The organism is Pseudomonas sp. 15A4 (genome assembly GCF_016925575.1).
GTDB lineage: Bacteria > Pseudomonadota > Gammaproteobacteria > Pseudomonadales > Pseudomonadaceae > Aquipseudomonas.
The window spans coordinates 1,202,672-1,260,342 of sequence record NZ_CP068986.1; the positions used below are offsets into that span (position 1 = coordinate 1,202,672).

The 57,671-nt window shown below is 60.9% G+C and carries 39 protein-coding genes, 1 tRNA gene and 9 pseudogenes (2 of these 49 running past the window's edge); 34 read left to right on the forward strand and 15 right to left on the reverse strand.

What is annotated here, in order from left to right; genetic code table 11:
• The 12 genes and pseudogenes from tagH to tagQ form a co-directional block, all read left to right on the forward strand.
• Nucleotides 1-52, forward strand: a pseudogene (tagH, locus tag JN403_RS25290) (type VI secretion system-associated FHA domain protein TagH); its annotated part reaches 529 nt to the left of the window's first position; the annotation flags it as partial.
• A gap of 57 nt (nucleotides 53-109) precedes the next feature.
• Entirely contained in the window at nucleotides 110-625 is a 516-nt protein-coding gene (tssJ, locus tag JN403_RS05325; protein ID WP_205485935.1) for a type VI secretion system lipoprotein TssJ, read from the forward strand.
• Nucleotides 626-640: 15 nt separating this feature from the next.
• Nucleotides 641-1,974 (forward strand): annotated as a pseudogene (gene tssK / locus JN403_RS05330) (type VI secretion system baseplate subunit TssK).
• A 6-nt stretch (nucleotides 1,975-1,980) separates the two neighbouring features.
• A pseudogene (locus JN403_RS05335) lies at nucleotides 1,981-3,294 on the forward strand (DotU family type VI secretion system protein); the annotation flags it as partial.
• Nucleotides 3,295-3,298: 4 nt separating this feature from the next.
• A pseudogene (gene tssM, locus JN403_RS25760) lies at nucleotides 3,299-6,800 on the forward strand (type VI secretion system membrane subunit TssM).
• Nucleotides 6,797-7,450 (forward strand): type VI secretion system-associated protein TagF, encoded by a 654-nt coding sequence (tagF, locus tag JN403_RS05345; RefSeq protein WP_205485940.1) that lies wholly within the window; start codon nucleotides 6,797-6,799, stop codon nucleotides 7,448-7,450. The pseudogene tssM and the gene tagF overlap by 4 nt, the downstream one beginning before the upstream one ends.
• Complete coding sequence (locus tag JN403_RS05350) at nucleotides 7,451-8,182, forward strand: protein phosphatase 2C domain-containing protein (RefSeq protein WP_205485943.1); 732 nt, start codon at nucleotides 7,451-7,453, stop codon at nucleotides 8,180-8,182.
• 10 nt (nucleotides 8,183-8,192) lie between these two features.
• Nucleotides 8,193-11,290: pseudogene (locus JN403_RS05355) on the forward strand (protein kinase).
• Nucleotides 11,290-12,006 carry an ABC transporter ATP-binding protein gene (locus tag JN403_RS05360; protein ID WP_275900182.1) on the forward strand — a complete coding sequence of 239 codons (717 nt, stop codon included), beginning with the start codon at nucleotides 11,290-11,292 and terminating at the stop codon, nucleotides 12,004-12,006. Before JN403_RS05355 ends, JN403_RS05360 begins: the two are co-directional and overlap by 1 nt.
• Entirely contained in the window at nucleotides 12,006-13,208 is a 1,203-nt protein-coding gene (locus JN403_RS05365; RefSeq protein ID WP_205487233.1) for an ABC transporter permease, read from the forward strand. Before JN403_RS05360 ends, JN403_RS05365 begins: the two co-directional genes overlap by 1 nt.
• The gene (locus JN403_RS05370; protein WP_205485955.1) at nucleotides 13,201-14,946 is read left to right on the forward strand and encodes an SUMF1/EgtB/PvdO family nonheme iron enzyme; all 1,746 of its coding nucleotides are present in this window, start codon (nucleotides 13,201-13,203) and stop codon (nucleotides 14,944-14,946) included. The genes JN403_RS05365 and JN403_RS05370 overlap by 8 nt, the downstream gene beginning before the upstream one ends.
• Nucleotides 14,947-15,027: 81 nt before the next feature.
• Nucleotides 15,028-15,954, forward strand: coding sequence for a type VI secretion system-associated lipoprotein TagQ (gene tagQ / locus JN403_RS05375; RefSeq protein WP_205485957.1), 927 nt, complete (start codon nucleotides 15,028-15,030; stop codon nucleotides 15,952-15,954).
• 108 nt (nucleotides 15,955-16,062) lie between these two features.
• On the opposite strand, the pseudogene JN403_RS05380 reads toward tagQ, so the two are convergent.
• From JN403_RS05380 to JN403_RS05390, 3 genes and pseudogenes are all read right to left on the reverse strand, one after another.
• Nucleotides 16,063-16,652: pseudogene (locus JN403_RS05380) on the reverse strand (hypothetical protein).
• Nucleotides 16,653-16,656: 4 nt separating this feature from the next.
• A complete protein-coding gene (locus JN403_RS05385; RefSeq protein ID WP_205485959.1) occupies nucleotides 16,657-17,097 on the reverse strand; it encodes a DUF3592 domain-containing protein in 441 nt (146 codons plus the stop codon).
• A gap of 666 nt (nucleotides 17,098-17,763) precedes the next feature.
• Nucleotides 17,764-17,840 (reverse strand) — tRNA-Arg (locus tag JN403_RS05390).
• Between the two features lie 365 nt (nucleotides 17,841-18,205).
• Here JN403_RS05390 and gabD point away from each other — a divergent pair.
• The 3 genes from gabD to JN403_RS05405 all read left to right on the forward strand — a co-directional run bounded on the left by gabD (nucleotide 18,206) and on the right by JN403_RS05405 (nucleotide 22,511).
• A complete protein-coding gene (gene gabD / locus JN403_RS05395) occupies nucleotides 18,206-19,648 on the forward strand; it encodes an NADP-dependent succinate-semialdehyde dehydrogenase (protein ID WP_205485961.1) in 1,443 nt (480 codons plus the stop codon).
• A gap of 194 nt (nucleotides 19,649-19,842) precedes the next feature.
• On the forward strand, nucleotides 19,843-21,123 hold the full coding sequence (gabT, locus tag JN403_RS05400; protein ID WP_205487234.1) for a 4-aminobutyrate--2-oxoglutarate transaminase: 1,281 nt from the start codon (nucleotides 19,843-19,845) through the stop codon (nucleotides 21,121-21,123).
• A 164-nt stretch (nucleotides 21,124-21,287) separates the two neighbouring features.
• Nucleotides 21,288-22,511, forward strand: a complete 1,224-nt coding sequence (locus JN403_RS05405; RefSeq protein WP_205485963.1) for an HDOD domain-containing protein — start codon at nucleotides 21,288-21,290, stop codon at nucleotides 22,509-22,511.
• 27 nt (nucleotides 22,512-22,538) lie between these two features.
• Here the strand turns inward: JN403_RS05405 and JN403_RS05410 are convergent, their stop codons facing one another.
• Both JN403_RS05410 and desA read right to left on the reverse strand, forming a co-directional pair.
• Nucleotides 22,539-23,516, reverse strand: a complete 978-nt coding sequence (locus JN403_RS05410; RefSeq protein ID WP_122536733.1) for a sensor domain-containing diguanylate cyclase — start codon at nucleotides 23,514-23,516, stop codon at nucleotides 22,539-22,541.
• A gap of 139 nt (nucleotides 23,517-23,655) precedes the next feature.
• Complete coding sequence (gene desA / locus JN403_RS05415; protein ID WP_172610088.1) at nucleotides 23,656-24,840, reverse strand: delta-9 fatty acid desaturase DesA; 1,185 nt, start codon at nucleotides 24,838-24,840, stop codon at nucleotides 23,656-23,658.
• Between the two features lie 177 nt (nucleotides 24,841-25,017).
• Here desA and dibA point away from each other — a divergent pair, with 177 nt between their 5' ends.
• The 6 genes and pseudogenes from dibA to JN403_RS05445 all read left to right on the forward strand — a co-directional run bounded on the left by dibA (nucleotide 25,018) and on the right by JN403_RS05445 (nucleotide 31,287).
• A complete protein-coding gene (dibA, locus tag JN403_RS05420; protein WP_205485965.1) occupies nucleotides 25,018-26,940 on the forward strand; it encodes a phosphodiesterase DibA in 1,923 nt (640 codons plus the stop codon).
• Nucleotides 26,941-27,246: 306 nt separating this feature from the next.
• The gene (gene oscA / locus JN403_RS05425; protein ID WP_065990977.1) at nucleotides 27,247-27,429 is read left to right on the forward strand and encodes a sulfur starvation response protein OscA; all 183 of its coding nucleotides are present in this window, start codon (nucleotides 27,247-27,249) and stop codon (nucleotides 27,427-27,429) included.
• A gap of 80 nt (nucleotides 27,430-27,509) precedes the next feature.
• Nucleotides 27,510-28,520 carry a sulfate ABC transporter substrate-binding protein gene (locus JN403_RS05430; protein ID WP_205485967.1) on the forward strand — a complete coding sequence of 337 codons (1,011 nt, stop codon included), beginning with the start codon at nucleotides 27,510-27,512 and terminating at the stop codon, nucleotides 28,518-28,520.
• A 68-nt stretch (nucleotides 28,521-28,588) separates the two neighbouring features.
• A pseudogene (cysT, locus tag JN403_RS05435) lies at nucleotides 28,589-29,409 on the forward strand (sulfate ABC transporter permease subunit CysT).
• Between the two features lie 12 nt (nucleotides 29,410-29,421).
• Nucleotides 29,422-30,294: a sulfate ABC transporter permease subunit CysW gene (gene cysW / locus JN403_RS05440; RefSeq protein WP_074890084.1), complete on the forward strand. Its 873-nt coding sequence runs from the start codon at nucleotides 29,422-29,424 to the stop codon at nucleotides 30,292-30,294.
• A gap of 3 nt (nucleotides 30,295-30,297) precedes the next feature.
• The gene (locus JN403_RS05445) at nucleotides 30,298-31,287 is read left to right on the forward strand and encodes a sulfate ABC transporter ATP-binding protein (RefSeq protein ID WP_205485969.1); all 990 of its coding nucleotides are present in this window, start codon (nucleotides 30,298-30,300) and stop codon (nucleotides 31,285-31,287) included.
• Between the two features lie 238 nt (nucleotides 31,288-31,525).
• Here the strand turns inward: JN403_RS05445 and JN403_RS05450 are convergent, their stop codons facing one another.
• A complete protein-coding gene (locus JN403_RS05450) occupies nucleotides 31,526-32,062 on the reverse strand; it encodes an Mpo1-like protein (protein WP_205485971.1) in 537 nt (178 codons plus the stop codon).
• A gap of 106 nt (nucleotides 32,063-32,168) precedes the next feature.
• Between JN403_RS05450 and JN403_RS05455 the strand changes: the two genes are divergently transcribed.
• Complete coding sequence (locus tag JN403_RS05455; protein ID WP_205485973.1) at nucleotides 32,169-32,879, forward strand: Crp/Fnr family transcriptional regulator; 711 nt, start codon at nucleotides 32,169-32,171, stop codon at nucleotides 32,877-32,879.
• Between the two features lie 12 nt (nucleotides 32,880-32,891).
• Here the strand turns inward: JN403_RS05455 and JN403_RS05460 are convergent, their stop codons facing one another.
• Nucleotides 32,892-33,899, reverse strand: coding sequence for an AraC family transcriptional regulator (locus JN403_RS05460; protein WP_205485975.1), 1,008 nt, complete (start codon nucleotides 33,897-33,899; stop codon nucleotides 32,892-32,894).
• 110 nt (nucleotides 33,900-34,009) lie between these two features.
• On the opposite strand from JN403_RS05460, the gene JN403_RS05465 reads away from it, so the two are divergent.
• The 12 genes and pseudogenes from JN403_RS05465 to JN403_RS05520 all read left to right on the forward strand — a co-directional run bounded on the left by JN403_RS05465 (nucleotide 34,010) and on the right by JN403_RS05520 (nucleotide 50,144).
• Complete coding sequence (locus JN403_RS05465; RefSeq protein WP_122536742.1) at nucleotides 34,010-35,080, forward strand: fatty acid desaturase; 1,071 nt, start codon at nucleotides 34,010-34,012, stop codon at nucleotides 35,078-35,080.
• A 291-nt stretch (nucleotides 35,081-35,371) separates the two neighbouring features.
• The gene (locus tag JN403_RS05470) at nucleotides 35,372-35,953 is read left to right on the forward strand and encodes an alpha/beta hydrolase (RefSeq protein WP_122624363.1); all 582 of its coding nucleotides are present in this window, start codon (nucleotides 35,372-35,374) and stop codon (nucleotides 35,951-35,953) included.
• A 134-nt stretch (nucleotides 35,954-36,087) separates the two neighbouring features.
• Nucleotides 36,088-36,903: pseudogene (locus JN403_RS05475) on the forward strand (sigma 54-interacting transcriptional regulator); the annotation flags it as partial.
• 216 nt (nucleotides 36,904-37,119) lie between these two features.
• Entirely contained in the window at nucleotides 37,120-37,908 is a 789-nt protein-coding gene (locus JN403_RS05480) for a MetQ/NlpA family ABC transporter substrate-binding protein (protein WP_172610077.1), read from the forward strand.
• Between the two features lie 305 nt (nucleotides 37,909-38,213).
• Nucleotides 38,214-39,107: a TauD/TfdA family dioxygenase gene (locus JN403_RS05485; protein ID WP_122624365.1), complete on the forward strand. Its 894-nt coding sequence runs from the start codon at nucleotides 38,214-38,216 to the stop codon at nucleotides 39,105-39,107.
• Between the two features lie 53 nt (nucleotides 39,108-39,160).
• Nucleotides 39,161-40,003: an ABC transporter ATP-binding protein gene (locus JN403_RS05490; protein ID WP_205487235.1), complete on the forward strand. Its 843-nt coding sequence runs from the start codon at nucleotides 39,161-39,163 to the stop codon at nucleotides 40,001-40,003.
• Entirely contained in the window at nucleotides 40,003-40,908 is a 906-nt protein-coding gene (locus JN403_RS05495) for an ABC transporter permease (RefSeq protein WP_205487236.1), read from the forward strand. The genes JN403_RS05490 and JN403_RS05495 overlap by 1 nt, the downstream gene beginning before the upstream one ends.
• An 87-nt stretch (nucleotides 40,909-40,995) precedes the next feature.
• Nucleotides 40,996-42,024 carry an ABC transporter substrate-binding protein gene (locus JN403_RS05500; RefSeq protein WP_205485978.1) on the forward strand — a complete coding sequence of 343 codons (1,029 nt, stop codon included), beginning with the start codon at nucleotides 40,996-40,998 and terminating at the stop codon, nucleotides 42,022-42,024.
• A gap of 467 nt (nucleotides 42,025-42,491) precedes the next feature.
• Nucleotides 42,492-43,631 carry an efflux RND transporter periplasmic adaptor subunit gene (locus tag JN403_RS05505; RefSeq protein WP_205485980.1) on the forward strand — a complete coding sequence of 380 codons (1,140 nt, stop codon included), beginning with the start codon at nucleotides 42,492-42,494 and terminating at the stop codon, nucleotides 43,629-43,631.
• Nucleotides 43,628-44,698: an efflux RND transporter periplasmic adaptor subunit gene (locus JN403_RS05510; RefSeq protein ID WP_205485986.1), complete on the forward strand. Its 1,071-nt coding sequence runs from the start codon at nucleotides 43,628-43,630 to the stop codon at nucleotides 44,696-44,698. The genes JN403_RS05505 and JN403_RS05510 overlap by 4 nt, the downstream gene beginning before the upstream one ends.
• Nucleotides 44,695-47,817 carry an efflux RND transporter permease subunit gene (locus tag JN403_RS05515; protein ID WP_205485988.1) on the forward strand — a complete coding sequence of 1,041 codons (3,123 nt, stop codon included), beginning with the start codon at nucleotides 44,695-44,697 and terminating at the stop codon, nucleotides 47,815-47,817. Before JN403_RS05510 ends, JN403_RS05515 begins: the two co-directional genes overlap by 4 nt.
• 110 nt (nucleotides 47,818-47,927) lie before the next feature.
• Nucleotides 47,928-50,144: a glycoside hydrolase gene (locus JN403_RS05520; protein WP_240356824.1), complete on the forward strand. Its 2,217-nt coding sequence runs from the start codon at nucleotides 47,928-47,930 to the stop codon at nucleotides 50,142-50,144.
• A 43-nt stretch (nucleotides 50,145-50,187) separates the two neighbouring features.
• Here JN403_RS05520 and JN403_RS05525 read toward each other — a convergent pair whose 3' ends face one another.
• The 8 genes and pseudogenes from JN403_RS05525 to JN403_RS05560 form a co-directional block, all read right to left on the reverse strand.
• Nucleotides 50,188-50,814 (reverse strand): class I SAM-dependent methyltransferase, encoded by a 627-nt coding sequence (locus tag JN403_RS05525; RefSeq protein ID WP_205485992.1) that lies wholly within the window; start codon nucleotides 50,812-50,814, stop codon nucleotides 50,188-50,190.
• A 43-nt stretch (nucleotides 50,815-50,857) separates the two neighbouring features.
• Nucleotides 50,858-51,124, reverse strand: coding sequence for an acyl carrier protein (locus JN403_RS05530; RefSeq protein ID WP_122536754.1), 267 nt, complete (start codon nucleotides 51,122-51,124; stop codon nucleotides 50,858-50,860).
• Between the two features lie 680 nt (nucleotides 51,125-51,804).
• A complete protein-coding gene (locus tag JN403_RS05535) occupies nucleotides 51,805-52,449 on the reverse strand; it encodes a methionine ABC transporter permease (RefSeq protein WP_122536756.1) in 645 nt (214 codons plus the stop codon).
• Nucleotides 52,439-53,569, reverse strand: a complete 1,131-nt coding sequence (locus tag JN403_RS05540; RefSeq protein ID WP_205486002.1) for an ATP-binding cassette domain-containing protein — start codon at nucleotides 53,567-53,569, stop codon at nucleotides 52,439-52,441. Before JN403_RS05540 ends, JN403_RS05535 begins: the two co-directional genes overlap by 11 nt.
• A gap of 2 nt (nucleotides 53,570-53,571) precedes the next feature.
• Entirely contained in the window at nucleotides 53,572-54,366 is a 795-nt protein-coding gene (locus JN403_RS05545) for a MetQ/NlpA family ABC transporter substrate-binding protein (RefSeq protein WP_205486004.1), read from the reverse strand.
• Nucleotides 54,367-54,494: 128 nt separating this feature from the next.
• Nucleotides 54,495-55,834 (reverse strand): annotated as a pseudogene (locus JN403_RS05550) (LLM class flavin-dependent oxidoreductase); the annotation flags it as partial.
• The gene (locus JN403_RS05555; protein ID WP_205487237.1) at nucleotides 55,834-57,039 is read right to left on the reverse strand and encodes an SfnB family sulfur acquisition oxidoreductase; all 1,206 of its coding nucleotides are present in this window, start codon (nucleotides 57,037-57,039) and stop codon (nucleotides 55,834-55,836) included. The gene JN403_RS05555 and the pseudogene JN403_RS05550, both read right to left, overlap by 1 nt.
• A 37-nt stretch (nucleotides 57,040-57,076) precedes the next feature.
• On the reverse strand, nucleotides 57,077-57,671 hold the end of the coding sequence (locus JN403_RS05560) for an SfnB family sulfur acquisition oxidoreductase (protein ID WP_205486006.1). 647 nt of this gene lie beyond the right edge of the window; 595 of the gene's 1,242 nt are visible here — the last part of the coding sequence; its start codon lies beyond the right edge, outside the window — the gene reads right to left on this strand; its stop codon occupies nucleotides 57,077-57,079.

Sequence of the window (57,671 nt, forward strand, 5' to 3'; positions counted from 1 at the left end):
TGAGTTCAGCCGCGCCTACGAAGAGCACAGCACCCGACAGCGGCGATCCTGAAGCGCAGCGGCACCCGGAAAAAACGGAAATACAGTCAGCACGTCATGAGGACGCAGGATGTTTGGAAAAGTGGTAATGGCAGCGTCCATCGCGTTGTTGTTGGCAGGTTGCGCCAAAAACGGGCAGACGCCACCGTCCGCCGACGCGCCTGAGAAGGCAGCGGATGCGGCAACCGTCGAGCTGCACTTCAACGCCGTCGCTGGACTCAATCCTGGCGCCAACGGCCAGCCGGCGCCTGTGCGCGTGCGTATCTTTGAATTGAAAAACACGGCCAGTTTCTTGCGCGCCGATTATTTCGCGTTGGCCGAGCGTGCCCAGGCAACGCTGGGTGCCGACCTGATTGATCAGGACGAAGTGCTGGTCCAGCCGGGGCAGCAGCTGACCCTTTCTCGCGACCTCAACAGCACCACGCGCCAGATCGGACTGGTGGTCGGCTACCGCGAGATCGATCAGGCCCAGTGGCGCACGGTTGTCACTGTCGCACCACGCAAGGTCGGTGCGTTTCAGATCGGTCTTGATGCCCGCGCTGTGACCAGCGCTCCGGCCGCCACCCCAACTCGTCCCGCCCAATAGGCAATCGGAGAACCCATGTCCTGGAACAATCGTGTGGTCTGGTCGGAAGGCATGTTCATTGGAACACAGCATTTTCAGCAGCATGACCGCTATCTGGAGAACCTCATTGATGCGCGCAGCCGTCCGCTGTCGGCCGGGGCCTGGGGGCTTTCCGAGCTGTTGCTGGACCAGGGACTTTTGGCACAGGGCAAGTTGGCGATTGTCTCGGCGCGCGGCTTGTTGCCCGATGGTACCCCGTTCAACATTCCCCACGATGACCTGGCGCCCAGCCCCTGAACATCGACGACAACCTGCGTGATGGTCTGGTTTATCTGGCGTTGCCGCTCAAGCGCGCTGGCCAGCGTGACACGGTTGATGAAGGCGAAGCACTGGCGGGTGCGCGCTTTGTCAGCCAGGTGCGCGAAGTGCGCGACGACAATGCGCCGTTTGAAAATCGCGCGCCGGTAGCGGTTGGTGCGAGGGCCTTGCGTCTGGTCACTGAGCGTGACGGCTTGAGCGACTATGCAGCGATCGGCCTGGCGCTGGTAAAAGAAAAACGAGCTGACCGGGCGTTGGTCCTTGATGAGGCCTACATCCCGCCCGTGCTTGACGTCGCGGCGTCCAGGTTGCTCGCGGCTTTTCTGGGTGAGTTGTGTGGCCTCCTCCATCAGCGCGGTGAAGCGCTTGCCGGCCGGGTGGTCGCATCGGGTGCCGGTGGCGCTTCGGAAATTGCGGACTTCTTGCTGCTGCAGCTGGTCAATCGCGCGCAGCCGTTGATCAATCACCTGAGCCAACTGACACCGCTGCACCCTGAGCGCTTATACAGCGAGCTGGTGAGCCTGGCGGGCGACTTTGCAACCTTTTCCAATGCAGGGCGTCGCCCGCAAGCCTTTGTCCGCTACCAGCATGATGACCTGGCCCTAAGTTTTGCGCCGGTGATGCTGGCATTGCGTGAGGCACTGTCGATGTTGATCGACAGCAAGGCCACACCGATTCCGATCGTTGAAAAAGCCTACGGCATTCATGTGGCCATGCTCGCCGACCGTAACCTGATCGACAGCGCCAGCTTCATCCTGGTGGTGCGGGCCGACATGCCCAGCGAAGCGTTGCGCGGGCGTTTCGGCCAGCAGAGCAAAGTTGGCTCGGTGGAGCACATCCGCGACATGGTCAATTTGCAGTTGCCAGGCATTGGTCTTCTGCCTCTGCCGGTGGCGCCACGGCAGATTCCGTTCCACGCGGGGTCCACGTATTACGAACTCGACCGGGGCAGCGAGCACTGGAAAGAGCTGATGAATTCGGGTGGTTTCGCGTTCCATGTGGCCGGTGAATTCCCGGGCCTGAACCTGGCTTTTTGGGCGATCCGAGGATAAACCGCGATGTCTTCCAACGATGACCCTTTTGGCCCTGGCACGCCGGCCAACGACCGCACGCAGTTCATGCCGCGCCCCGGTGGCCGCGATCCGCAACCTGCAGAGCGCAGTGAGCCGCCGCCACCGCTTTCTGTAGCGGCGGCCCCTCTGCCAACTGGCAAGTCGCAGGGCCTGAACCCACTGGAGGCCGCAGCCGGTCCGCTGCTGGCATTGCTCACGCGCTTGCGCAGCACCATTGCCCACCCGGCCCCGGCCAGTTTGCGCGCGCAACTGCTGGCGTACCTGCGCCAGTTTGAGGAGCGTGCGCAGGCGGCCGAGGTGGCGCGCAACGACATCCTGCTGGCGCGTTATGCGTTGTGCACCGCGCTGGATGAAGCCGTGCTGAGCACACCGTGGGGCAGCGCCAGTGAGTGGGGCAAACAGAGCCTGTTGATCACCGTGCACAACGAAGCCTGGGGCGGTGAGAAGGTCTTTCAGTTGCTGGAGCATTGCTTGCAGACGCCCCGCGAGCGTTTGTATCTGCTGGAGCTGTTGTACCTGTGCATGTGCCTGGGCTTTGAAGGCCGCTACCGCGTGATGAAGGATGGCCGTAGCCAGCTTGATGCCTTGCGCGAGCGCACCAGTGCAGCGATTCGTACGGCGCGCGGTGAGATCGAGCGCGAGTTATCGCCGCATTGGCGAGGCGTGACCGTGGCGCGTGATCGCCTGTCGCAGTTCATGCCGCCCTGGGTCGCTGCCGCCATCGGCGTGGCCCTGTTGCTGCTGCTGTTGTTCGGCTTGCGCCTCAAGCTTGCGTCGGATGCAGAGCCGGTCTTCAAAAATATTCATGCACTGGGCGAGATCCCCGTGCAGGCCATCACCCCGGCCGTGGTGCAGCCTAAAGTCATAGAGCGCCCGCGCCTGGCGGGCTTTTTGGCTGAGGACATCAAGGCTAATCGCGTGGCGGTGGAAGATGCGGTGGATCGTTCGGTGGTGACCATCCGCGGCGACGAATTATTTGCCTCGGCAAGCTCAACCATTGTCGACGACTACCAGCCTCTGATGCTGCGCATTGCTGATGCCATTCGCAAAGTCAAAGGCCAGGTGCGAGTCACCGGGCACAGCGACAATCGGCCTATTGCCACGTTGCGCTTCCCGTCCAACTGGGCGCTGTCTCAGGCCCGTGCCGAGCAAGTGCTGCAAATCCTGGCAGCCAAAACAGGCCAGCCTGAGCGCTTCTCCGCCGAAGGTCGCAGCGACACCGCGCCGGTGGCGCCCAATGCAACAGCCGAAGGACGGGCGAAGAATCGCCGCGTTGAAATCACTGTGTTGGCGGAGGGGTTGAGTGAAGGCGTTTCTCGGTTTTATCGTTCGCTGGGTCGTGCCTGTTCTGGGTCTGATTGCCCTCAGCCTGATCATTTGGTTTGTTGGACCGCTGCTTGACGTACTGATGTCCGAAGGACGGCGCTGGACACTGATCATTGTGCTGTTCGCCGTCTGGATCGCCTGGCGAGTGTTTCGCATCATCCAGGCGCGTCGCAATGCCGCGCAGGTGATGCAAAGCCTGGCCGCTGAAACGGCGCCGGACCCTGCCAGCGTCGCCACCGCCGAAGAGCTGGCCACGCTACGCCAACGCATGGATGAGGCGCTAAAGCTGCTCAAGCACGCACGCTTGGGTGGCGATGAGCGGCGCAACCTGTATGAGCTGCCGTGGTACGTGATCATTGGTCCACCCGGTGCGGGCAAGACTACGGCTCTGGTTAATTCCGGGATGCATTTTCCGCTGGCAGCGCAGATGGGCGCCGGTGCGATTCGTGGCGTGGGCGGTACGCGCAACTGCGACTGGTGGTTTACCGACCAAGCCGTGCTGTTGGACACAGCAGGCCGTTACACCACCCAGGACAGTCACGCACAGGTCGACAAGGCCGCGTGGCTGGGCTTCCTCGACCTGCTGAAAAAGCAGCGCTCACGCCGCCCCATCGACGGTGCGTTCATTGCGATCAGTCTGTCTGATCTGCTGCTGGGCAGCGAAGCCGAGCGTGCGGCTCACGCGGCAGCCATTCGCCTGCGTATTCAGGAGCTGTATAGCCAGTTGGGCGTGCGCTTCCCGATCTACGTGATGCTGACCAAACTCGACCTGGTGCCGGGCTTCATGGAGTTCTTCGATGCCTTGAGCAAAGAGGAGCGCGCGCAGGTGTGGGGCATGACCTTCGCACTGGACAATCCCAAAAACGCAGAGGGGCCGATCGGGCATTTTCTTGACGAGTTCGCCTTGCTTGAGCAGCGCCTGAACGCGCGTCTGGTCGAGCGCTTGCAGCAAGAGCGTGATCCGGCACGGCGTGACCTGATCTACGGTTTTCCGCAGCAGTTCGGGGCCCTCAAAGACACCCTGCAAGCGTTCCTCGACGGTGTGTTCAAACCCAACGCGTTTGAAGAGCGTGCATTGCTGCGCGGGGTGTATTTCACCAGCGGTACGCAGGAAGGCAGCCCGATTGACCGACTGATCGGAGCCATGGCCCAGAGCATGAGCCTGGACCGTCAGCACTTGGCGCGACAGACCGGCACCGGTCGCAGCTACTTCATTGAAAAGCTGTTCACGGCGGTTGCGTTCGCCGAGCGTGGGCTGGTGGGTGTAAACCCCAAGGTCGAACGTCGGCGCAAATGGCTGGCCCGAGCTGCATTGGCCGCCACCGTTGCGGTGGTGGTATTGGTCAGCACGCTGTGGGTGATCAGTTACCGCGCCAACCAGGCCTATATCGCCCAGGTCGATCAGAAGGTCGCGCCACTGGGACAAAGCGTACAAAGCCTGAGCCCCGCGCAGCGCGATGTGTTGGCGGTGTTGCCACTGCTAAATGCGGTGCGCAACCTGGCAGGCGATGCCCCTGGCATGTCGCAGGGATTGGGTTTGTATCAGGGCGACATGCTGCAGGCTGAATCCGGCAGCGTGTACCGCAAGCTGCTGATTGCGGTCTTCGCGCCGAGACTGGTCACCCGGCTTGAAGAGCAACTGCACAGCGGCGGCAGCTCGGACTTTCTCTACGAAGGGCTCAAGGCGTATCTGATGCTCGCCGACAGCGAGCATTACGATCCGGACTTCATCAAGGCCTGGGTCACTCTGGACTGGGACCAAAGCCTGCCGCGTGACCTGCCGCCCGATCAGCGCCAGGCACTGGGCGAGCATTTGCAGGCCTTGTTTGAGCGTCATCCACCCAATGCGCGACTGGACCAGCGGCTGATCGACGACTTGCGCCGTCAGTTGCAACAACTGCCCGTGGCGCAACGCGTTTATGACCGGGTCAAGCGCCAGAAGCTGCCGGACGGCGTCACCGACTTCCGTGTGAGCGAAGCCGCCGGGCGCGATGCCGTGCTTGTGTTCGCCCGCAAGAGCGGCAAGCCGTTGAGCGCGCCACTGAGCGGCTTTTTACGGCCAAGGGTTATCGCGATGCGTTCCTGGCGACCAGCTTGAGCCAAGCCGGGACGCTGGCCGAAGAGCAATGGGTGCTGGGGCTGGAACGTGCTGATCAACAGAACGTCGCCAGCCTGGCCGCAGATGTGCGCCGTTTGTACTTTCAGGATTACCAGCGCGAGTGGGATGCGTTGCTTGCAGACCTCGACTTTGTGCCCATCACCAGTGTCGCTCAAGCCTCTGACGTCTTGCGGGTGATTTCCGGCCCCACCTCACCGCTGAAAAAACTGCTGGTGGCAGTGGCCAACGAAACCAACCTGCAACAAGGCGAGAAGCTCATCGCCGAGCAGGCCAGGAAGGTCGACGGTGGCGTCGATCAGCTTAAGCAGCGCCTCGGTTCGATGCTGGGCCGGGAGCAAGCCAGCAATGCCGTGGCCGCTGTCGTGGCAGAAGACCCGGTCAGCATCCATTTTGCCGAACTCAATGCGTTCGTCAGCAAGGGCGAGGGTGAGCCAGCCGCGATTGACGGCCTGTTGGCCGACATGAATGCGCTCTACGTACAGGTCAGCGCCATGGCGGGCGCCAGCGGTGAGGCCCTGCTGGGCGAAGCGAAAAACTCCGCCAGCGCCGCGGCCACGCGGGTCAATCTGACCGCGGATCGTGAGCCGCCGGTGGTCAAGGGACTGGTCAAATCGGTGGTCAGTTCCACCACCAACACCATGATGGGCGGGGTGCGCAATCAACTGAACGCTGCCTGGATCAGTGATGTGGTGAACGTGTATCGCCAGTCACTGAGCGGTCGCTATCCGTTGGCGCCGGGCAGTGTGCGCGATGCCACGCTGGATGACTTTGGTCAGTTCTTCGGGGTGGGCGGGGTGATGGATAACTATTTCCGCAAATACCTGCAGGACTACGTGGACACCTCGGCATCGGCTTGGCGCTGGCAGCCGGGCGCTGCTCAGAAACTGGGCATCAACGCGTCAGTGTTGCAAACCTTCCAGCGTGCTGCGGCGATTCGCGACGCATTCTTCCGCTCCGGTGGTGTGCAGCCTTCGGTGCGCTTCGAACTCAAACCGGTGGCGATGGACGCCTCGATCACCCAGTTCTTGCTTGATCTGGACGGCCAGCAAATCAGTTATGACCACGGCCCTAGCCGCGCCGTCGCGATGCAATGGCCCAACGCCGGCAGCATCGGCGTCGTGCGCCTGTCGATTTCTCCCCGGCGGCCAGTGGTCGTTCCGGTATCACGCTGGACGGTCCGTGGGCGTGGTTCCGTCTGCTGGAACAGTCGGATCTGGTGTCAGCCGGTTCGCCCGACCGTTTCAACTTACGTTTGCGGGTCGACAGCGCCAGCATCTCGTATGAGCTGCGCGCCAACAGCGCCTTCAATCCGTTCAAGAGCCGAGTGTTGAGCGGCTTCAGCCTGCCGGAGCGGTTATGACCACGCCGGGCTTTTACGGCAAGCTGGCCAGCCGCGGCGACTTCGTCAGTCGTGGCCTGGCGCAGCATTTCATTCAGCCTTGGGATGCCTGGCTTTCGGCGGGGCTGCAGGTCAGCCAGCAGCAATTGGGCCAAGCGTGGCTTAACGCTTATTTGGTCAGCCCACTGTGGCGTTTTGTCGTGGCACCGGGTGTCTGTGGCCCTCAGGCTCTGGCCGGGGTGTTGATGCCCAGCATTGATCGGGTGGGGCGCTATTTTCCGCTCACTGTGGCGCAGGTGATCGAGCCAGGCCAGTCGTTGGCCGCGTTGGTGAGTGCGCCGCAGCAATGGTTTGATCACGTCGAAGCATTGATGTTGGCGACCCTGGAGCCTGATGCTGATTTTTCAGCCTTTGAGGACGGCCTTTCAGCCCTGGGATGCCTGCCGACGATCAGCGCCGAGCCAGTGAGCCACTTTGCCGGTCTGCAGCGGACCGACACCACCGACCCGCAAACCCGTCAGCGCGTGCTGGCTGAACTGGCGTGCACGCGGGCCAGCCTTTGGTGGGGCAACGGATCACAGCACATCGCGGCAGGACTCATGCGCTGTCAGGGCCTGCCTGAATCCAGGGAATTCGGCAGCTATCTGCTGGGACAAGGGGCGTTGATCTAGATGCCTGCATTCGCTCAACACATTCAATACCGCAGCGCCAGCTACAGCCATGTGGGCATGGTGCGGCAGATCAACGAAGACGCGTTTCTGGAGCTGCCTGAAAATGGCCTGTGGGCGGTCGCGGACGGTATGGGCGGGCACGCAGCGGGGGATTACGTTGCCAGCCTGATCGTCGACAGCTTGCGTCGTGCATCACCCTCGGACACGTTAGCGACGTACACCCTGGCGCTGCGCGCAGCGCTGGTCGAGGTCAATGCGGCCGTGCGCGAAGAAACCGTTCGGCGTGCGGTGAGCATGATGGGCAGCACGGTCGTTGCGCTGGCGGTGCAAGGCAGCAAGGGCGTTTGCCTGTGGGCCGGTGATAGCCGTCTTTACCGTCTGCGTGACGGTCAGTTGCAGGGTATTTCCCGCGACCACAGTTACGTCCAGGGCTTACAGGACAGCGGGTTGCTTAGCGAAGCCGAAGCCCGTGTACACCCGCGTGCCAACATCGTTACGCGCGCTATCGGTGTCGACGATGCGCTGGATCTGGCGATCACACATCTGGATATCTTGCCGGGCGACACCTTTTTGCTGTGCAGTGACGGCCTGAACAAGACCGCCGAAGACCACGAAATTCGCGATGTACTAGGCCACACCGACCCCTATCAGGTGGTTCGCAGCCTGGTGCATCTGGGACTGACCCGGGGCGCCCCCGACAACATCACGGCCATCGTCGTCAAAGCCTCTTGAAGACCCACCCATGGACATACTGATTTCCGGATTTGACATAGAGGGTGAGATTGGCGAGGGCGCCATGGCAACCGTCTATCTGGCCACGCAACGCTCGCTGGAGCGCAAGGTCGCGCTGAAGGTAATGGCCGCGTCCCTGGCGGCTGATCCGACTTTCTGCGAGCGCTTCCTGCGTGAAGGCAAGACGCTCGCGCGCCTGTCGCACCCGCATACCGTGACTATTCACGACATTGGCAATGTCGGCGACCTGTATTACATGGCCATGGAGTACCTGCCCAACGGCACGCTCAAAGAACGCGTGGCGGACGGAATCACGGCCGAGCAGGGCCTGACCTATATTCGCCACATTGCATCGGCACTGGGCTATGCCCATGCCCAAGGCCTGGTGCACCGCGATGTTAAACCGGCCAACATTCTGTTCCGCGCCAACGGCTCTGCCGTGCTCTCAGACTTCGGCATCGCCAAATCGCTCGACGACCGCACGCAATTCACTCAGGCAGGGCTGGCCGTCGGTACGCCCAGCTACATGAGCCCCGAGCAAGCGCGCGGGCAGGAAATCGACGGCCGCGCCGACCTTTATGCATTGGGCGTGGTGCTCTATGAAATCCTGGTGGGCAGGCTGCCTTACATCGGCATCGACGCCCTGTCCACGGCGCTGGCTCATCTGACTGAGCCGCTGCCGGAGTTGCCGATCCATCACGGGCGTTATCAGTTCATCCTTAGCAAACTGTTGGCCAAAGACCGTAACGAGCGCTTTGCCGATGCTGCCGAACTCATCGCAGCGCTGGATAATCTGCCACAGGACGCTTCGGACGCCACCCAGATTCGCCCGCTGGCGCCGGTCGAGGTCAAGAGTGCGCCGGTTGCGAAGGATGACTTGGCGGGGCTTACGCCGGTGTCCATTGAGATTCCATCGGCCACGCCAAATAAGCCTGCCACGGCCCCGCGTCATGCTCCGCCGCTGCAGCCTTCAAGCCACTCCGAGCAACGTAAAGGCCCCGTGCTGGCCATGTTGGCGGTCGCAGTCGCGGCCGCCTTGGGCTTGGGCGGTGCGGCCTATTGGTGGCTGAGTGACGCGCCGAGGACTTCGGCAGTTGCCCCGCCTGCTTCGGCGGACAAAACGCCTGCTCGCGCTGCCACGCCTGAAGGTCCTGCGTCCCAGAGCACGGGCACGACGCCGCCCACGAACCCTGCGAGCCCCCGCCAGCCGTTGCCGCGCAACCTGTGCTCGGGGATGCCGACGGTGGCAATCGTCCGCTGTTGATGGTCGGCAAGAAAACCTTGTTTCAGCGCGTGTTGAGCAAGCCGGGTGCGCGTTTTGCCAACCAGGCAGGAGCCGCTGCGGATGACCCGTCACTGCCAGCTTTTTCGGTGCTGTACGTTTATCAACGTCAAAGCCTCAACGGCAGCCAGTGGTTGCGGGTGGGCGCTTCCAGCGACGGGCACAGCCAAGGCTGGTTGCCACTTGATCAGCTCAGCGACTGGAAACAGAGCCTGGTGCTCAAATTCACCGAGCGCTCCGGCCGTGCACCCGCGATGTTCATGCACGACGCCAGCCATCTGGAGCAGTTGCTGAATAACCCGGCGGCCGCCAAAACCCTGCTGCTCAATGCGCAAAAGAGCGCCGACGACACCCATCAAGTGTTGGCGCTGGAGCCTGCCGCCAGCGCCATTCCACAGAATCAGTTTTACCTGCTGCCGATCTTCGACTCCAAAGAGACCTTCGACCAGAACGGCCAGCCGGTTCAGATGCTCAATGTCGCGTCAATCGACCCCGGCAACACCCCTCAAAAGAACGAGGCGGGTGCTCAGGCGCAGGCACCTTTCACCCAGGACGGCTTCCGCACGGGCATCGTGCTGGTGGTGGACACCTCAGTGTCGATGCAGCCGTACATCGACCAAGTGCGCGACGTGGTCGCAGAACTGCAGAACCAGATTGCCAAGCGCGGCGAGTTGGATCACGTCAGCTTCGGCATGGTGGGGTTTCGCAATAACGTCAGCAAAACACCTGGCTTGGAATACCTCAGCAAGACACTCGTGACCTTGGATCAAGGGCGTGATCCGCAACGGTTCCTGGAGCTGGCGCGACAGGTCAAAGCCACCGATGTTTCGAGCCAGTCCTTTAACGAGGATGCTTTTGCCGGGATCATGCAGGCGGTCAACGGCATGGACTGGACGGGGTATGGAGGGCGCCTGATTCTGTTAGTCACGGATGCCGGATCCCTGCGCAAGAACGACCTCTACAGCAGCACCCAGATGAACGAGGCGGAGGTACGACAGGCCGCGCTGGGCAAGCAGATCAAAATCTACGCGCTGCACCTGAAAACCGATGCAGGCAAAAAGAACCATGCGTTCGCCGAGCAGCAATACCGCACGCTAACCGCCGACGCTAACCCGAAGATCGGTGACCTGTACGTGGGCGTGCCCGGCGGTGATGTGCAGAAGTTTGGCCAGCGCGTGTCTGAAATCGGCTCGGTGTTTGCCGACCTTGTGCATCAGGTACGCAACAACCAGGCGCCTTCAGCCCCTGCATTGCCTGCAGCACCTACCGTGGCTGATAAATCTGCGGCCATCGGATACGCCATGCGCATGGACTTCCTTGGTCATCAATCGGGCGTTCGCGCGCCGCAATTGGTCAGTGCCTGGACCACCGATCGCGACCTGACCAACCCTGCGCTGCCGCAGTTTCAAGTTTGCGTGATGCTCAGCAAGTTGCAGCTCAATGACCTGCAACAGTCGCTCAAGCTGGTCGTTGACGCGGCCCGCAAAACGCAAAGCTCGCCCAGGGACTTCTTCCAGGAAATCGCCAGTGCCAGCGCCTACATGAGCCGCGATCCATCCGCGTTGAACAAGGCTGGCAACCTGGCGCAGAGTGGTGTGCTGGGCGAGTACCTGGAGGGGCTGCCGTATCGCAGCAAGTCCCTGAGCATGACGCAGGACTTGTGGCTGTCGTTGAGTGTGGCCGAGCAGGAAGACTTCATTGATGAGCTGGATTCGAAAATCCGCCTCTACGAAACCTTCCACAACGACCTCGCCAACTGGGTCCGCTTCGGTGATGCCGAGCCGGGTGACGCGTTGTACCGCGTGCCGCTGTCGACACTGCCATGATGTTCAGCCTGCGAGAGGTGCGCAAAACGCGCGGCGAGGGCAGCCAGCGCTACAGCCTGGTGATCCCCCGTCTGGACTTGGCGGCGGGTCAGCAGTGGGCGTTGGTGGGGCCCAGCGGTTGTGGCAAAAGCACGCTGCTCGACCTGCTGGCGCTGGTGTTGTCGCCGGACTCGGCACAGCGCTTTGACTTCTCGAGCGAGCAGGGCGATGTCGACGTTGCCGGGCTGTGGCGCGATGCAAAGCATAACCGTCTGGCGGCCTTGCGCAGTCGGCAGATGGGCTATGTGCTGCAAACCGGTGGGCTGTTGGGTTATCTCGATGTGCGCGCCAATATTGGTCTGCCCCGGCAACTGCTGGGGCTGGCAGACGATGGCAGCGTCGAGCAACTGGCAACGCAGCTAGAGGTCAGCGAGCAGTTGAGCAAGAAACCCGGCGCGTTGTCTGTGGGGCAACGTCAGCGCGTCAGTTGTGCGCGGGCGCTGGCTCACAACCCGCGCCTGCTGCTGGCCGATGAACCCACTGCGGCACTCGACCCGCTCAACGCGTTGCGCGTGATGCAATTGTTGCTTGGGCGTGTCAGGGCGCAGGGGGCCTGTTGCGTGATCGCGACTCATGACCAAGCCCTGGCGCGTGACGCAGGCTTGCACGTGCTGCACATCCGTTGTGTGCGCGACGCCGATGGTGGTGTAACGGCCACGCTTGAGGAAGATCGATGATGCGCGCTGCACTGGTGGCTTCTCTGGCTTGGCACGACTACCGCGCGGACGCTCGGCTGTCAGCCTGTGCGGTCTTGGCGCTGGTGGCGGTCATTGCACCGCTGTTGGTGCTGTTCGGGCTCAAGTTTGGACTGGTGGGCAGCCTGACCCAGCGCCTGGAGCGCGACCCGGCGGTGCGTGAAGTGACGCCCATGGGCGGCGGCCGATTCACCGGCGCGTTCATCGATGCATTGGCGCAGCGGCCCGACGTCGCATTCGCGTTGCCCCGTACCCGCCAGATCGCGGCCACCGCAGACCTCTCTGTGCCGGGGCGGGATCGCACGGTAAACGTCGAGATGATCCCCACTGGCGTGGGCGATCCGCTGCTGGGCAACGTCCGAGCACCCACTGACCTGGACAGCGTCATTCTCAGCGCGACCGCCGCCGAAAAACTGGGGGCCACAGCTGGCGACTGGCTGGAGGCATCTTTCAGCCGTCAGGTGTCCGGTCAACTTCAGGCGCAACGCACACGTTTGCACGTCACCGCAGTATTGGGACTGGAAGCGTTTGGGCGCGATGCGATTTTCGCGCCGCTGGCATTGCTCGCGGCGGTGGAAGACTACCGCGATGGCCTGGCGGTGCAGGCGTTTGACTGGCCGGGTGATGCGCCAACTGCCGATGAGCAGCGCGTTTATCCCGCGTTTCGGCTGTACGCCCGTAACCTCAATGACGTCGAGCCGCTGCGGGTGTATTTCGCCGCCCGCAATCAGTTGGTTTCAACGCAGGCGCAGACCATCGCGCAAGTGCAATCGCTGAGCCGTAATCTCTCCATCGTTTTTTGGGTGATCGCAGCATTGGCCGTGGTCGGCGCCGCCGCAGCGATCTTCGCCGGGGCGTTGGCGGCGGTCGCGCGCAAGCGTCGAGAGCTTTCGGTGCTGCGTTTACTGGGGTTCAGCACCGGCGCGCTGTTGCTGTTCGTGGTACTGCAAGCGCTCTACAGCGGCGTGTTGGCGGTATTGATCAGCGTCCTGCTTTATAGCGTGGCCGAATCGGGTCTCAATCATTTGTTTGTGCAGGTGCCCGGCGAGCATGCCAGTCACCTGCTGTTGCGTCATTACGTCATCGCGCTGTCAGGTGTACTCGGTGCCAGTGTGTTGGCAGCGGCGCTCGGCGGCTGGCGTGTGGCGCGTATCGAAGCGTCGGAAGGAATCAGAGATGTATAAGTTGCGCAGGGCCATCCTGGCGTTGACCCTTGCCACCTTGTGCGCGCCGTTTGGCGTGCCTTCGTGGGTACAGGCAGCCGAGGTTGATGCGCCGGACGACTCGCTCGACAACCCCAAGCCCTTGCCTGACGACGTGGTGTTGCCACTGCCGTGCGAAGGGGAGATGGTGTTTCGTTATGTCTACGTGCTGGCCCAGGGCACCCTGGACGATCGTGAAGTAAGCCTGGGCTATCCATTTGCCGAGGGTGAGCCGGGCTACAAGCAATCCTTCATTTCCGGCTACCGCCGGGACTTCATCAACGGGCAGTTCACTCTTGGTGACCTGCCCGGTGACTGGCGTAAAACCATCAGCCCGTTGCTGCCTAAAACCGATGCGGGCACCCCGCTCAAACCCATGATGTATTTCATCGGTAAATACGAGGTCACTGCCCGCCAGTACGCAGCGGTCATGGCGCAGGCGCAGGCACTGGCCAGCGGTGAGCCTGCTCCGGCCTGCGGCGTCCCTCAGGGCATGGCCGGGCGCTTGCCCAAGGTCAAGCTGTCGCGCTATGAGGCCGAACGCTTCTCGGCGATCTACAGCGCCTGGCTGATGAAGTATCACCGTGAGCTGCTGCCCATCAGCGGGCGGGGCAGAACAGAAGACGACGGCGGCGTCGGTTTCGTACGACTGCCCACCGAAGTCGAGTGGGAATATGCCGCCCGTGGGGGTCAGGCCGTCAGCCGTCAGGAGCTTGAGGGGCGACTGTTTCCGCGCCACACAGAGGGCAGTGAAGAAGACGGCCCGTTGAGTGATTGGGCGGTGTTCAACCAAGTAGCGGGCGGCACCGGCCAAGCGGCGCGACTGATGCCCATCGGTACCAAGTTACCCAACCCCATCGGCCTGTTCGACGTGCTCGGCAATGCTGCTGAAATGGTTCAGGAATCATTCCAGCTGGTGCATGCCGGGCGTCTTCAGGGGGCTTACGGCGGCTTTGTCGCCAAGGGTGGCAATTACCTGGAAGGTGAGGGCACGCTATTCACCGGGATGCGCCGCGAGTACCCGCTTTTTGCTGCCGATGGCACTGAGCAGAGCAACGAAACCACTGGTTTTCGGGTGGCCATTGGTGCGCTTTCTGCGCCTCGCTCGCGTTACAAAGAGCTGTTCGAACAATGGCAGAAAGAGGGACGGCTGGCTTCGTTGACTGACGCGATCGACGACACTCAGGACCCGACCAAGCGCCTGGATACGATCATCTCCTCCAGCACTGACCCCAAGCTGCAAGCCGAGCTGGGACTGGTCAACGAAGAGCTTAAACGCAATGTGTCGTTAATCGCTCAGCAGCGCGAAGAAGCGGCAGGCGGCTTGATCCAGTCATCGGCCTTGGTAGCTGAAACAGTCAACAACTACAACATCCGCCTGACCAACCTCAGGAAAAGCCGACAGCAAGCGCTGGATGCGAAGGATGAGGCCAGTGCCAAGCTGTTTGCCATGGCCATCGAAAACGGCACCAGCGCGCTCGATGGCGCAGTGGCGATCTACATCGACAACCTTGCTACCGGTACGCGCTACACCGATGCGGTGATCCAGGCGCAGTTTCAACGGGTCAAGGAAGAGCTCAATCGAAAACCGGTCGTGGGCAAAAGTCTGGTGGCTCGCGCCACAGTATTTGTCCGCAACGTGGGCAGTTATCGTCAGCAAAAGCGCGCGGACCCGCAGGCGGTCCTCAAGGAATTGCTTGCACCGGCCACTGGGCCTTAACGGCCGGTGTCCAGCGAGTAAAGGGAGTCCGGGCGGCCAGTGGCCGTACCGGCGTTGTAAAACCAAAACGAGAGCAAGAACATGCAGCTAAGCCGTAAACCCGTTGTATCGACCTCCAAATGCCGTGGGCTGCTATTGGCTGCCGTAGGCTTCAGCGCCGTACTGATGGCAGGCTGTGCCAGCTCGCCGGTCTCCAAAGTGGGTGCCAGCACCAAGGTTGAGTACTACCCAACCTGCTACGAGCCGGTCAAACACCTGCGTGAGACTGACGGTGACACCGCCAAGTCCGTATTCGGCGGTGCCGCTGTCGGCGCTCTGGGTGGCGCACTGGCCGGGGCAATGGTCGGTAGCTCCGAAGACCGTAAACGCAATATCGCCATCGGTGCAGCAGGCGGCGCCGTGGTTGGCGGTGCAGCGGGTTACTACACCGAGAAGCAGAAGCAGATTGCTGACGACAAACAGCGCATCGGCTCTTACGCAACCGACATCAACAAGAGCGTCGGCGACATGGACCGCAGCACGGCTTACGCCCAGGCTTCGCAGTCTTGCTACCAGAGCGAGTTCACCAAGTTGATCGCGGGCCGCAAAGCCAAGACCATCAACGACACCGAAGGCCGCAAGCGTCTGGCTGAAATCGTCGCGGGCCTCAAAGAGTCTAACGACCTGATCACCACCGTGAACGGTCGTACCGGTGAAAGCCTCAACAGCTACACCCAAGCGTACGAAAAAGACCTGCAAACCGTTGGCGTGCAGCGTGCCGACGTAGCCACTGTTGCAGCGGTAGACACCACATCTGTTACTCCGGCCAACAAGAAAAAAGCCGCCACGAAGAAAAAGCTGCCAACCGTACCTCAGGAAGCAGTGACCACCGAGAAGACCTTGCGGGACGCGAAAACCAAGCAGGCTGCAAGCCAGCAGGTTGCAGCGACCGGTCAATCGCAGGTTAACGCGATGTGCAAAAGCCCGGATCTGGGCGACTGGGCCCCCGTGCCTTGCCCAAATGCGTGATTGAACCTGTTTGAGCGTTAACAAAAACGGCCCTGCTCAATGAGCAGGGCCGTTTTTTTATGTCAGCTAGTAAGCGGCATCACGCCTAGCCGAGTCAGATTGTCGGGATCAGAACAACCCGCCCAAATAGATCGCCCCGCCAAAGCCTGCTTGCGCGCCCACATTATATCCAGTCATAAGCAGCGCCCCCTTGGCTGACTGCATCAACTGACGCTGTATCACCGTCATTCCAAAAACGCGGTAGCCGGTGTTGTATTCATCGCCATTGAGAGTGCCAGCAGTTTCGGGTCCAGCCCGAACAGCATTGCCGTGCCCGAGCCGCCTGCAACCAAGCCGGCGTTAAGTTCCATGAACACGCAGGGACCGGTGATGTCATCGCGCTTTAAGTCCCGGTCTTTCAGCGCATCCGACACGAATACCCAGCCGTAGCTCGTAAAGGATTCCAATGCCCCCGCGCCGCCAACGTTTTTGCCCTTGATCTGCAGGTTAACCTTGCCGAAGCGCGGCAACTTGAAGCCTAACCCAATGCCTGCGCCAGCGCCTCCGTAGCGAAAGCTCTCTTCTTTGCCATCGGGTGTCTTTAGGGTGATTGATCCGCCCGTACCGGATACCAAACCAACACTGAGCCCGCCGCTACTCCCTGTGATGTACTCCCAACCGCTGACATTGACCGGCAGGGGAATGATCGATTCAGTCATCGTTTTAACGTCCTTTTAGCGGCGGTACGGCAGGTTGCTTCCTGCCACTGGAAAACTCAGACCTACAGCCCCAGATAAACGCCAGGCCCATAAAACTCAGTGACACCGGAATGCCCCACAACGCGCCTCGGTCTTCAATGACAGCCGTCATCTTCGGGTCTTCGGCAAGGTAGAGCACCTGAACCGGCTGACCAACTTCATAGCCGAAAATCACCCCGCCCTGCGGGTATGAGATGACTTGGTTGTCAGCACTGGTGAATTCGATTTCGGGGTGCGAACCGCCAGCGTTAAGTTTAGTCACTACACCAGGGGCTCGCTGCGCCTGAGACAAAAACTCGTAACGCCAGTAAGCCATAGAACCGGCAATGGCAAGCAGGACTACACCGGCCAAGCCAAAGATCAGGCTTCGTATGAGGTAGGTATAGGGGTTGGGAGGATTACTCATGTCTTTAGTCAGGCGTCCTTGAAGAGTGTCTGAGAGTTAATCAGCCGACAGTCCAGCGAAGGCAACGGGTGCAACAACGGCCTTGATAGTTCCCAGCGATAGTTCCCGGCACCGGCGAAGTCATGCCCATGCACGGGACGGCCGTGCTGTTGGGCAAGCGCGGAGGCGTGGCGAGGTGTGAAGCTGCGCCGGATTGGGGGCACGCAAGTGCGGCGGTATGAGCTTGCGTGGGGGACCCACGACGAGAAAACCATTGCATTGTCTCTCCCTGTTTCCCAGGCGGGCGCCTGAGACAAAGCTGAATTCCATATACTGGCGTGACCTTGTTCAAGGTGCATGACGCCAAGCGGATTTATACAGGTTTCCGTATTTCAGGCGCCAGAAAAATCAAAACAAGGTCACTGGCTGTGGCCGTTAAATGTCTGATGTTGAGACCCGTATCACTGTGCTTGCACCAACCCCTGAAAACATCGGCACCATTTCCGACTACGCGCCTTTGTGCTTCAGTGCGACTTAGGAGATGCAGCGATAATGAGTTGATGAAAGGCGGTGCCTACAGCCTCGACGCGAGAGACAAAGATGCCTCGGTCGATGGGGGTACGACATTCAGGACTAAAACAGGTATGGGGAGTAACGCTGACCCCCTGCGACGCAAAGGGAAGAAGATGGTGCACCTGACGGGATTCGAACCCATGACCCCTGCCTTCGGAGGGCAGTACTCTATCCAGCTGAGCTACAGGTGCAACGCGGGCGCCATAATACTCATCTGCCCTGCGTGCGTCCATGCCGATGACCCGCCGTTAACAATTTAGTGAGACCAGGCCAACCCGCCAAGCCACCCCCGCATGACAACCGCATACGCACGCCCCCAGCTACGCTGATCCGAATTCATACCCACCCCAATCCCCAGCCGTTCTTTTTTCGAACGCACTCTTGTCCTTTAACCCTGTTGTCCCTAGGATTCGTTTGAGATTTCAAACGCCCCGCCCGGCCTCTCTTCTATTCTCCAATCAGGGCCGGCGACAGTATTATCCGGCGGCGGCCTCGTCCGAGGCACCCGCACACAACCATTCGCTCCGCCGCGTGCGGTGCTGTTCAGGAGGCCGCAATGCAGCTCAAAGACTCGAAGTTGTTCCGCCAGCAGGCGTACATCAATGGCGCCTGGGCTGATGCCGACAGTGGTCAGACCATCAAGGTCAACAACCCGTCGACCAACGAGATTCTCGGCACTGTGCCAAAGATGGGCGCTGCTGAAACCCGCCGCGCCATCGAGGCTGCTGACAAGGCGCTGCCGGCCTGGCGTGCGCTGACCGCCAAAGAGCGTGGCGCCAAGCTGCGTCGTTGGTTCGAACTGATGATTGAAAATCAGGACGACCTCGGTCGCCTGATGACCCTGGAGCAGGGCAAGCCGCTGGCCGAGGCCAAAGGCGAAATCACTTACGCTGCTTCCTTTATCGAGTGGTTTTCCGAAGAGGCCAAGCGCGTCTATGGCGACGTGATTCCGGGCCATCAGCCGGACAAGCGCCTGATCGTCCTCAAGCAGCCAATTGGCGTCACTGCGGCGATCACGCCGTGGAACTTCCCCGCCGCCATGATTACCCGCAAGGCCGGCCCGGCGCTGGCGGCAGGCTGCACCATGGTGCTCAAGCCCGCTTCGCAAACCCCTTACTCCGCACTGGCTCTGGCTGAACTGGCCGAGCGCGCTGGCATTCCGGCTGGCGTGTTCAGCGTGGTGACCGGCAGCGCGGGCGACATCGGCAGCGAGCTGACCAGCAACCCGATCGTGCGCAAACTGTCGTTCACCGGCTCGACCGAGATCGGTCGCCAGTTGATGGCTGAATGCGCCCACGACATCAAGAAAGTCTCGCTGGAACTGGGCGGCAACGCACCGTTCATCGTGTTCGACGACGCTGACCTGGATAAGGCCGTTGAAGGCGCAATCATTTCCAAGTACCGCAACAACGGCCAGACCTGCGTGTGCGCCAACCGTATCTACGTGCAGGACGCAGTCTACGACGCTTTCGCCGAGAAGCTGCAGACAGCGGTCGCCAAGCTGAAGGTCGGCGATGGCTTGGCTGAGGGCGTGACCACCGGTCCGCTGATCGACGAAAAGGCCGTGGCCAAGGTCAAGGAACACATCGCTGACGCGTTGAGCAAAGGCGCGAAAGTGCTGAGTGGCGGCAACAGCCTGGAAGGCAATTTCTTCGAACCGACTATCCTCGTCAACGTGCCGAGAAACGCCGCCGTGGCCAAGGAGGAAACATTCGGTCCGCTGGCCCCGCTGTTCCGCTTCAAAGACGAAGCCGAAGTGATCGCCATGGCCAATGACACCGAGTTCGGGCTGGCGTCGTATTTCTACGCGCAGAACCTGAGCCGCGTGTTCCGTGTGGCTGAAGCGCTGGAGTACGGCATGGTGGGCATTAACACTGGCCTGATCTCCAACGAAGTCGCGCCGTTCGGCGGCGTCAAGGCGTCCGGTCTTGGTCGCGAAGGCTCCAAGTACGGCATCGAAGATTATCTGGAAATCAAATACCTCTGCCTCAGCATCTGAACCCGCTGAATGGCAGAGTGAAGTAACTGTTCGACAAGCTGCGGGACGCGAGAGCGCCGTTTCGCAGGTTTCAGTGGCACCAACCTATTGGTGGCCGGGAGGCCGCGACAGTCGATCATCGTATGCTGTTGCTGTTGACCCCCGCTGCTTGATCCTTGAACCGCGCCGCCCGATGAGCGGCGAATGAGGAAATGATGAGCAAAACGAACGCATCCCTGATGAAACGCCGCGAAGCTGCTATCCCCCGCGGCGTTGGTCAAATTCACCCGATCTTCGCTGAGTCCGCGAAGAACGCCACCGTCACCGACGTTGAAGGCAACGAGTTCATCGACTTCGCGGGCGGCATTGCGGTACTGAACACCGGTCACCTGCATCCGAAAATCGTCGCGGCCGTGCAAGAGCAACTGACCAAGCTGACCCACACCTGCTTCCAGGTGCTGGCGTACGAGCCTTACGTCGAGCTGTGCGAAAAGATCAACGCCAAGGTGCCGGGCGACTTCGCCAAGAAAACATTTTTGGTCACTACCGGTTCCGAAGCGGTTGAAAACGCCGTCAAGATCGCCCGCGCCGCGACTGGCCGTGCGGGCGTCATCGCCTTCACCGGCGCGTACCACGGTCGCACCATGATGACCCTGGGTCTGACCGGTAAAGTCGTGCCGTACTCGGCCGGCATGGGCCTGATGCCGGGCGGTATCTTCCGCGCCATCTACCCGAACGAGCTGCACGGCGTCAGCGTTGACGATTCCATCGCCAGCATCGAGCGCATCTTCAAGAACGACGCCGAGGCGAAAGACATCGCCGCGATCATCATCGAGCCGGTGCAGGGCGAGGGCGGTTTCTATGTGGCGCCGAAGGCGTTCATGGCGCGGCTGCGTGAACTGTGCGACAAGCACGGCATTCTGCTGATCGCTGACGAAGTGCAGACCGGCGCAGGCCGTACCGGCACCTTCTTCGCCATGGAACAGATGGGCGTCAGCGCCGACCTGACCACCTTTGCCAAATCCATCGCCGGTGGTTTCCCGCTGGCCGGCGTGTGCGGCAAGGCCGAATACATGGACGCCATCGCGCCGGGCGGTCTGGGCGGTACGTATGCCGGCAGCCCGATCGCGTGCGCTGCGGCGTTGGCGGTCATGGAGGTTTTCGAAGAAGAGCACCTGCTTGATCGTTGCAAGGCCGTGGGCGAGCGTCTGGTCACTGGCCTGCGCGCCATCCAGGCCAAGTACCCGGTCATCGGTGAAGTCCGCGCGCTGGGCGCCATGATCGCCGTCGAGTGCTTCGAGAATGGCGACACCCACAAACCTAACGCTGCTGCCGTGGCACAAGTGATTGCCAAGGCCCGTGACAAGGGGCTGATCCTGCTGTCCTGCGGCACCTATGGCAACGTACTGCGCGTGCTGGTCCCGCTGACCTCGCCGGACGAGCAGTTGGACAAAGGCCTGAAGATCATCGAAGAATGCTTCGCTGAAATCGCCTGAATTCATGCCGATGAGCCGCAGGCACATTTGATAAGAATGTGACCGCTCCATCAGGAAAAACCTGCTTCGGCAGGTTTTTTCGTCAGGGAGGTCAGAAATTTCTCGTTCGGTTTGTCCCCTTTCTCAGTCTTTGACTAAGGTAAGGAGACTGATGCCGGAGAGTCATGATGACCGTTGTAGAGGCGCTAGCCGTTCCCCGCGTGTTGATCGCTGAAGCGGACCCGTGGGCCCGTGAGATGCTCAACGAATTGGTCCTGGACGTACGTTGCGACGCGCAACTGGATATCTGTTCAAACGGCCGTGAGGCCATCGAGCTGATGAGCGGGTTCATCCCGGACCTGGTGATCGCATCCCGTGAGTTACCGGGCGTCGACGGACTGAGCCTGCTTCGCGGGCTACGGCAGTTGCGTCGCCAGCCGCCGGTTCGTTTCATTCTGCTGAGCAGTCGCAGCGACAGCGTCAGTGTCCGCGAGGCCGTGCAACTCGCGCCCACTGCCTACCTCACCAAACCCTTGAACATGGAAGGCCTGCGCCAACGGCTCGAAACGCTGCTGTTGCAGGATGGCGCGCAGGTTGCCTGTGCGGTGCCGGCGTTGGCGCCGGGTGTCGGGCTGGATGGGTTTCTGGAGAAGCGCCGGGAAGTGGCCGATGGCGGGCCGCTATTCGTTGATGTGACGGCGGCGGTGGCCAGCAGTCGAGGGGCATCGGGTGTTGACCTGAAGCTGCTGGAAAAGGCGTTGAGCCACGATCCCCACGTTACAGCGCTGTTAATAGCCGCGGCGAGCAGCGCGTCGCAACACCAGGGCAAGCCCGTGCAAACACTGGGTCAGGCGCTTGCCGTGCTGGGTGGCACCCAGAGCGTCAACCTGGTTCAGGGTCTGGCGCTCAAGCGCGGCGCTGTGCTGACGGATGCAGCGTTATTGCTTCACGCCACCGAAATCTGGGAGGTCTCGCAACGCACCGCCGAATGTGCGCGCACGCTGGCGCGCAAGCTGGATCTGGATCATGAGCGCTGTTATTGCGCAGGCTTGCTCAGGGGCCTGGGGGAACTGACGGTGCTGCGCTGTTTGCAGGACTGGCTGATTGCCGGCGGTTCGCTGGATGAGGCAACCGTTCGCCGCGCGCTGGCGCAGTATTCGGCCTCGTTCGGCTCGGCTTTGCGTACGCGCTGGCGGCTGCCGCTGGAGCTGCGCGAGTTGATCGCGGCGGTGTATCAATACAACACCGGCGTTTTTACCCGCGAAATTTTGGCAATGAATGTTGCAGGACAAATGGGTTCACTGGGGCTTGAAGACCCGCTGCAAGCGCTGGCGAAGAGCAAATCGGCCCGGCTGCTGAAGATCAGCGAGTCTGATCTGGAAGGGGTGCGTCGCAAGACGGTGGCTTAGCCAGAGGCTGATTTCAGAAAAGCAGGCTTATACCAACACGATCTGATTCTTGCCCTGGCGCTTGGCCTGGTACATCGCGGCGTCAGAGCGGGCGTAGAGCGCTTCAAGGCTCTGGTCCTGCTCGCCGAGGTTGGTCAGCCCCTGACTGGCGGTGATACCGAAGGTTTTGTCATTGCACTGAAAGCTCAGGCGCTGAATCTCACGCTGTAACCGCTCGGCAATCTGCTGGGCCATTTCGGGCGCGCAGCCTGGGAATACGGCGGCAAATTCCTCACCCCCAATTCGCCCGAACAGATCCCCACGGCGCAGCGTCTTGCGCCCGCATTCAGCAATGCGTTGCAGCACCAGATCACCTTCCTGGTGGCCGTAGGTGTCGTTGACCAGCTTGAAATCATCCACGTCCAGCAACAGGAACGCCATCGGCGTACCCTGCAGACGCGCCTGCTCGAACTCGCGTTGAGCGCATTCGAAGAAGTGCCGGCGGTTGCTGCTCTGGGTGAGAACGTCGGTGGTGGCCAGACGCTGCAGCTCGTCTTCGAGGTGCTTTTTCTCGGTGATGTCTTCGGCGATGCCCACCACGATCAGGCGCTGACTGTGCTCGACCTGATGACTGACAAAGCATTTGTCGCTCAGCCAGCGGACCTGGCCGTCAGCACGAATGATGCGGTACTCGCGGTCTTCGATGGAGCCCTTCTCAAGCACTTCGCTCAGGCTGCGCTCGGCGTAGTCCAGATCGTCGGGGTAAATGCTGTCGCGCCACTCGCTGTAGTCCGCGAGCAGCAAGCCGGCCGAGCGGCCGAAAATGCGCTCGTAGGCGGGGCTGACATAGATCATGCGTTGCGTCTGCCAGTCGAACGCCCATAACACCGCGTTGACGCTGACCAGCAGGGAACTGAACAGCTGCTCGCGCTCGCTGAGGCGCGCCACTTCCGCCTGGGCATGCATCAGCGCCAGAAGGGTTTCTGCTGCGGCGGGTGTCTCAACGTGGGGAGTCTGGTTGTCCATGAGCACTGCATCTCAGAATAAGGTGCGGCGCATGCCACAACATGTCACACAGCATAGTGCGAAGGTGTTAGTGAGATAGGACTAATGGCACTAAGTTCCGATCGGTGCCACCCAGACGAATGGTCACCGATCAACGGCATCAAGCGTGGTGAGGCCGCAGCGAGTAGGTTTTCAGCTGATCGGCGAAGTCACGCAGCGACTGAATACCGCTGGCTTCGGCCTCGTGGATCCACTCCTTGATGGCCGCCAGCATGTCGTGACCATTGCTGCTGGTCTTCGCCCAGATCTGCTGCAGCGCCAGGCGTTTCTCGTAGATCACTTTCAGTGCCTGACTGTGCTCCAGCATGGTCTGGATGCGCGCTTGATGCTTGTCTTCAAGCAGGCTTGGCTCGCGGGAAAGCAGGCGCTTGGCACGTCGGAACTGATGACGTACAGAGGCATCGGCTTTCGCCAGTTCCTGCGCGACCAATGGCGCGATGACCAACTTGCGGTACTGGGCCATGATCTGGAACCGGTTGTTCAAGATGGCCATCGCCGTGTCCATGTCCAGATGGCCCTTGCCTTCGACGCGGTGCGCAATCGGCGCGACCCGCTGCACTTTTGCCAAGCGCAACCAGCTGAACACTTTGATCCACGCCCAGCCCATGTCGAACTCCCAGCGCTTGACCGACAGCTTGGCCGAGTTGGGGTAGGTGTGGTGGTTGTTATGCAGCTCTTCACCGCCGATCAAAATGCCCCAGGGCACCAGATTGGTGGCGGCGTCGCGGCATTCGAAGTTGCGATAGCCGACCGCGTGGCCAAGGCCGTTGACCACGCCCGCCGCCCACACCGGAATCCACATCATCTGGATCGCCCAGACGGTGATGCCGATCACGCCGAACAGGGCGAGATCAATCACGCCCATGATCGCAACACCTAACAGGGGATAACGCGAATAGAGGTTGCGCTCGATCCAGTCCTCGGGACAGTTTTTGCCGTAGATGCGCAGCGTCTCCGGGTTTTCCGCTTCGGCGCGGTACAGCTCGGCGCCTTTGCGCAGCACGGTTGACAGGCCCTTGATGACCGGACTGTGCGGGTCATCGACGGTTTCACATTTGGCGTGATGCTTGCGGTGGATAGCGGTCCACTCGCGGGTGTTCTGCGCCGTGGTGAGCCACAGCCAGAAACGGAAAAAGTGCTTGAGCCCTGCGTTGAGTTCCAGGGAGCGATGCGCTGAATAGCGATGGAGATAGACCGTGACGCCGACGATGGTGACGTGTGTCATCGCCAGGGTGACTGCGACCAATTGCCAGACGGAAAGGTCGAGCAGACCGTTGTTCCACATAGGCTGAGTTGCCCTCGGTTGTAACGCGTGCGATGTACGGATCCGCCTGAACGGACCCTGAGACAGAAGGGCGCATTATCACTTAGCTCACAGATAAAAACAGTCGGTGTTTCAGAGAAGCGTCGCAAGATGTTTCTTGCTCTATAATTTCCGACTTTCGCAAGGTCGTTTCTATTTATGTCGAGCATTACCCGGGATGCGCTACGCACCGCAACGTTGTACGGGGTTGTGTCGATGGTGTGGCTGGCGATCAATGACTACTTGCTGCCGCGGCTGATTGAAGAGCCGACCTTGCTGGCACGTGCGCAACAGGCCGGCGGTTACCTCTGGCTGGCCCTTAGCGCACTGCTGATTTATCTGGCTCGCTCGCGACTGCTGGGCTTCATGGGCATCGCCGAGCTGGCGCGCCGGGATGAGGACATGCAGCGTTTGCGACTGGCAGCGGCCGTGTTCGATACCACGCTGGAAGGCGTGCTGGTCACCGATGCCACAGGCGTGATCGTGCATGTGAATCGCGCCTTCAGCGAGATCACCGGGTATCAGCAGGACGAAGTGCTGGGTTTGCGCCCGAGTACGTTCAAATCAGGGCGCCATGGCCCTGACTTCTACGAACGCATGTTCAAGACCATTCTCAGCGCCGGACAGTGGAGCGGCGAGATCTGGAACCGGCGCAAAAGCGGCGAGATCTACCCGCAGTGGCAAAGCATTCGTCCGATCAGGGATGAGCAGGGCGTTATCACTCAATTCGTCGCGGTGTTTTCCGACATTTCTTCGATCAAGCATTCCGAGCGCGAGCTGGCGCATCTGGCCCATTACGACCCGCTGACCGGTCTGCCCAATCGCCTGCTGTTCACCGACCGTGCCGAACAGGCGCACACCCACGCACGTCGCAACAAGCGCAGTCTGGCGCTGTTGCTCGTCGATCTGGACCACTTCAAGCACATCAACGAAAGCCTCGGCCACAGCGCCGGGGACGAAGTGTTGAAAGCTGCTGCCGAGCGCCTCCAGACCCATCTGGAGAAGGGCGTCACGCTGGCGCGGCTGGGCGGCGACGAATTCGCGATTCTGCTCGAAAACGCCCAGCAGGTCGCGCAGTCCGCCGAACTGGCGCAGACCATTCTGGAGGGATTGCGTGAGCCTTTTATGGTCAGTGGACAATCGCTGTTTCTGACGGCCAGCGTCGGCATCAGCATCTTCCCCTACGATGCGCTGACCGCCGAACAGCTGTTGCGTAATGCCGACGCCGCGCTGTCTCAGGCCAAGCATCAGGGGCGTGAAAGCTACGCGATGTACACCGCCGAATTGACTGCCCATGCCCAGCGCCGCGTCGAGTTGGCCGCCGAGCTGCGACAGGCTGTCGAGGAGAACGAACTGCGGGTGTTTTATCAGCCGATTCATAACCTCCACAGCCGCTGCATCGAGGGCGTTGAGGCGTTGGTGCGCTGGCAGCATCCGGCGCGCGGTATGGTCTCGCCCGGTGAATTTATCCCCATCGCCGAGCAAAGCGGACTGATCGCCGACATCGACAACTGGGTACTGACCGAAGCCTGTCGGCAAATGGGGGAGTGGCTTGCGGAGGGCGTGGCGATCTCCTACGTCGCGGTCAACGTATCCAGTCGACTGTTTGGCCGCGGGGATCTTGATCGTCGGGTGGCCAAGGTGCTGGACGAAACCGGCCTGGCGCCGGAGTTTCTGGAGCTTGAAGTCACCGAGAGCGCGATCATGGACGACCCCGACCAAGCCATCGAACAGATGCACCGACTGCGGGACCTGGGGCTGAAATTGTCTATCGACGATTTCGGCACAGGGTACTCGTCGCTGCTGCGGCTCAAGCGCATGCCGGTGCAGAAACTCAAAATCGATCAGGGGTTTGTGGCCGGATTGCCGGACGACGATGACGACATCGCGATCGTCAACGCCATCATCGCTCTGGCACGGGCCATGGGCATGCGCGTGCTGGCAGAAGGTATCGAGCAGGCCAATCAAGCCGGCTTCCTGCTCAAGCACAACTGTGAACTGGGCCAGGGCTACTGGTTTGCGCGGCCCATGCCGGCAGAGCAGATCGACTGGCAGCACGCGCCGGTATTTGTCTCTGCCTGAGGCCACAGCCGAGGGAGTCGGCGTAACACCCCGAATCTGGGTTGGACACCCTTCCGTAGGCGCCGGCTTGCTGGCGAACGCGGTGGGTGAGGCACCATCATTGGCGGCTGACGCTCCCGGTTCGCCACCAAGCCGGTTACTACGGACTTACCATCGCCTGCACACTCGTCGGACAAATGCCTTTTGGTTATATCTGCATTCTTAAATAGTATTTTTAAGAATATCTCTGCGTCTCTAATATCGCGCTCACGCCACAAGCAGCGTTTGCCCACACGCTGCGGCAAAAATCTTTCAAGGAGCACGAACATGAGCGCATCTCTACGTAGCGTTGACGGCCAGGACGAAGCAAGCATTTTGCGTGAAATTCAAAGCGCGCTGCGTGACCTGCGCTTTGGCGCGGTTGAGATCACGGTGCATAACGCGCAGGTGGTCCAGATCGAGCGCAAGGAGAAATTCCGTCTGCAGAATCCGAGCAACAAGCAGGGTTGAGCCACGCTCCCGCATGACGAACACCGCATGACCTAAAACTAGAAAAAGCCAACAACACCATTTGTCCAGGAGCCTGATTCATGTCCATTCGTCGTTATGCGCTGGCCGCGCTCGCCAGTGCGGTGTTTGCCGGTTCTGCTGTCGCCAAGGATTTCACCCTGCTGAACGTCTCGTACGACCCTACCCGCGAGCTGTATCAGGACTACAACGCCGAATTCATCAACTACTGGAAAAAATCCCACCCGGGCGACACCGTGAAGATCAATCAGTCCCACGGTGGCTCGGGCAAGCAGGGCCGCTCGGTGATCGACGGCTCGCCTGCCGATGTGGTGACACTGGCGCTCGCCGGCGATATCGACGAAATCGCCAAGCTGGGCAAGACCATTCCCGCAGACTGGCAAACCAAGCTGCCGGACGCGAGCACCCCGTACACCTCGACCATCGTGTTCCTGGTGCGCAAGGGCAACCCGAAAGGCATCCATGACTGGGCCGACCTGATCAAGGAAGGCGTGTCGGTGATCACGCCCAACCCGAAAACCTCGGGCGGCGCGCGCTGGAATTTCCTGGCTGCTTATGGCTATGGCCTGAAATCCAATGGTGGCGATGAAGCCAAGGCCAAGGAATACATCGGCAAGCTGTTCAAGCACGTGCCTGTCCTGGACACCGGTGCGCGAGGCTCGACCATCACTTTCGTCAACAACGGTCAGGGTGATGTGTTGCTGGCGTGGGAAAACGAAGCCTTTCTGGCGCTGAAAGAAGACGGCGGCGCCGACAAGTTCGACATCGTCGTACCTTCGCTGTCGATTCTGGCCGAGCCTCCCGTGGCCGTCGTCGAAAAGAACGCCGAAAAGCACGGCACCACCGAGATCGCCACCGAATACCTCAAGCACCTGTACAGCAAGGAAGGTCAGGAAATCGCGGCGAAAAACTTCTATCGTCCTCGTGACGCAGAAGTCGCGGCCAAGTACGAGAAGCAGTTTCCTAAACTGAATCTGCTGACCATCGATAAAGATTTCGGCGGGTGGAAGTCGGCTCAACCCAAGTTCTTCGATGACGGCGGTGTGTTCGATCAGATCTACATCCCGCAGTAACTGCAGCGCCCCACGGAATAAAAGGACCCGGACTCGTTCCGGGTAACGTGTGTAAACCAAGGACTTTTATGTCGCGACGCATATCCCCCGTCATACCCGGCTTCGGGCTGACGCTGGGCTACACATTGGTGTACCTCAGTCTGATTGTGCTGATACCGCTTGCGGTCATGTTCATCCACGCGTCCCAGCTGAGCGCCGTTCAGTTCTGGAACATCGTCACGGCCCCTCGCGTGCTCGCAGCGCTCAGGCTGAGTTTCGGCACCGCGTTTTTCGCGGCGATCATCAACGGCGTCATCGGCACGCTGCTGGCCTGGGTGCTGGTGCGTTACACCTTCCCCGGTCGCAAGATCATCGACGCGATGATCGATCTGCCCTTCGCATTGCCCACCGCCGTGGCCGGTATTGCGCTAACCGCGCTGTACACGCCGACCGGTTTCATCGGCCAGTTCGCTGCCGACATGGGCATCAAGATCGCCTACACCCCGTTCGGCATCACCCTGGCGTTGACCTTCGTCACCTTGCCCTTTGTGGTGCGCACGGTTCAGCCGGTGCTGGCGGACATCCCCGGGAAGTCGAGGAAGCCGCGGCGTGCCTTGGCGCCAAACCCCTTCAGGTGTTTCGTCACATCCTCGTGCCGGCCTTGTTGCCTGCCTGGCTGACCGGCTTTGCGCTGGCCTTTGCCCGGGGTGTCGGGGAGTACGGCTCGGTGATTTTCATCGCCGGCAACATGCCGATGAAGACCGAAATTCTGCCGCTGCTGATCATGGTCAAGCTCGACCAGTACGACTACACCGGCGCCACGGCAATCGGCGTGATGATGCTGCTGGTGTCGTTCGTGCTGTTGCTGCTGATCAATCTGTTGCAGCGACGCATCGAAACCCCTAACTGAGGAGGCGCACCTATGTCTGATTCATCGCTCATTGCTGCGTCCTCCGCCAATGCTGCCCGTCGTGGCAGCGCGGTGTCGCGGCGCATTCTGATCGGCCTTGGCTGGTTGGTCTTCGCGTTCTTCCTGTTGCTGCCGTTGGTGGTGGTGATCGGCCAGGGCTTAAGCAACGGCCTCGGCGGATTCTTCGCGGCCATTCTGGAGCCCGACGCGCTGTCGGCCCTCAAGCTCACCGTGTTCGCGGTGCTGATTTCGGTGCCGCTCAACGTGGTCTTCGGCGTCGCCGCGGCCTGGTGCGTGAGCAAATACTCGTTCCGCGGCAAGGCGATTCTGGTCACGTTGATCGACCTGCCGTTCTCGGTCTCGCCAGTGATCGCCGGTTTGATTTACGTGCTGATGTTCGGCGCCCGTGGCGTGTTCGGCCCATGGCTTCAGGACCACGACATCCAGATCGTCTTCGCCCTGCCGGGCATCGTATTGGCGACCATCTTCGTGACCGTGCCGTTCGTGGCCCGCGAACTGATCCCGCTGATGCAGGAGCAGGGCACCCAGGAAGAAGAAGCGGCGCGCCTGCTGGGTGCCAATGGCTGGCAGATGTTCTGGCACGTAACCGTCCCCAACATCAAATGGGGCCTGATCTACGGCGTGGTGCTGTGTACCGCGCGGGCCATGGGTGAGTTCGGCGCGGTGTCTGTGGTCTCGGGCCACATTCGCGGCGTGACCAACACCTTGCCGCTGCATGTCGAGATTCTCTACAACGAGTACAACCACGTGGCTGCATTTGCCGTGGCGAGCCTGTTATTGATCCTTGCGCTGTTCATCCTGCTGCTCAAGCAGTGGAGCGAAGCGCGCATTAGCCGTCTGCGCAAAAACGCGGCGGAGGAATAATTCATGTCGATCGAAGTCCGTAACGTCAGCAAGAATTTCAACGCCTTCAAGGCCCTCGACGGCATCAGTCTGGATATCCGGAGTGGCGAGCTCGTGGCGCTGTTGGGCCCGTCCGGCTGTGGCAAGACCACACTGCTGCGCATCATTGCCGGGCTGGAAACGCCGGACAAAGGCAGCATCGTGTTCCACGGCGAGGATGTCTCCGGTCACGACGTGCGTGATCGCAACGTGGGTTTCGTGTTCCAGCACTACGCGCTGTTCCGCCACATGACGGTGTTCGACAACGTCGCCTTCGGCCTGCGCATGAAGCCGAAGAACCAGCGCCCGAACGAGAGCCAGATCGCCGTCAAAGTGCATGAACTGCTGAATATGGTGCAGCTGGACTGGCTGTCGGATCGTTATCCTGAGCAATTGTCGGGCGGTCAGCGTCAGCGGATTGCCCTGGCCCGTGCGTTGGCGGTTGAGCCCAAGGTATTGCTGCTGGACGAGCCGTTCGGCGCGCTGGATGCCAAGGTGCGCAAGGAGCTGCGTCGCTGGCTGGCGCGGCTGCACGAAGACATCAACCTGACCTCGGTATTCGTGACCCACGACCAGGAAGAAGCGATGGAAGTCGCGGACCGGATCGTGGTGATGAACAAGGGTGTGATCGAGCAGATCGGCTCGCCCGGCGATGTCTACGAGAACCCGGCCAGCGATTTTGTTTATCACTTTCTGGGTGATTCGAACCGCCTGCATCTGGGCGAAGACAACCACGTGTTGTTCCGCCCCCACGAGGTGTCGCTGTCCCGGCATGAAGTGGAAGGGCATCACGCGGCGGAAGTTCGGGACATCCGTCCGTTGGGCGCCACGACCCGTGTGACGCTGAAAGTCGAAGGACAGCCTGAGCTGATCGAAGCGGAAGTGGTGAAAGACCACGACAGCCTGACCGGACTGGCGCGGGGAGAAACGCTGTTCTTCAAGCCGAAGGTCTGGCAGAAGAGGGAGAGCATCTAGTCCGCTCTCTAATCAAATGGACAGCTCGGCCACCGCGCTGTCTGGGGGTAAATACACATCTTGTGGGAGCGAGCTTGCTCGCGACGAGGCCATTACATCCGCTAGATTTTCAGCGGCTGGAATCCAGCCTTCGTGAGCAAGGTGGAGCGCCACCCCGGTCACTCCCACATTTCTTCATCCGCAGGGACATCAGCGATGTCCTTCGACGATCGATCTGACTGGTTGTTAAAACACAGTTCTAAACCGCAGCCTTCTTCAAATCCCGCCGGTGCGTCTTGCCCACTCGCGCCTCGATGGCGTGCTGCAACTTCTTTCTCATTCCCAGCAGAAAAGCCGCTTCGGCGACGACAAACAGCGGGCCGATGATCAGGCCTGTGAGGTCGTCGACAAACGCGGGCTTGCGGCCCTCGTAATAATGGCCCACAAACTGAATCACCCAACCGAGTACGAACAACCCGACGCCTGCGCTGAGCCAGACCATGGTGCTCTGTTGCGCCAGGTTCGCGCCGAGCCACAGACACAGCGCGAGCAGGACACCCATCAGTACGCCGAAGAAGGCATCCAGCCGCAGGTAGAAAAGCGTCGCGGCCAGACTCACCAGCAAGGCGGGGGACACCCAAATCCCGCCGAGGGACCAGCTGGTCCAACCGGGGCGTGACAACAGCACGGCCACCGCAATCACGATCAGCGGAATGCCGACGAAGTGGGTGACGATATTGCGGGTGTCGCGGTGGTAGGCCGCGTACTGGCTGAGGTGATCGACGAGGTTTTTCATTGTTATTCCTCTATGGATGCGTGGATCATGCCGCTGATTTTTTCGGCTGAGCCCGCTGGACGGCTCAGCCTGCAACAAAAACGCCGGCTATAAAAAGGAGATTCACATGACGAATGGAACCCAATGGCGCTCATGGTTTATCAACGACCGATGGTTCCGCGATCTGCCTGCGCTGTTGCAGGATAGCTTGCTGACCGGCATGCGGCAGCGCCGGGTGACGCCCGGCAAATCGATCTTCCAGCGCGGTGATCCGGCGCCTGGCCTGTACGCGTTGCTCACGGGCTCGTTACGCATCAATCCCCTCAAACCGCAGCAAGCGGACATGCCCCCGGCAGAAGGCTATCGGCCGTTCTGGTTTGGCGAAGCCTCGTTGTTCGACGACCTGCCCGCGACCCACGATGTGTTCGCCCAGGGCGCGGTCATTCTCCTGCACATGTCCCATGCGCCACTCAAGCAACTGCTGACAGATCACCCGCCGTTGTGGCGCCATTTTCGCGAGCTGCTGGGGCGCAAGCTCGGGCTCGCCGTACCTGCCGTTGAAGACATCACCCTGATGCCCACTGAAGAGCGTGTGGCGTTTCGGCTGCTGATGCTGGCCGAAGCCTATGGCGAGATGGACCGATCCGTGCGCAGCGTGCCCCTCTCCGACATGGCATCCAATCGCTGCCTCGGGCTGAGCGGTGACGTGGTCGAGCGAGTGCTGAGAGAACTTGCCGAGCGGCAGATCGTGCGCCGCGATCATGACCTGATCCATGTGCTGGACATCGAATGGCTACGCGAGACGGCCCTTCATCGTCTGACCGGCGCAGATGCGTGATGGCATCACCGGTCAGCGGTTCAAGCCTTCGCGATACTGACTGGGCGTCATGCCGGTCCAGCGCTTGAACGCGCGGCTGAAACTGCTGGTGTCCGCGAAGCCGAGCAGATAGGCGACTTCGCTGAGCGAGCAACCCGGGTCGCGCATGTGTTGCAGCGCCAGATTCTGCCGGCACTGATTGAGCAGCAAATCGTAGCGGCAACCCTCGTCGGCCAAGTGGCGCTGGAGGCTGCGCAGGCTCAGGTGCAGCGTGTGGGCGATGTGCTCGGCTGACGGTTCGCCTTCCGGCAGTTGGGCCTCGATGGCGCCCCGGACCTTGCGCTCCCAGGTCAGTGCGCTGAGTTGCTCAAGGGTGCGGTTGAGCACAGCCTCGTTATGCTCGGCCAGCTCCGGATTGGCATCGTCCAGATGGCTGTCGAAATCGTCGCAGGCAAAGCTCAGCAGGTTGTCCGCTGCGCCGAAGAACAGCGGCGCACGGAAGACGTCATGCCAGGGCTGCGGGTCTTCAGGCTGTGGCCGCATCAGGTGCACGGCCAGCGGCGCGTAATGACGTCCCAGGCGGTTGCGGCAAGTGCGCACATAGATCGCGGCGAAAGCGTCCATGGCCTCATTGGCCGGCATCGGACTGCCGTCGGGCACGCGGAAGCGAAACTCGTAACGCTCGTCTACACGTTCAAAGCTCATGACCAGCGCGTCGCTGACCACCGGGTGATAACGCACGATGCGCTCGAACACCTCACGCAACGAGCCGCTGGCGACCAGCGCGTAACCGAGCGCATGGAAAGTCGTCGGGCTGACGAACCGTGACACCCGCAAGCCCAGCGCCGGATCGCCGCTGGCTTGCACGGCGAGTTCCCAAAAACGGGTGGTCACCGTCACCGGGTATCGCGCGTTGGGATCATCCATCAGTTGCGGATCCAGGCCCGCAGCCTGGCTCAGCGCGAGACTGTCGAGGCCAAGGGCATCGAGTTGCTTGCGCAGGGCGCGGGTCCAGCTGGCGAGGATGCTCGGCTCAGGCATACAGGTTGGCGCTTCCGGTCTACAGATTGGCGTTCACGGTCAGGCAGCATCCCGGCTTAAGCGGCACAGTGGTGCCACGTTTTTTCATCCTGAAACCGGAGAATGGAAGCATGCACGACACTTCTGCAAGTGCTGCCGGACTGAATGCACAACAACGATCAGCGCATATTCGCGCGGTGGTGTCCGCCCATGGCGCCGTGCTGCGAGAACGGTATCCAGTGCTGCGGCACCAGGACGCCATCGGCGCCGGCATTCTGTGTTTCGCACTCGCCGGCATGATCGGCAGCGCGGCGCTCTATCTCGGGGGTTACCTGGCCTGGTGGGCGTGTCTGCTGCTGAACGCGTTCTTCGCTTCGCTGACCCACGAGCTTGAACACGACCTGATCCACAGCATGTATTTCCGCAAGCAGCGCGTGCCCCACAACCTGATGCTGGCGCTGGTCTGGCTGGCGCGTCCGAGCACGATCAATCCCTGGATTCGTCGGCACCTGCACCTCAATCACCACAAGGTGTCCGGGACCGAGGCGGATATGGAAGAGCGCGCTATCACCAATGGCGAGCCGTGGGGCCTGGCGCGGCTGTTGATGGTGGGCGACAACGTCATGTCGTCGCTGATCCGCATGCTGCGGGCGAAAACCTGGGCGCATAAATTCAGCATTCTCAAGCGCACCCTTCGCGTTTATGCGCCGCTGGCGCTGCTCAACTGGGGCGCTTGGTACGTGTTTCTTGGCTTCCATGCCGCCAATGGTATTGCCGGCCTGATGGGCAGCTCGATTGACTGGTCGGCGAATACGCTGGCGGTCATGCACGTCATCGACGTCGCTGTCGTGGTGCTGGTTGGCCCGAACGTGCTGCGTACCTTCTGTCTGCATTTCGTCAGTTCGAACATGCATTACTACGGCGACGTCGAACTGGGGAATGTCATGCAGCAGACCCAAGTGCTCAATCCGTGGTGGATGTGGCCGATGCAGGCGTTCTGCTTCAACTTCGGCAGCACCCACGGTATTCATCACTTCGTGGTGAAGGAGCCGTTCTACATCCGCCAGATGACGGCGCCCGTTGCGCACAAGGTGATGGCCGAAATGGGGGTTCGCTTCAATGATTTCGGCACCTTCGGGCGGGCGAACCGGTTTGAACGGGTCGCCGAGAATGACCCGGTGCTCAAGCCTGCGCGGGGTTAATACCTGGCGACCCATTGCTCCAGTCTCGCCGGCTTGTGGAGAATTTCTCCGGATAAAAATTTCTGTAACAACCGCCCCTTAATCTCTGCTCATCCCCGGCGAGCTGGGGGCAGACAGCGTGATTCTCAGGGTCACCCCTTTAAGGCAGGGGGTGGCCCTCTTTTTGGGCCGTCCCCTGAAGTTGCGGCATATATTTTCGAGCTATTAATAAATAGCTTCTTATTCTTTTTCGAATATATGTCCGATCCCTATACTCGCCCCCATGAACGCAGCATGCAGGAGGCGAAGGCCATGCATAACGAATCGATCCGTTACCTGATCGTGCCAGGCTGGCAAGGATCTGCCGACGACCATTGGCAAACCCACTGGCAGAACAGCCTGCCCAACAGCGTGCGTGTGGAGCAGGCCGACTGGCTCAAGCCGCGCCGAGAAGATTGGGTGGGTGAGCTGCAACGCGTTATCGCGTCTGACAGCACGCCGGTGATTCTCATCGCCCACAGCCTGGGTTGCGTGACCGTCGCCCATTGGGCGCAGCTGGCGCCACTGGCGAGTCTGCGCCAGGTGCGCGGCGCCCTGCTGGTGGCCCCCGCCGACGTCGAACGGCCCAATTGCCCGCCTGCCATTCGTAATTTTGCGCCGATTCCCGAGCACCTGCTGCCGTTCCCGACCCAAGTCGTCAGCTCGGACAACGACTCAGCCGTCAGCGCGTTGCGCGCGATGGAAATGGCCCGCAACTGGGGCGCGGAAATCGGCATCCTCAGCGGCGCGGGTCATATCAACGTGAAGTCCGGCCATCAACGCTGGGAACAGGGTTTCGCTTACCTGTACCGGCTGCAAGGGCGCATCGAGCATTTCAACCGCCGCCGCGCATGACCACCGCGTTCGCGCCGGTTGTTGCGCCTGGGACCTCTTTTCTCACGATCACTTTCGCCGCAGTGAACCGACAGGCGCTGCGGCATTTTTTTAAAAACGCTTCGGTCAATGGATGGCCGGGGCGGGAGCCTGCCATGAGCCTTTCCGACATTTCGAGCAACCCGCTGTTGACCTTCCCTGATGCTGAAAAAAGCCCGCTGAGCATCCGCGCCAAGGCCTTGGTGTTCATCGATCCGCGATCGCGGCAATTGCGTGAAGAGATGGAGCTGCTGGCACCGCTGGACTTGCCGGTACTGATCCGCGGCGAATCCGGCACAGGCAAGGAATTGCTCGCGCGTCATATTCACCGTGGCAGCGACCGGGCCGGGTTATTCGTGTCAGTCAACTGCGGCGCCATCAGCTCGACCTACGCCGACGCCGAGCTGTTCGGTTACGCCGCTGGCGCCTACAGCGGGTCCGCCAGCAGTCGGGCAGGCTGGTTCGGCTCGGCAACGGGCGGCACGTTGTACCTGGATGAGATCGCCGATCTGCCCATGGCCATTCAGATAAAGTTGCTGGCCGCGCTGGAGAACCACGAAGTCACCCGCGTCGGCGCCACGCAGCCCAGCCAGGTGGACGTCAGGCTGGTCGCAGCGACCAGCATCGATCTGCGCCTGTCGGTCGCCGCCGGTAAATTCCACGAGCGTCTGTATCGCTACCTTAACGAAGGGCGCCTCGACCTGCCGGCGTTGCGCGAGCAGCCGGGCAATATCCTGCCGCTGGCTGAGTACTTCCTGGGGATTTACAGCCAGCGCTTCGGGTTCGAGATGCCGCTGATCAGCGAAGACGCGCAGCGGGTGCTCGAAGCTCATTACTGGCCGGGCAACACGCGGGAGCTGGAGAACGTCATCCACTTCGCGCTGCTGGTCAGCAGCGGCGCGGAGATCCTGCCCGAGCATTTGAATCTGCCTGTTCGCTGACGACGCTTCGGCCCTGGCGCCAAGCGGTGGGGTGGCAAAATGCTCACTGAGAACGAAAAAGCATAACCATCCGACTAAAAAGTATTGTCTCGGAATAAAAAATCTCGGTACTGTCCGCATCAGCCGCCACCCTGCCAAGGGCCGATCCCGCGGCAGACCGAAGACAAGTCGCCTACGAGGCGACCCGATTTCTATTAAGGACATCGCATGAAGAAGACGTTTTTGTTCACCGCACTGGCGGCTGCTCTCTCGCTGGGCATCAGCGCTGCTCAAGCGGCCGAGAAGCTTGTCGTGGGCGCCACCGCTGTTCCGCACGCCGAGATCCTTGAGCTGATCAAGCCTGAACTGGCCAAAGAAGGCGTGGACCTGCAGATCAAGGTCTTCACTGACTATGTGCAGCCCAACGTGCAACTGAACGAGAAGCGTCTGGACGCCAACTACTTCCAGACCAAGCCTTACCTGGACGGCTTCAACAAAGGCAAGGGCGCCACCCTGGTGACCGGCGTCGGCGTACACGTCGAACCGTTCGGCGGCTACTCGAAGAAGTGGAAGTCCATCGATCAGTTGCCTGAAGGCGCAACCGTTGCCATTCCGAACGAAGGCAGCAACGCCGGTCGCGCCCTGCTGCTGTTGCAGAAGAACGGCCTGATCACCCTGAAGGATCCGACCAACGCCTTGTCGACGCCGAAAGACATCGCTACCAACCCGAAGAAACTGAAATTCCGCGAGCTGGAATCGGCGCTGCTGCCGCGCGCGCTGGATCAGGTTGACCTGGATCTGATCAACACCAACTACGCGCTGGAAGCCAAGCTCAGCCCTAAAAAGGATGCGCTGATTCTGGAAGGTGCCGACTCGCCGTACGTGAACTACCTGGTGACCCGTACCGACAACGCCCATACCGACGCGATCGAGAAGCTGTCCAAGGCGTTGACCAGCCAGCAAGTCAAAGACTTCATCAACAAGAAGTATGACGGCGCGGTATTGCCGGCGTTCTGATGAAGGCCCGAACGCGCGATTACAGCGCGTTTATTGATAAAAACGCGCTTGCCCGCCGCTGTTCCCGCTCCGCTGACGCATCGTCATCGGGTGCAGGGAGTGGTGCCGGGCAAGCGCGTTTTTGCGTTCAAAGCTTATGGATCGTCAGCGTTCCCCGGCTTGCGACTGCGCTGATGACGATGATGGCCGACGGCCGTTCCTAGGTCGTTCGGCGCTATGCATATGCTCTAACGATATTTAAAATTCGCTTCTTATAGCTTTAAAGTCCTCCCTCCTCAGCCACACCTTTTGGAGTCGGAGTTCTCATGCCAGCAGCCTCCCACGCTTCTTCCGCGCAAGCGCCCGGTCAGCAGTTCGATGTGCGTCCATTCGCCGAAAAGGTGGGCGCGGAAATCGTCGGTCTGGATCTGTCCCGTCCGCTCAACGACGCTGATTTTGCCCGCGTGCACCAAGCGCATCTCGATTATCACGTTGTCGTTTTTCGCGATCAGCACATCACTCCACAGCAACAGATCGATTTCAGCCGCCGTTTTGGCGTTCTACAGATTCACGTGCTCAAGCAATTCCTGCTCGCCCATCATCCCGAGATTTTGATCGTCTCCAATATTGTCGAGAACGGTCAGCCGGTTGGGCTGGGCGATGCCGGCAAATACTGGCACTCGGACCTGTCCTACAAAGAACTGCCGAGCCTGGGCTCAATGCTCTACGCCCAGGAGCTGCCAAGCGAAGGCGGCGACACCCTGTTCGCTGACATGCACCTGGCCTGGGACACGCTGCCCGAGCATCTGCGCAAAGCCGTGGAAGGGCGCAACGCCGTGCACAGTTACACCTCGCGCTACAGCCATGGGCATAACGCCGATAACTGGCGCCCGACCCTCAGCGCTGAACAGTTGGCCCAGGTCGCGGTGGTCAGCCACCCGATCGTGCGTACCCACCCGGAAAACGGGCGCAAGGCGCTGTTTGTCAGCGAAGGCTTTACGACCCACATCGTCGGCCTGCCGGAAGACGAGAGTCAGGCGATTCTGACTGAGCTGTACGCCCACAGCGTTCGTCCGGAAGGCGTTTACCGCCACAAGTGGCAGGAGAACGACATGGTGTTCTGGGACAACCGTTCGCTGATTCATCTGGCCGGTGGCACGCCCGATCATCTGCGCCGTCGCCTGCACCGCACCACCATTCAGGGCGATGCGCCGTTCTGATTCAGGAGAGCTCCATGAACGCTGTTCTGCAAAGCCACACGGCTAGCGATCGCTTGAACGCGCACCAGGCCAATCAGCCCACCGCTGAACCGCTGCTGCAAGTACAGGGCGTCAGCCTTGAATACCGCACGCCGGAACGCGTGGTGCGGGCCACCCATCAAGTCAGTTTTGAAATCGATCCTGCCGACCGTTTTGTCCTGCTTGGCCCGTCGGGCTGCGGCAAGTCAACGCTGCTCAAGGCCGTGGCCGGGTTCATTCAGCCCAGCGAAGGGCAGATTCGTCTGGCCGGCCAGGAGGTAAAGGAGCCGGGGCCGGACAGAATTGTGGTGTTTCAGGAATTCGACCAGTTGCCGCCATGGAAGACGGTGATCCAGAACGTCATGTTTCCGCTGCTGGCTTCTCGCACCCTTAAGCGTCGCGAAGCCGAGGAGCGTGCGCGGTATTACCTGGAGAAAGTCGGCCTGAGCGCTTTCGCCGATGCGTATCCGCACACCTTGTCCGGCGGCATGAAGGCGCGCGTGGCGATTGCCCGGGCGCTGGCGATGCAACCCAAGATCCTGCTCATGGACGAGCCCTTCGCCGCGCTTGATGCGTTGACTCGCCGCAAGATGCAGGAAGAGCTGCTGGAGCTGTGGGAAGAGGTGCGCTTTACGCTGCTGTTCGTGACCCACTCCATCGAGGAAGCGCTGGTGGTGGGCAACCGGATTCTGCTGCTCTCGCCCCATCCTGGCCGCGTGCGCGCCGAGATCAACAGCCATCAGTACAACTTGAAGAGCCTCGGCGGCGTCGAGTTTCAGGCGTCTGCGCAGCGCATTCACCGGCTGCTGTTCGACGAGGGCGAAGCGCCTGCGGTCGAGCCGGATCTGCGGTTTCAGGATGTTCGTATTGCCTACTGATCGCGGTTCGCCGAGCTGCCCCATCAAGAGATTGCACCCATGAGCCTTTCACCCCTCTGCGGGAAGAATACGAAGTCGTGCTGGAGCCTTTCACTCAGGAAGACCTGGCCCGCGACATTCCCCTCGCGCAACGCATCTGGCAGGTCAGCTGGGTGCGCAAGGCCGTCATCCTCGTCGCCCTGGCAATCATCTGGGAAATCGCCGCGCGCATTCAGGGCAACGACCTGCTGCTGCCGAGCTTTCTGCAAACCGCTTCGGCGTTTATCGACGGCATCGCCAGCGGCGAATTGCTGACCAAGGTCTGGATTTCCCTGACGGTCCTGGTCAAGGGCTACCTGATCGGCATCGTCCTGGCGTTCGGCCTGACCACGCTGGCGGTGTCGACCCAACTGGGTCGCGACCTGCTCGGCACCCTGACGGCGATGTTCAACCCGTTGCCGGCCATCGCGCTGCTGCCGCTGTCGCTGCTGTGGTTTGGCCTGGGTGAGAACAGCCTGATTTTCGTGCTGGTGCACTCCGTGCTCTGGGCGTTGGCATTGAACACGTACGCGGGGTTTCTCGGCGTCTCTGAAACCCAGCGCATGGCCGGGCGCAACTATGGCCTCAAGGGCCTGCGGTTCGTCTGGTACATCCTGATCCCCGCTGCGCTGCCGTCGATTCTTGCTGGCCTGAAGATCGGCTGGGCGTTTGCCTGGCGAACCCTCATCGCCGCAGAACTGGTGTTTGGTGCGTCTTCGGGCAAGGGCGGTCTGGGCTGGTACATCTTTCAGAACCGCAACGAGCTGTACACCGACAAGGTGTTCGCGGGTCTGGCGGCGGTGATCATCATCGGTCTGCTGGTGGAAAACCTGCTGTTCAGCAACGTCGAGCGCCTGACCGTGAAGCGGTGGGGCATGCAGCGTTGATCTGCTTTATCAAACGAACACTCCGCCTTGTGGCCGCTTGATAGGCAATGAGGCTGTCACCCCTTTCGCCGTCATCGTGAGAAATGTATGAATTTTCCAAAGAGAGTTGCACCGTTCAAGCGCCCGACACTGACCACGCTCGCCGCCGCACTGGGGCTGGCCTTGTTGAGCAACGGCGCTCACGCTGAAGGCAAGATCAGCATCGCCCAGCAGTTCGGTATCGGTTATCTGATTCTGGACGTCGTTCAGCAGCAGAAGCTGATCGAGAAGCACGGCAAGGAGCAGGGCCTGGACATCAAGGTCGACTGGAACAGCATTTCCGGCGCCACCGCGATGAATGAAGCCCTGCTGGCTGGCGCGCTGGACGTGGTGTCGGCGGGCGTACCGCCGATGCTGACCATTTGGGACCGGACTAAGGGCAAGCAGAACGTCAAGGCCATCGCCTCGCTGGGCTCGATGCCCAATTACCTGCTCAGCAGCAACCCCAACGTGAAAACCCTCAACGACTTCACTGAAAAGGACCGCATCGCGGTGCCGGCAGCGGGCGTGGGGTTCCAGTCGCGCACCTTGCAGATCGAAACCGCCAAGCTGTTCGGGAACGACAATTTCAAGAAATTCGACAACATTTCGGTCAGCTTGCCGCACCCGGATGCTACGTCGGCGTTGATTGCCGGCGGTTCGGAGATCAGCGCGCACTTCTCCAGTCCGCCGTTCCAGTACCAGGAGCTGGAAAACCCCAAGGTGCATAAAGTGCTGAGTTCGTATGACGTGCTGGGTGGCCAGGCGACGTTCAACGTGCTCTACACCACCCAGAAATTCCACGACGAAAACCCGAAGACCTACAAGGCGTTCTACGACGCGCTGGCCGAGGCCGAGAAGATCATCAAGGCCGATAAGCCTGCGGCGGCGAAGACCTACATCGACGTCGAGAAATCGAAACTGCCGTTGCCGCTGGTGGAGAAAATCGTCTCCGACCCGGAAATCGACTTCACCGTCGTGCCCCAGCGCACGTTCATCTACGCCGAAAAGCTCCACGAGCTGGGTGTGCTGAAAAACAAGGCTGACAGCTGGAAGGACTTCTTCTTCGAAGAAGCCCACGGTGGTGCGGGCAGTTGACCCTCAACGTTGGTCGGGCTGTCTAGACCGGCCAGCGAATGAAGGCGGTGTGTCAGCTACACCGCCTTCGCGACCGTCGTAACCTCCGATTGCTCCTACAGGGATTTGCGCCCGACGCAGATGTCGGCTACGCCACAAATTGTAGGAGTGAGCTTGCTCGCGATTGCGGTGTGTCAGCCAACATTCATGTCAAAGACCCGCCGCTTTCGCGACCGTCGTAACCTCCGATTGCTCCTACAGGGGATTTGTGTCCGATCCAGATGTTGGGCGCAGCGCAAGATTGTAGGAGCGAGCCTGCTCGCGAATGCATTGTGTCAGTCACCGCTACGGCATACATTGCGGCAGCGTTTAGCGCACCCATATCGGTGTGCGCCAAGGAACCCTGATGTAAGCTCACAGTCGCATGATCACATCGCTACGGCGTCCGGCGGCGCGGTGTCGCAACGGCATTGGCACAAGGAGCTTGCATGCCCGCCCAACCCCTCTTTTTTCATGGTCGTGTGACCGTCCTCTCCCTCGGTCTGTGCCTGGCCATTCTTGCTGGCTGTGAGAAGGAAAAGCCCCAGGAACCGGTGCGCGCACGCGTGCAGGCGCAGGAGGTCAAGACGGCCGATTTCGCCGCAGACGTGGCGCTGACCGGCGATGTTCAGGCGCGGGTGCAGACGCAACTTTCGTTCCGCGTGGGTGGCAAGATCATTCAGCGGTCGGTGGATGTCGGCGATCGGGTGTCGGCCAAACAAGTGCTGGCCAAGCTCGACCCCAAAGACCTGCAGACCAACGTCGACTCGGCCATCGCTGCCGTCGCCGCCGAGCAGGCCCGCGTTAGGCAAACCTCCGCTGCTTTCGTGCGTCAGGAAAGGCTCTTGCCCAAGGGCTACACCAGCCGCAGTGAGTACGACTCGGCACAGGCGCAATTGCACAGTAGCCAGAGCGCGCTCAAAGCCGCCCAGGCGCAACTGGCCAATGCCCGCGAGCAACTGAGTTACACCGCCTTGATCGCCGATGCGCCGGGCATCATTACCGCGCGGCAGGCCGAAGTCGGCCAGGTCGTGCAACCGACGGCACCGATCTTCAGCCTGGCCCGTGACGGCGAACGCGATGCCGTGTTCAACGTTTACGAATCGCTTTTTGTTAACCCGCCCACCGACCAGCCGGTTGAAGTCACGTTGCTGGACAACCCCAAGGTCAAGGCCGTCGGTAAAGTCCGCGAAGTCACCCCGGCCGTGTCGGCGCAGACGGGCACGCTGCAAGTGAAAATCGCGCTCGCCTCACTGCCGCCGGGCATGGACCTGGGTTCGGTGGTCAGTGCCTCCCTGAGCGTGCCGGCCAAAACCAGCGTCGAGCTGCCATGGTCTGCATTGACCAAAGGCCTGGGCGATCAGCTCGGCAAGCCGGCGGTATGGGTGGTCGATGGCAACAACAAGGTCAGCCTGCGCGGCGTCACGGTTGGGCGCTATCTGACAGGCAAGGTGATCATCGTCGACGGTTTGAAGAATGGTGAAAAAGTGGTCGTTGCCGGTAACCAGTTGCTCCACCCGGACATGCAGGTGGAACTCGCCGATGTGTACACCGATCTCTCGAAACAGCCGTCGGGAGCCAAGCAATGAAGCGCCTGTCGGGAATCGTGTTGATCGGTCTGCTATTGAGCGCGTGCAGCAAGGAAGAGCCGCCGCCGGAACCGGTTCGGCCGGTCCTGTTCATCGAGGTGAAGCCACAGGCGCAGGAAAACCTGGGTCGCTTTGCCGGCAACATTGCCGCGCGCTATGAAAGCACCCTGGGCTTTCGCGTATCGGGACGCATCGCCCAGCGCAGCGTCGATGTCGGCGCGCAGGTGAAGAAGGGCGACATGCTCGCCGTGCTCGACCCGACTGACCAACAGAATCAGGTGCGCTCGACCCAGGGCGATCTGGCCCGGGTCGAAGCCCAGCTGATCAACGCCCAGGCCAACGCCCGTCGCCAACAAGAGCTGTTCGATCGCGGTGTTGGCGCCCAGGCCGCGCTGGATGTCGCGGTCACTGACCTGAAAACCACCCAGTCGTCCTACGATCAGGCCAAGGCCGCGATGCAACAGGCTAAAGACCAGCTGAGCTACAGCGAGTTGCGCGCCGATCACGATGCCGTCGTCACCGAATGGAAAGTCGAGGCCGGCCAGGTAGTCAGCGCAGGTGAGCAGGTGGTGACGCTGGCGCGCCCTGACATCAAGGAGGCAGTCATTGACCTGCCGGCGCAACTGGGTGAGCAACTGCCCAGCGACGTTGTGTTTACAGTCGCCAGCCAGCTGGAGCCGGAGATCAACACCACCGCGACGGTACGCGAACTCGAGCCCCAGGCCGAAAGCACCACCCGCACCCGTCGCGCACGTTTGACCTTGGCGGATACGCCGGCGGCCTTCCGTTTGGGTACGGCGATCAGTGTGACCCTCAGCTCGGCGATCAAGCCGCGCATCGAGCTGCCCGCCACGGCCGTGCAGGAAGCCGACGGCAAGACGCAGATCTGGATCATCGACATGCAAAACCAGACAGTCTCGCCACGCGGGGTCAATATCGTTAGCCGCAGCAATGGGTCGGTGGTTCTGGACGGCGGCGTCAACAACGGCGATCGCGTGGTAACCGCCGGGGTCAACAGCCTCAAGCCGGGGCAGAAAATCAAAGTCGATAAGGAAAGCCCGCGATGAAAGGGACGTTCAACCTCTCCGATTGGGCAATCAAGCATCAGTCTTTCGTTTGGTACCTGATGTTCGTCGGCCTGCTGATGGGCGTGTTTTCCTACATGAATCTGGGCCGCGAAGAAGACCCTTCGTTCACCATCAAGACCATGGTCATACAAACCCGCTGGCCGGGCGCCACCGTGGACGAAACCCTGGAGCAGGTCACCGACCGCATCGAGAAAAAGCTCGAAGAACTCGACTCCCTCGACTATGTGAAGAGCTACACCCGGCCGGGCGAGTCCACGGTCTTCGTTTACCTGCGCGACACCACCAGCGCCGGGGCCATACCCGACATCTGGTATCAGGTGCGCAAGAAGATCGACGATATTCGCGGGCAGTTCCCTCAAGGCCTGCAAGGGCCGGCGTTCAACGACGAGTTCGGTGACGTTTACGGTTCGATCTACGCCTTCACCTCCGACGGCCTGACCCTGCGCCAGTTGCGCGACTACGTGGAGCAAGTGCGCGTCCAGATCCGCGACGTGCCGGGCCTGGGCAAAGTCGAGATGATCGGCGAGCAGGATGAAGTGCTGTACCTGAACTTCTCCACCCGCAAACTGGCGGCCTTGGGACTTGATCAGCGTCAGGTCGTGCAGAGCCTGCAATCGCAGAACACCGTGACGCCCGCCGGGGTCATTGAAGCCGGGCCTGAGCGAATTTCAGTGCGCACCTCCGGCCAGTTCGCGTCGGAAAAAGACCTCGAGAACGTCAACCTGCGCCTCAACGATCGCTTCTATCGCTTGAGCGATATTGCCGAAATCACGCGTGGCTACGCCGATCCGCCCAAGCCGCTGTTCCGCTTCGACGGCAAGCCCGCCATCGGCCTGGCGATCGCCATGAAGAAAGGCGGCAACGTTCAGGAGTTCGGCAAGCAGCTGCATGAACGCATGAGCGCCGCGACCGCGGACCTGCCGATCGGCGTCGGCGTTCATGTGGTGTCCGATCAGGCGCAGGTGGTCGAGAAGGCCGTTGGCGGTTTCACCAGCGCGCTGTTCGAGGCCGTGGTGATCGTGTTGATCGTGAGCTTCATCAGCCTCGGCATGCGCGCGGGGCTGGTGGTTGCCTGCTCGATCCCGCTGGTGCTGGCGATGGTCTTTGTGTTCATGGAATACAGCGGCATCACCATGCAGCGTATTTCCCTGGGCGCCCTGATCATTGCCCTCGGCCTGTTGGTCGATGACGCGATGATCACGGTGGAGATGATGGTATCGCGCCTCGAAAAAGGCGACACCAAAGCCCAGGCCGCGACCTATGCCTATACCTCGACGGCCTTCCCGATGCTCACCGGTACGCTGGTGACGGTCGCGGGCTTCGTGCCGATCGGCCTCAACGCCAGTTCGGCAGGGGAATACACCTTCACCCTGTTCGCCGTGATTGCCGTCGCCATGTTGGTCTCGTGGGTCGTTGCCGTGTTGTTTGCGCCGGTGATCGGCGTGCATATTCTCAGCGAGAACGTGAAGAAGCACGACGAGAACGCCAAGCCCGGACGCATCGCAAGAGCCTTCAACGGATCAATGTTCTGGGCCATGCGCCATCGCTGGCTGACCATCATCATCACGATCTTGCTGTTTGCCACGTCGCTGTTCTGCATGCGCTTTGTACAGAACCAGTTCTTCCCTTCATCGGACCGCCCCGAGATTCTGGTCGACCTCAATCTGCCTCAAAACGCCTCGATCAACGAGACGCGCCGCGCGGTGGATAAGCTCGAAGCTTCCCTCAAGGACGATCCGGACATCGTCAGCTGGAGCACGTACATCGGCGAAGGCGCGGTGCGTTTCTACCTGCCGCTGGATCAGCAGTTGGAAAACCCTTACTACGCGCAGTTGGTGATCGTCAGCAAAGGGCTGGAAGAGCGCGGCGCGTTGACCGAGCGTTTGAAAAAGCGCCTGCGTGATGAATTCGTCGGCATTGGCACTTACGTGCAGGCGCTGGAAATGGGGCCGCCGGTAGGGCGTCCGATTCAGTACCGGGTCAGCGGCGACAACATTGACCAAGTCCGCCAGCACGCCATCGAACTCGCTACCCTGCTCGACAAGAATCAACACATCGGCGAAATGATTTACGACTGGAACGAGCCGGGTAAAGTCCTGCGTATCGACATCAATCAGGACAAGGCGCGGCAGTTGGGGTTGTCGTCCGAGGACGTTGCGCAACTGATGAACAGCATCGTGACCGGCTCGGCAGTGACCCAGGTGCGCGACGACATCTACCTGATCAACGTCGTCGGGCGTGCGGTGGATTCCGAGCGCGGGTCGCCGGAAACCCTGCAGAACCTGCAAATCGTCACGCCCCAGGGCACCTCGATTCCGCTGCTGGCCTTCGCTAATGTGCGTTATGAGCTGGAGCAGCCGCTGGTGTGGCGTCGTGATCGCAAACCGACGATTACGCTCAAGGCCGCAGTACGCGATGAGATGCAGCCGACCGACCTGGTCAAGGAGCTCAAGCCCGAGATCGACAAGTTCGCCGCCGGTCTGCCGGTGGGCTACAAGATCGCTACCGGCGGTACGGTGGAGGAGAGCGGCAAGGCCCAAGGGCCGATTGCCAAGGTCGTGCCGTTGATGATCTTCCTGATGGCGACATTCCTGATGATCCAGCTGCACAGCGTGCAAAAGATGTTCATCGTCGCCAGTGTCGCGCCGTTGGGATTGATCGGCGTGGTGCTCGCGCTGGTGCCGACCGGGACGCCCATGGGCTTTGTGGCGATCCTCGGGATTCTTGCACTGATCGGCATCATCATCCGCAACTCGGTGATTCTGGTGACGCAGATCCACGAATACGAGGTGGCCGGTTATCTGCCGTGGGACGCGGTGGCGGAAGCGACTGAACACCGTCGTCGACCGATCCTGCTGACCGCCGCGGCGGCGAGCCTGGGCATGATCCCCATTGCCCGCGAAGTGTTCTGGGGGCCGATGGCCTACGCGATGATCGGCGGGATCATCATCGCGACCTTGCTGACGCTGTTGTTCCTGCCGGCGCTGTACGTGGCCTGGTACAAGATCAAGGAGCCGAGTGACGAGGAGCGCCAGAAAGCTAAGCAAGAGAAGGCTGAACAAGAGAACGCGGGCGAGGAGGCTCCAGACCAGCCGTGATTTAGGATCGGTCTGACAGACACTCGTCTGTCCCTGCCTTACTGTGCCCCGCTGAATCGCTTCGCGGGGCTCGGCATGTCTTTTTCTCAGTACGCTTGTGTGTCTGCCTCTTGTTGGGCTGGCTGCTCCCGTTCGGCAGTTCGGCCGAGACGTTGGAAAACGATTTCTGGCGGGTGAACGTTGACCCGCAGACACTCGCGGTCCGCGTCTCGCCAACCGGGCAACCTGCTTTGCAGGCATCAAGCGGGGTCCAGGCGCATCGCGTCAGTGAGCTCAAGGCTTCGCAGGACTCCCTCGCGTGGCAGTGGGACGACGGCGCCTGGCATCTCGAAGTCCGGCTGCAGCAACGTGACCTCTTGCTGACCATCAAGGCCCGGGATGCCGGAGTGCTGGAGTTCCTGAATCAGCCCGGCGAGGCCATGGGCAAAGCGCTGATCTGGCCGATGGCGGAGGGTCATTACGTCCCTCGGGGGGACAGTGTCTGGCAACAGTTTCTGGTGGCCCAGGGCGAGATCAACACCACGCAGGACCTGAGCTTGCCGCTGTGGGGAATGGACCACGGCGCGTTCACCCTGACCTGGCTGTTGACCAACCCGTTCAATAATCGTCTGAGCCTGTATTCGCAGGGTGTCGCGCTGGGGTTGTCCGCTACTCATGAGTTCACGGCGCTGGATGTCAGTGCGCCAATGACCTTTCGCCTGTCTCTGGACGCTCCCGATCCGCTGGCCGGTGCGAGGCGCTATCGGCAGTGGCTCATCGACAATGGCGAATATCAGACGCTCGAAAGCAAGTTCGAGAAAACCCCGGAGGGGCGCAAGCTGCTCGGCGCCGCCCACGTGTATCTGTGGGGCAACGACTTGCTCGCGCCTGGGGACGTTAAATCATGGGAGCGCCTGACTCAGGTACTTGCGTCCGACGAACCACTGGCCGTGCAACTGCGCAAGCGGCTGGATAAACAGGCCTTGATTGCGCTGAGTGGAAGCCATGGGCAGTTGCAACACTGGCAACGGGTCGCCCTGCTGCGCAGTCTCAACAGCGCGCTCAACTCTGTCGCAAGGCAAGCCTGGCAACGTGATGCCCAGCCCGACATGTCGCGGTTGGCCTCGCGTTACAGCGAGCTCCGCGAGGAAGTTGCCCGCCTGTTCGCTGGCGCCCTTGCTGACGACCCCTCAACCTGGGGCGGCGCGCTGTCCGTTAAGGGCGTCAAAGATCTGCAAGCATCCGGTTTGTCCCGTCTGTGGCTTGGGCTCGGCGAAGGTTGGGAGGGTGGGCTCTGGCATCCCGAGGCCGTTCGCGCCGCCGTACAGGCAGGCTATCTGATTGCGCCCTATGACTCCTACGAAACGGCTCTGGCGACCCATGAAAACCCGGACTGGGTCACCGCTCACCTGGGCAGTGACGCGCATCGTCAATGCGCCATCGTGCTGAAGGACGGCACGTTCAAGGCAGGTTTTCAGCAGTCCGGGCATTACACCGATCCACGTTGTGTCCGGCCGTTAATGGAGGCACGAATTACGTCTGTCCAGGCCGCCGCCGGTTTCAACAGTTGGTTTCTGGATGCCTACGCCACGGGGATGCTGTTTGACAGCTATCGCCCCGGCGCGACCATGACCCAGAGGCAGAACGCCGCCGCCAATGTCAGTGCTTCGCAGTGGGTGGCTGAAGCCCGAGCGCTGCCCTCAGGTTCCGAGGACGGCAATGCTGTCACCGCCGCAGGCATCCTTTTCGCTCACGGCATGCAGACGCCGGTGATCGGCTGGGGTGATTCGGACCTCAGTCAGCACAAGTCCTCCCGCTGGTACTTGGGCAGTTGGTATCCGCCGGAGCAGCCGGACGTGTTCTTCAAGCCGGTGCCGCTCAAGGAGCCTTATCGCACCGTTCACTTCAACCCGACGACCCGTCTGCCGCTGTATCAAACCGTATTCCATGGATCAGTCATCACGACTCACCACTGGCTGTTCGACAGCCTGAAACTGGTGAATGTCAGGCAGCACAACGAGCTCGCTCAACTGCTTTATAACGTGCCGCCGCTGTTTCACCTGAGTGGCGCAACGCTGGCCGAGCGATTGCCGGTGATGCAGCGACAGGACAGTTTTTTCAGGCCATTGCACGAGCGTCTTGGCAGCCAGGCGATGACGGCATTTAGCTGGCTGACCCATGATCGACTGGTTCAGCAGACCACGTTCGCGGATGGAACAAGTCTGGTGGCGAACTTCGATGGCACGCCGCGTGAGGCAGTGGGCCGTTCGTTTGCAGGGCATAGCGTGACGGCGGTTGCGCCTGACGGAGCGGTCAGCGTTTATCACGCAACGGACGAGGGCGGCTGATACGCCAGGTTTTCCGAGTCTCGCTACGGGAGCCCTGCAGCGGTCAGGCCTTGCGCCACACGCTCGCCAGCCACGGCTGTTGATCTCTCGGCAATCCCGGCGGTCGGTAGTAATGCTCGACTTCGGTGAACCCGGCCTCGGTCAGTAACGCGCTCCACGATTCGAGATCATGAAATGAACCGAAGCGCTCGCCTTTCCAGCCTTCCTGATTGTCGCCCCGGGGATTGGAGCTGAACAGCACGCCGCCGAGCTTCAACGCGCCGTGCAGCTCGCGCAGCACCCGAGGCAACTCCTGACGGGGGACGTGGAAAAGCGAGGCGTTGGCGAATATGCCGTCGAAACGTTCGGCGGGCAGATTCAGCTCAAGGAAGTTCTGATGGAGCACATCGCAGCCGCTGTCGGCGCGGGCCATCTCAGCGAAGCGTTCGGAGCCGTCCAGGCCGGTGGCGATGTGGCCCATGGCAGAAAATGTCTGGAGATCCCGCCCTGGCCCGCACCCGAAATCGAGAATCTGGAACGGCGCCAGGCCGGTGATATTGCGCAGCAACGCATCAATGTTCTGGCTCACATCATGGTCGCGGGTCCCTTCGCGAAAGCCCTCGGCGACCTCGTTGTAATTGCCGAGGGTAGTGGCGGTGATCTGAGCGAGATCATGTGGGTCGAGTTTCATCGTGCGGCCGTCTGAGCGTGGAAAGCCGCCAATATACCCCCGCTCAGGTTTTGATCAATTGCTCAGCGAGGATCAAATCGACCACCTCGTCGATGGTTTCGATCCGTGCCCAATCTTCAGGCGTTGGCTTCAGTTTATATTGCCACTTCACCTGCATCATGAAACAGGTGAGATCGTCATCGATGATGTCGAAGTCGCGAATGAAATTGGTGGTGGGCGTGACGTTGTTTCGCGGGATAAAGCCAATGACAGAAACAAAAAGCTCAATCACTTCCTGAGTCAGTTGCGCCCGATCAGCTTTGTTTTGCATTTCTCGCCTCATATGCACACAGACCTATGCTCACCAGATCGAATACTGCCAGCCCTGCGGCCACGAAGGGAATTCCTCTTCCGATAACCCCGAAGACTCTTATTGTGCCGAAGGTGGCCTTTGCCATTCTGGCGGCCGTCGGATGGCGGATGAGTGTGCGGGGAAAAAGCGCATGCCGATCAGGCTGGCGAGGTTGGTCGTTCTGCTTGAGCCAGCGTGCACCCATGCTCCAACGGCTGTCTTGTTGATGGGAATTCCTGCTGAGGCCGTAATCGCTGACGTGGCGGTCAGGGCGTAATGCTCCTTCGTGCACTCCCAAAGCGTTTCAAACGTGGTTTCGGGTAACGATGAGTTGGTGCGCACGCCGTTAATTACCTCATGCGCGATGGCACCCGTTGTCCACGACTGCGAAGGGAGTATCAACGTGCCTGGGCATGAGGTCATCATCGAGCTTCGCAAATTAAATGCTACCAGGCTGGAAGGCCCAAGATTCACCCCATCTCTCTGCAACTCATGAACGGTGCTGAAAACAGCGTCTGATAGTTCCTTCTCTTGCATCTGCTAGCCTCCCTATGCTTCAACTTTCAAGGTTTGCAAGGCTAGCGGATTTAACTGAAGCAATTCCTTGCTCGAAAATAAATGGAGCTTTCGCACTTTGTCAGGGGAAAAATCCTACTCATTCACCGCTTATTCAGCCGCAATGCCAATCGATCCCCGCCCAACTGAATCACCGCCACCAAGATCACCAGCAACACGATCACCGTGAGCATCACTTGGGTGTCGAACCGTTGATAACCATACCGATACGCGATGTCGCCCAAACCGCCAGCGCCAATCGCACCGGCCATGGCCGACGAATTGATCATCGTCACGATAGTGATGGTAAATCCGCCGACGATGCCCGGCAGCGCTTCCGGCAACAGCACGTGCCAGACGATGTGCCAGCGGCGGCAGCCCATCGCTTGTGCCGCTTCGATCAAACCGTGGTCCACCTCGCGCAGGCTGACTTCCGCAATACGCGCGAAGAACGGTGTCGATGCGATGGTCAGCGGCACCACCGCCGCCCACACGCCGTAGGTCGTGCCGACGATCAGCCGCGTGAATGGGATCAGCGCAACCATCAGAATCAGGAACGGCACTGAACGGAAGATATTCACGAACGCGCCCAGTACACGGTTCACATTGGGCGCTTCAAAAATGCCGCCCTTGCCGCTGGTGACCAGAATCACCGCCAATGGAATGCCCAGTATCAATGCGATCAGCGACGACACGCCGACCATCAGGAAGGTGTCGATAACGCCCTGCCAGAGACGATCAAGCCACATAACCCAGTACCTCCGCCTGATGCGCATGCTTGCGGGCGCGATTGAGCAATTCCTCCGCTGACAGCGGCGAGTGACTCACCGCCAGCAACAGATGACCCAGTGCACGCCCTTGAATACGTTCGACCCCGCCATGCAGCAGGCTCACGCGTCCGCCCAAGGCATTGAACAGCGCGGACAGATCAGGCTCCTTGCCATCGCCGCCGGTGAATTGCAGATCCAGCACAACACTGGCGTGATGATCGGAAGGGTGCGGTTGCAAGCGCGCTTGAACATCCTCTGGCAGCGCATGTTGCAGCGGTGCCAGCAGTGTCTTGCTCACCTCATGCTGCGGATTGCCGAATACCTGCCAGACCGGGCCCTGCTCGACCACTTCACCTTTTTCCAGCACCACCACGCGGTCGCAGATTTCTCGAATCACCGCCATCTCGTGGGTGATCAAAATGATCGTCAGGCCCAGGCGCTGATTGATCTTGCGCAGCAGGCCGAGAATCGATTGCGTGGTTTCCGGGTCGAGGGCCGAGGTCGCTTCGTCGCACAGTAGAATCGCCGGATCATGCACCAGCGCCCGGGCAATGCCGACGCGCTGCTTTTGCCCGCCCGACAGCTGTGCCGGATAGGCCTTGTGCTTGCCTTCCAGCCCCACCAACTCCAGCAGCTCGGCGACTTTGCGCTGACGCTGCGCCTTCGGCACGCCCGCGACCTTGAGCGGCAGCTCGACGTTCTGCCAGACGGTTTTGGCCGACATCAGGTTGAAATGCTGAAAGATCATGCCGATGCGTCGGCGCAGCGCCACCAGCGCGTCTTCGTTGAAGTCGCCGATGTCCACCTGATCGATCAGCACGCGGCCGCTGCTGGGTTTTTCCAGACGATTGATGGTGCGGATCAGCGACGATTTGCCTGCGCCGCTTCGGCCGATGATGCCGAACACCTCACCGCGCTGGATATCCAGATCGATGCCCTGAAGCGCCGGCACCGGCCCTTGCGGGCTTTCATAGACCTTGCCCAGATTGATGAAGCGCACATGGGCGTGTTGCTTCTCCGGGTGCAGTTCTGCTCGCTCGGCGGCATGAGGAGCCGCAGCACCCTCAAGCGTCAAAGCCCGTTGGGCGGATGCCGTCATGATCAGTTCTTCCAGCCAACCTGATACAGCGAGCCATTGACCTTATCCAGGGAGGCGCGCACGACCGGCGAATGTTGGTAAATGTCGATGAACCTGGCCAGACGCGGGTCATCCTTATGGTCCGGTTTGATGACGAACTGAATGACGTATTCCGGGTGGTCGAGGCCGTCGAACAGGATTGCCGAGCCGGCATCGAAGGTCTTCGACAAACGAATGTAGGCCGGGTAGCCCTGCACCAGGTCGGCATCGTCATAGGCGCGCACCAGTTGCACGGCCTCGACCTGAATCAGCTTGATCTTCTTCGGGTTGGCGGTGATGTCGTCTTCGGTGGCCTTGTAACCCACGCCCGGCTTGAGGGTGATCAAGCCAGCCTTGGCCAACAGTTGCAGGCCGCGGCCACTGTTGATCGGGTCATTGGCGATTGCGACGGTGGCACCGGTTGGCAGCTCATCGAAGCTTTTGTACTTCTTCGAATACAGCCCGACGTTGTTGATGATGCCCGGCGCGTACGGCACGAGATCGAAGCCGGACGCGGCCTTGGCATTTTCCAGAAACGGAATGTGCTGGAAGTAATTCACGTCAATGTCGCCAGCGTTGAGGCTGACGTTGGGCGCGATCCAGTCGGTGAATTCCACCAGCTCGACCTTCAGGCCTTGTTTATCGGCTTCGGCGACGGCCGCTTCCAGCGGGATGGCGAACGCCGCCGTGGTGCCGACTTTGAGCGGTTGATCGGCAGCGTGAGTGACGCCGGCAAACAGGCCCAGGGACAGCGCGAGGGTGAGGAGGGTTTTGGTCATCAAGGGGTAATCCGTGTCAGTGGTCTGGTTGGAATTCTGGGGTGTCTGTGAAGCTGTCTTCGCGAGCGAGCTCGCTCCCACATGGATTGAGCTCGCTCACGCCTGTGATGGGGGTGCGCCCTGAAGCTCGCCCCGGCGTGCCGTTCCGGCAGTCTTGCGTCACCGTCTTCAAACAGCTTCTCGCGCAAGGTGCCGTGTTCGTACGCGGTCTTGTATGAGCCCCTTCGCTGCAGCTCCGGGATCACCAGATCTATGAAATCCTCGTAGCTCTCCGGAGTGATGATGCGGGTCAGGTTGAAGCCGTCCAGGCCGGTTTCGGCAATCCACGATTCCAGCTCATCTGCCACCTGCTCGGGCGAGCCGATCAGCGTGATGTAACGGCCGCCCAAAGCGTGCTGATCGAGTAACTTCTGACGGGTCCAGTCGTTGTTCTTGAGAATTTTCGTCGCTGACTGAATGGCGTTGCCCTTCACGTGCTGGATCGGCTCGTCGAGCGCGTAGTCGGCAAAGTCGATGCCGGTGGACGCGGCAAAATGGGCGAGCCCGGCCTCGGCGCTGGCGTAAGTCAGGTACTCCGCATGCTTGGCCCGGGCCGCTTCTTCTGTGGGGCCGACGATGACGTTGAGGCCCATGAACACCTTGATGTCATCCGGGCTGCGTCCGGCGGCCACCGCGCTGGCGCGGACTTTATCGACCTGCTCGCGGGTTGCGGGTTTGTTCTGCGCGCTGATGAACACGCACTCCGCGTTGCTGCCGGCAAACTGCAGACCGCGCTCGGAGCTTCCGGCCTGAAACAAAACTGGCGTGCGCTGTGGCGACGGCTCGCACAGGTGATAACCCTCCACCTGATAGAACTCGCCGCTGTGCCGCACGTAATGGACCTTTTCCGGCTGCGCGTAGATGCGCGCCTGACGGTCCTCGATCACCGCGTCGTCCTCCCAACTGCCTTCCCACAGCTTGTACAACACCTCCAGGTATTCATCGGCCTGGTCGTAGCGGCGGTCGTGTTCGATCTGCTCGGTCAGGCCCATCGCGCGCGCGGCGCTGTCCAGATACCCGGTGACGATGTTCCAGCCCACGCGTCCGCGCGTCAGGTGATCCAGCGTCGACATGCGCCGGGCGAACAGGTACGGCGCCTCGTAGGTGAGGTTGGCGGTCAGGCCGAAGCCGAGGTTTTTGGTGACCGCGGCCATGGCCGATACCAGCAGCAGCGGATCATTCACCGGCAACTGGATCGATTCCTTCAGGGTCACGTCCACCGAGTTCTGATAGACGTCATAAACCCCGACGATGTCCGCGATGAACAACCCGTCGAACAGCCCGCGCTCCAGCAACTGCGCCAGCTCTGTCCAGTATTCGAGGGTCTTGTACCGGGTCGACGTGTCCCGGGGTGGGTCCAGAACCCGTGGTTGATGTGGCCGATGCAGTTCATGTTGAACGCGTTGAGCAGGATCTTTTTCTTGCTCATCAAATCGTCCCCCGGCGTGGCGGGTTGACGTCATTGAGGTAGTAATTGCCGATGGCGTGGTACTTCCAGCGCACCGGGTCGTGCAACGTGTGGACCCGCGCGTTGCGCCAGTGCCGGTCAAGGCCGTGCTCTGCCAGCGTGGCCTGGGAACCGGCGAGTTCGAACAAGGTGCTACCGGCTTCCAATGAGATCTCGGTGCTGATCGCCCGCGCTTCCGCCACGGCGACCGATGCCTGCGCCAGACTTTCCGGCGTCGTCTCAGCCTGGGCCCGATCAAGGCATTCGCCCGAACGTTCGAGCAAGGCTTCGGCGGCGTGCAGACGAATGCCGAGTTTGCCAAAGCTATGCAGCGTCAGCGGGTCATCAACGGCTTTTTCGATGCCGGAGTCGATCCAAGGCCGCGTGCGGGTGCGCACGAAATGCAGCGCGTCTTCAAATGCGGCGCGGGCGATGCCGGTGTCGATGGCGGCATGGAGGATCTGCGCCAAAGGGCCGACGGTGGTCGGGCGCTCGAAGGCAGTTTGAAACGGCACCACGTCATCGGCTTCGACATACACGTTATCGAACACCACTGAGCCGCTGCCCGTGGTGCGCTGGCCGAAGCCGCTCCAGTCGTCGATCACGCTCAGCCCCGCTGCGTTCGCCGGCACGAACGCCAACTGCTGCACGCCGCTGTCATCCACGACCGAGGTCGGTATGCGTTGTGCGTAAAGGGCGCCGGTGGCGTAGAACTTGCGGCCGTTGATGCGCCATCCGTTGCCGTCGCGGCTCAGTCGGGTGGTGCGGTCGTGGGCGGTTTTGGTGCCCAGTTCGGCCAGCGCATTACCGAAGCGTTGACCGGCGAGGACCTCGGCGTACAGCCGCGCCTGCTGCGCCGGGCTGCCGTTGACCCGCAGGACTTCCAGCGCGTAGAAGTGGTTTTGCGGGATCTGCCCTAGCGAAGCGTCGGCCGCAGAGATGATTCGGATGACTCCGGCCAGGGTGATATTGGACACGCCTGCGCCACCAAAGGCCTTCGGCACGCTGATGCCCCACAGGCCCGAGCGCGAAAACGCCTCCAGTTCCTGATGGGGAAGCCGCCGTTCACGATCTCGAATGGCACTCTGTTGTCTGAAATTTTCCGCCAACGTGCGCGCGATGCGCAGCGCCTCGGTGTCGTCACGAATGATCGCGGTCACGGCGGTCGCCTGCGTGTCACGCGGCAAGGGTTGAAGGCTCATAGGTGTGCTTCCAGTGGTCTGGTTATATCCAGGAGTGACGGGCAGGCAGGGCGCCATTCAGGTGCCAGGCGCCGACGGCGTGGACCTTCCAGCGCACCGGGTCGTGGAGGGTGTGAACCCGCGCATTGCGCCAGTGACGATCAAGATTGAATTCGGCCAGCGTCGCGCGACTGCCCGACAGCTCGAACAGTTTTTCACTGGCGAGCAGGGCGACCTGTGTCGTCAGCACCTTGGCTTCGGCGACCACGATGGACGCCCGCGCCGCTGAGTGTTCGTCGATGGGTTCGGCGGCAATTTCATCCAGCACACGGCCGGCCCTGCGCAACAGTGCTTCGGCGGCGTGCAGTTCGAGTTTCAACTTGCCGATGTCGGCGATCACATACGGGTCGTCGCTGGCGCGCTCGACATTGGCGTCGATCCACGGCCGCGAACGCTCGCGCACAAAACGGATGCTTTCGTCGATGGCTTCCCGGGCAATGCCTGCATCAATGGCCGCCTGGATCAGTTGCGACACCGCACCCTGAATGTTCGGCGCCAGGCCCAGTTTCCAGTTATCAACAACCCGCTCGCCACTCACGCGCACGTTTTCCAGCAGCACGCTGCCGCTGGCGGTGGTG

Coding starts and splice junctions, on each gene's coding strand:
- JN403_RS05510 (WP_205485986.1), top strand. CDS start 43,628: ATGAAGCGCCTGTCGGGAATCGTGTTGATCGGTCTGCTATTGAGCGCG.
- JN403_RS05365 (WP_205487233.1), top strand. CDS start 12,006: ATGCGCGCTGCACTGGTGGCTTCTCTGGCTTGGCACGACTACCGCGCG.
- JN403_RS05515 (WP_205485988.1), top strand. CDS start 44,695: ATGAAAGGGACGTTCAACCTCTCCGATTGGGCAATCAAGCATCAGTCT.
- JN403_RS05370 (WP_205485955.1), top strand. CDS start 13,201: ATGTATAAGTTGCGCAGGGCCATCCTGGCGTTGACCCTTGCCACCTTG.
- JN403_RS05430 (WP_205485967.1), top strand. CDS start 27,510: ATGTCCATTCGTCGTTATGCGCTGGCCGCGCTCGCCAGTGCGGTGTTT.
- JN403_RS05360 (WP_275900182.1), top strand. CDS start 11,290: ATGTTCAGCCTGCGAGAGGTGCGCAAAACGCGCGGCGAGGGCAGCCAG.
- JN403_RS05405 (WP_205485963.1), top strand. CDS start 21,288: ATGATGACCGTTGTAGAGGCGCTAGCCGTTCCCCGCGTGTTGATCGCT.
- gabT (WP_205487234.1), top strand. CDS start 19,843: ATGAGCAAAACGAACGCATCCCTGATGAAACGCCGCGAAGCTGCTATC.
- JN403_RS05545 (WP_205486004.1), bottom strand. CDS start 54,366: ATGACCAAAACCCTCCTCACCCTCGCGCTGTCCCTGGGCCTGTTTGCC.
- JN403_RS05540 (WP_205486002.1), bottom strand. CDS start 53,569: ATGACGGCATCCGCCCAACGGGCTTTGACGCTTGAGGGTGCTGCGGCT.
- JN403_RS05385 (WP_205485959.1), bottom strand. CDS start 17,097: ATGAGTAATCCTCCCAACCCCTATACCTACCTCATACGAAGCCTGATC.
- cysW (WP_074890084.1), top strand. CDS start 29,422: ATGTCTGATTCATCGCTCATTGCTGCGTCCTCCGCCAATGCTGCCCGT.
- JN403_RS05450 (WP_205485971.1), bottom strand. CDS start 32,062: ATGAAAAACCTCGTCGATCACCTCAGCCAGTACGCGGCCTACCACCGC.
- tagF (WP_205485940.1), top strand. CDS start 6,797: ATGACCACGCCGGGCTTTTACGGCAAGCTGGCCAGCCGCGGCGACTTC.
- JN403_RS05505 (WP_205485980.1), top strand. CDS start 42,492: ATGCCCGCCCAACCCCTCTTTTTTCATGGTCGTGTGACCGTCCTCTCC.
- JN403_RS05445 (WP_205485969.1), top strand. CDS start 30,298: ATGTCGATCGAAGTCCGTAACGTCAGCAAGAATTTCAACGCCTTCAAG.
- dibA (WP_205485965.1), top strand. CDS start 25,018: ATGTCGAGCATTACCCGGGATGCGCTACGCACCGCAACGTTGTACGGG.
- JN403_RS05350 (WP_205485943.1), top strand. CDS start 7,451: ATGCCTGCATTCGCTCAACACATTCAATACCGCAGCGCCAGCTACAGC.
- JN403_RS05535 (WP_122536756.1), bottom strand. CDS start 52,449: ATGTGGCTTGATCGTCTCTGGCAGGGCGTTATCGACACCTTCCTGATG.
- tssJ (WP_205485935.1), top strand. CDS start 110: ATGTTTGGAAAAGTGGTAATGGCAGCGTCCATCGCGTTGTTGTTGGCA.
- JN403_RS05480 (WP_172610077.1), top strand. CDS start 37,120: ATGAAGAAGACGTTTTTGTTCACCGCACTGGCGGCTGCTCTCTCGCTG.
- JN403_RS05470 (WP_122624363.1), top strand. CDS start 35,372: ATGCATAACGAATCGATCCGTTACCTGATCGTGCCAGGCTGGCAAGGA.
- JN403_RS05500 (WP_205485978.1), top strand. CDS start 40,996: ATGAATTTTCCAAAGAGAGTTGCACCGTTCAAGCGCCCGACACTGACC.
- gabD (WP_205485961.1), top strand. CDS start 18,206: ATGCAGCTCAAAGACTCGAAGTTGTTCCGCCAGCAGGCGTACATCAAT.
- JN403_RS05530 (WP_122536754.1), bottom strand. CDS start 51,124: ATGCAAAACAAAGCTGATCGGGCGCAACTGACTCAGGAAGTGATTGAG.
- JN403_RS05465 (WP_122536742.1), top strand. CDS start 34,010: ATGCACGACACTTCTGCAAGTGCTGCCGGACTGAATGCACAACAACGA.
- JN403_RS05410 (WP_122536733.1), bottom strand. CDS start 23,516: ATGGACAACCAGACTCCCCACGTTGAGACACCCGCCGCAGCAGAAACC.
- oscA (WP_065990977.1), top strand. CDS start 27,247: ATGAGCGCATCTCTACGTAGCGTTGACGGCCAGGACGAAGCAAGCATT.
- JN403_RS05455 (WP_205485973.1), top strand. CDS start 32,169: ATGACGAATGGAACCCAATGGCGCTCATGGTTTATCAACGACCGATGG.
- JN403_RS05525 (WP_205485992.1), bottom strand. CDS start 50,814: ATGAAACTCGACCCACATGATCTCGCTCAGATCACCGCCACTACCCTC.
- tagQ (WP_205485957.1), top strand. CDS start 15,028: ATGCAGCTAAGCCGTAAACCCGTTGTATCGACCTCCAAATGCCGTGGG.
- desA (WP_172610088.1), bottom strand. CDS start 24,840: ATGTGGAACAACGGTCTGCTCGACCTTTCCGTCTGGCAATTGGTCGCA.
- JN403_RS05485 (WP_122624365.1), top strand. CDS start 38,214: ATGCCAGCAGCCTCCCACGCTTCTTCCGCGCAAGCGCCCGGTCAGCAG.
- JN403_RS05460 (WP_205485975.1), bottom strand. CDS start 33,899: ATGCCTGAGCCGAGCATCCTCGCCAGCTGGACCCGCGCCCTGCGCAAG.